Raw genomic sequence first — 57671 nt, forward strand, 5'->3', positions numbered from 1 at the left:
AGGCCAGCTCAGCTATTCCTGTAATGCCACTTTATATTGCCATGGTCTTCAAGAAGATGCGTGAAGAAGGTGTCCATGAAGGCTGTATCGAGCAAATCAACCGCATGTTCCGTGAGCGTCTTTACAGAACTGATGGCTCAGCTCCGGCAGTGGACGACAGCAATCGTCTGCGTTTAGACGACTGGGAACTCAGAGAAGATATTCAGGCCCATTGTCAGGCGCTCTGGCCCAAGCTGACTAACGAAAACCTGGCTGAGCTGACAGACTATGTTGAATACAAGGAAGAGTTCCTGAAGCTGTTTGGTTTTGGTGTTGAAGGCGTTGATTACGAAGCGGATGTGAATCCTCTGGTTCCTTTTGACGTCATTGATATCTAATACCAGTCAGTCATTCCGGGAGGGCTTTCAACAGCCTTCCCAGCTTTCTCTCGGTCTTACGCTTCCTCAACCTCTGTCACTACACGACGTGCTACTTTAGCTGGGTCTTGTGCCTGAATAATAGGCCTGCCAACCACCAGATGAGTTGCTCCATTCAGTGCAGCTATGGCGGGAGTACCTGAACGAACTTGATCACCTTTGTCATCTTCAGCCAACCGAATTCCCGGAGTAATGATCAAAAAGTCTTTGGGGACAATACCCTTGATTTTCTTTGCTTCTTGGGAAGAAGCAATAACGCCATGACAGCCCGACTTTACCGCTAACTCAGTTAGCCTGATTACCTGCTCAAGTGGAGAACAATGCCACCCCAATTCATTCATTGCCCTTTGATCCAAGCCTGTAACAACGGTAAGGGCCACAACCTTCATCCTTGAGAACTCTTCAGCAGCCGCTACGGCAGCTTTCATCATTGCCTGCCCACCGGATGCATGTACTGACACCATGTCAACCCCATGCCTCCCTGCAGACCTCACAGCGGCGGTAACAGAGTTCGGGATTTCATGAAGTTTCAGATCAAGAAAAACGGTTTTATGCTGCTCTTTCAAATAATGAATAGCGGTCGGGCCTTCTGAAGTCATCAGCTGGTGACCTATCTTGTAGTACTCAACTTCAGGGCCAAGCTGAGAAACAAGTTTTTTAACCTGATCCAGTGTTTCAACGTCCAAGGCTACGACTAATTCACTTCTTCCTGACAAAGCTTTTCTCCCTTCTCCCTTCTCCCACTCAGCCTGCTCAGTGGCCAACCGTTCTTTTTGTTTTAATTTAATTTCAGCCCAGGTTTTGCCCTGCTGAAGACCGTCCATCCGTTCTGAATATTTTATATAAGCTCGCTCAAATACACGATTTGGCTGAATACGGCCTTCCTTTTCAAGACTTAAAAGAAAGTTAAGGTAATCCCAGAGCACGTCGCCTAATTCATCTTCTAAATGACAGACTCTTCCAGAGGCTATCTCTTCAGAGACTTCCTGAAGTTCCAGATGCATTTCACGGAAATAAGTCTGACTGTCTTGAAACCACTGTTGTTCTCGTCATATTGATTCTTGGTGCGAGCCACTTCAAACAGCTGAGCAATAACATCTGAATTCATAGAGCACTACCCCTGTGCTTCCAAGCCTATTGAAAGCCAGAGTATAACTTACTAGACTACGATAATCGCCTATTCATGAAAGGAGGCTTCGCGACTGTACCAGGATTCAGAACGACCCACTGGCTGTCTGAAATCTGGAAATGGCAGTAATTTGCCATTAGGTCCTTTTGCCATTTGATAGTCCTGCCAGCGATCTTCAATGTACAGCTCATCGCCGGCACACGTGAATTTTAACTGGGCATAAATAGCAACCGGTAGCGTCTTACCCTCTGCGGTATTAGTCGTTCCAGAGGTTATACCGGTCAGCTCAAAAGCACTCTTCAACCAATCCACACTGCCCTTGAGACCCTGGGATTCAACTATTCGAGGATCGCTGTGGGAAAGGATAGTGCTTTCAAAATGCCACTGATGATCGTCATCCATTCTCATGATGTAACGAATCGCCAGATAACGGTGCTCGAGGAACTTTTTCTTTCGCTGATCGTTTTTTATGATTTCGTAGACCGTTTGCCGAATGGCCTCAATCATGTCAAACGCAACGGCATCACCCATGCGATAAGGATTGCCAATAAGCACTTCACCCTTGGAGACTGTCAGAATTTCAGGTTCATTTTCAACCGGTTTATTCTTGAACTCCTTATCAATTACGATTCGAAACTGCCTGGCCTGCATCGGTTCATATCGCCCAAGTACTGACTGCAAATGCTGGAAGCCTTCATCCAGGTTTACAGGTGAAGGGACCGTTTCTTCCGCGAACAGTGGCCATATGAGGATTGAGACTGCAGTAGATGCAATCGTCATCGCCCGTTTTTTCATCGCACTTCTTGCCTTATTACTCTTACTTAAACCTTAAAACTCATCAGGTTTATCAGGAAAGGAACTCACGTCAGATAACGTTTAAAATCTATATAGCTCAGAACACTAATAAGATTTTACTCAGAAGCTCCAGAAATATAACAAGTCATACTTTTCATGCCTAATCAGCTGTAACTTAGTTCATTAAACAAAAGTGTCCAGCAAGAACTTGAACAAAGCGATAGATACAGCGCAATATAAAACATTGACCGGTAACAGAGCTCTTTCAGGATATGACAACCCTCGAACAAACCCTCCTGATTCTGGTCTTCTGTGCTGGCAGCCTGATCACTCTTTCTATTGTTTACTGGAGCCTCAGGCTTGGTATTACCCCAACCGCCACGACTGGCAAAGTAAAGTTAAACATTCAGAACTGTCTGCCTGCTGTTATTGATGGCAATATTTATGAACTCGGATGCGGCTTTGGTTCTTTGATTCCCGTGCTGGCCAGACATTACTCAGGCCATATTATTTTCGGGATTGAACGCTCCACTGTTCCTTACTGGATTTCCAGACTTCGCTGCAGGCACCTCAAGAATGTCACAATTATTAAACAGGATTTTTTCAATATAGAATGGGAAGATACCGGGTTAATAATCTGTTACCTGTACCCGGGCGCTATGGAGAGATTATCCGGAGAGTTTCAAAAACGGCTCAAGAGTGACTGTTACATTATCAGTCATACTTTCAGACTCCCGGGATGGGAGCCTGAACTGGAAAGCAAGGCTGGCGATTTATACCGTAGCCCTGTGTATCGATATAGATGCCCATAGCGAGCATTAAACTACTCGCTCTGATTACAGACAGGAATCAGATCATATGGGCTCGAACTCATCCAACGATAGACAATCAACTGCTCAGGCGCACAACTGACACAGCCCTGCTTACAACCTGACTGCTCCTCGACCAGCTTACCCTTTCTGACCCAATGACCCAGCATACCCTTCATGGCTTCAGGATCGACAGCAAAATGCTGACAGAGTTCTGCCAGGGTGCATACACCCTTATCAGACAGGAAGTCTCTGATAGGTAATAGCATCAGTGGCACCCCGAGGATCTTTGAGGCCTTTCAGACGGCACTTCTATAGGCGAAAGCACCATTCTTTGCCCTGCTCTTCTGAGGAACACAAACATCAGTACCATGGCTGCCAGAATTGTCGAGAGCCAACTGATAGCGGTGACAGGCTGAAGAGTGATAAGCGACAGCTGATAATAAATAGTAGCGACCGAATACCCCAGAAAGAAGGTCCAGCCAGCAACAAAGAATGTCCAGCGTAGGCCTGATTCACGATAGATAGCACCTAATGCTGCAACACAAGGCGTATAGAGCAGGATCATCAACAGATAGGCGATCACCGCCGCATCACTGGTAAAGAGCCTTTGCATAACACCAAAGGTGGTCACTTCCACTTCCTGATCCTGAGCTACCTCTTCAAGATTACTCAAATCTCCCACACTCAACCCGAGAGGGTCAGCCAGGGAAGATGCAATCGCTGACAGGTTAGCAGGTATGGTAGCCAAAGCTTCATTCAGGCTTGCCATAAAATCAAAACCATGAGCCTTGGCAACCGTACCATTCTCCTGATCTGCGATGGAGGTGTACATGGAATTCAGCGTACCGACTACCGCTTCTTTTGCCAGAATTCCTGTAAAAAGACCCACCGCAGCTGGCCAGTTGTCATCGGTCATTCCCATGGGTGCAAAAGCCGGAGTAATGGTTTGGCCAATCTTGCTCAATACGGATGACTGGGTATCTTCATGGCCAAAACTGCCGTCAGTTCCCAGTGAATTCAGAGTATTGAGGATGACCACCACCACTACAATTGCCTTACCTGCCCTGAACAGAAATGCCTTCAGACGATCCCAGGTTCTAAGCAATACATGCTTAACAGAAGGCATATGATAGTTGGGCAACTCCATCACAAAAGGGGTGACCTCACCACTAAAGAGACATTTCTTTAACATCAACCCGGTCATAACCGCAGCCAGAATACCGGCCAGATAGAGTGTAAAAACAACATTCTGCCCCGAGCCCGGAAAAAATGCCGCAGCAAATAAAGCATAAACTGGCAGACGCGCACCGCATGACATAAAAGGAGCCATGGCAATGGTAAGCATTCGATCTTGCTGATTTTCAAGGGTTCGAGTGGCCATAATGGCAGGAACATTACAGCCAAAGCCCACCAGCATAGGTACAAAAGATTTGCCCGGAAGCCCCAGAAAGCGCATAGCCCTGTCCATAACAAAAGCCGCTCTGGCCATATAGCCGGAATCTTCCAGGACAGACAGAAACAGGAACAGAAAAGCAATGACCGGGATAAAGGTAGAGACCGTCTGTATACCACCACCAACGCCATTACCCAGAAGAGCAATAATCCAGCCCGGTGCGCCTATATTTTCCAGAAGATGACTCACACCATCCACAAAAAGCGTGCCGGAAAGAATATCAAAAAAGTCGATAAACGCACTGCCGATATTCACTGAAAACATAAACATGAGGTACATGACCCCAAAGAAAATCGGTAATCCCAGAATTCGGTTCAGAACAATGCTATCAATCCGTTCTGTCAAACCATGACTGACAATACCGGCGATGTTCACGGTATCTTTCATGATCAGGCTAATCGTTTCGTAGCGCCCGTTGGCTACAATAATGTCCATATCCGCATCATAAGCTGCTTCCAGTTGTGAGCGTTCTACTGCAGCCTTGTCGATCAGATCCAATGAAACCTTATCCAGGAAATCGTCTTCACCTTCCAGCAGCTTAAGGGCCACCCAACGGGCTGCAGAGAGATCTGTCACCTCACTGGAAACATGCGCCTGAAGGGAACAGACAGATTCCTCCAACGGCATGCCCAGAGATTGTGAACGGGCAGGTTCGATTCCATTAAGAAAACACTGATTGATCAGGTCTTTTAATTCTCTTGTTCCTCTGTCTCGTGACGCAACCATAGCGTGAACAGGGCAACCAAGATGCCTGGACAGGCTTTCAGCATTAATCTTAAGACCTTTATCCTTCGCTACATCCATCATGTTAAGAACAACAATGACAGGAAGTCCCATATCCAATAGCTGTGTTGTCAGATACAGATTACGTTCGATATTTGAGGCATCGACAACATTAACAACCAACCGTGCTTCCCGGGCAAGGATAAAGTCCCGGGCTATACGTTCATCCATGGATACCTGATCGTCGACCACATCGAGACAATAAGTACCCGGCAGGTCAACCACTTCCACAGACTGGTTTTTGTGCTGATAGCGGCCACTGCGCTTTTCAACGGTTACTCCCGGCCAATTGCCTACATGCTGCCTGGCGCCCGTCAGAGCATTGAAGACAGTAGTTTTACCGCAATTAGGGTTACCTACGATGGCAAATACATGATCCTTCATAGACGGGTCACCTCAACGGCTGCTGCCTCATGACGGCGCAAGCTGAGCTGAAATCCACGCACCTGCAGCTGGATAGGATCACCCAAAGGGGCAACCCTGCACACGGTAAAACAGGTTCCGGGGGTGAGACCCATAGCCAGAAGCTTACGACGATAGGCAGAGCCCGCTTTTTTGAAAGCAGATACCTGTGCCTTTTCTCCAGTTTGGAGATCCCCCAATGTGACCGTCATCCCAATCTCCCGAACTCTTTCCCTGAACTGTCTGTTGTTCATTAAAGAGTGCTTCCTGATACATCTGGTGATGTGGTGAAAAGAGTAACCTGAGGCCGTTTATGAATAGACAACAACAGATTGAAAAACAAGCAAAGATTAGGCGTAAATGCGAATAGTTTCAATTCACAATTCAACCAATTAAGATAGTAATTTCCGAAGTATTCATACTTTGTTCATATAAATAGTTACTTTTATTTCTAACAGCTATAAAAAAGATAGCAGGAACCCTTCATTGGCCATTCAGATTGCCAGCGCAATATACCCATTGGATTTCAAGATGCCACTAGGCGACAAGTGAGCGAAGCCCTGTGAGCCTAAAAGTAGTAGGTGATCAGGGTGAGCGAACGCTGGCAACAACGTAGCATCTTGAAAGGCGATGGGTATAGCGTCGTTAGGATATGCGATGGGTATAAGGCAAGATTATGATTAGACCCTTAAGTTCTCGAACATTCACTCAGTCAAAAGCAATTCTATCCCGGTTTTTATCAAGAATGTGTTCATTCAATTGCTGGACTCTATAAAGATCTTCCAGTGACTCAAAGGCACCATTTTTTTCCCGCTCTCTGATTATCCTTTCTGCCAGCGTACGAGGTACACCAATCAGGAATTCATCCAGCTCCTGAACAGTGGCTACGTTCACTTTAACTTTCATTCGGGAAGGGGCTTTATCGGCAACAATCGGGGCGGATAGGGCAAGCAGAGTGACTGCTGTCAGACTGATTATTCTTTTTCTCATAGGAGACATCCTTTTCTTCCTGTCAGCCTTTCACTTACTTCTTGAAAACTGAAAGGCACTATTTACAGGTCTAGACAAGGATGTTCAGCAAAACAAAGAAATGGGGATATTACTCCCCTTCTACACCCTGAACGGGTGCAAGAGTGCCCCATTCATGGCAACCCGGACAATGCCAATGCATTTCCTTACCGGCAAAACCACAACTGAAACATTGATAGACAGGTTTGGAAACCAGCATCTGATCCGTCACTTCTTTCAACAGTTTGATACTGGTCAGAGAAGGCTCAGACGGGTAATTTAACTGGATATTCATGAGCGCATTAAGCCCTCGCAGAGACGGCTGGCGGCGCAGTTGTCCAGTCAAAAAATCCATGGCTGAGACTTCACCACGGCTGTTCATCAACTGAGCCGTCATGGCCAGAATGATAGCCGTACCCGGTTTCTCATTGAGACACTTTGCGAGATAACTGCCTAAAGCTCGCTGCTGATCACTTCGATGGCACACTGTCTCAAGCATATCGAGCGTCAGAGGCACATAACGATTGTCCTGATATGAGACTTTCTGAAGCGCTTTAATGGCATCTCTGTCACGGCCCTCTTCCATCTCCATCCGGCCTAATATCAAGCTGGCTCTGACACAATTTTTGTCTCTGGAGTATGCCGCTCTTATATACTTTCTGGCGCCCGAACGATCGTTAAGACGAAGTTTGTCTTCCGCAATTTCGCAGTACAAATGCGCTAAACGCGGAGCATAGTCCTCGCCACACAGCTTACGAAGAGATTCTGTAATCTCTACGGCCTGCGGCCATTCTTTTTCCCTTTCATAAATTCGCAATAGCTGCTGTAAAGCATCCACCCGATATTCATGGTTTTGTCTGGAAAGATCCACCAGCATGGCTTCAGCTCGATCAAACAAGCCTGCAGTCATATAATCTTTCGCCAGTTCAAGCTGAACTCGAATTGACTGCAGGGGAGTCAGACTGGGCCGGGCCAACAGATCCTGATGCACTCGAATAGATTTATCGACCTCACCTCTTCGACAAAACAGACTGCCAAGAGCAAGATAAGTATCGACTGTGTCATTATTGAGATCCAGAGCTTTGATAAAGGTTTCTATGGCCTCATCGGTCTGCTCATTTAACAGATAGTTCAACCCCACAAAGTATTCTTTGGAAAGAGGTTGCTCAGGGAAGTGTTCCTTTTTCTTCTTTTTTTCAGCACGCCCCAGAAGATATCCTGCCAGCATCGCCACCATGATCAGCGCCAGCAGTGCAAGGTCGGGCATCAGGTTAATCCTTTCAATGCATTCGCTCTGAGTTTTTGTATTTCTGCATCTCTTCGAGCAAGCTTCCGACTATAACTGGCATTAGCCAATCTCAATCGGGTCATCGCGATCAGAGAAACCAGCAGCCCAAATACCCCTCCCATAATAAAGGAAATAACGACGACTGAAGAAGCCTTCAACTCTGGCAATGAGACACCTGCCAGATCAAATCGTATCAGTTGAGGGTTGGCCACAATAAAATTGACGAGAATAACAAGGAGGGTCAGACTGCCAAGCAGTATGAATAGCCGCTTCAGCCAGATACCCAATAAAGAGATCATATCCGATCAAACTCCAGTGATCACTTATTTACGATGAGATTCTAAGCCATTCACGAAAATGGCCAAAGCATTCTTTACTGGTAAAACGTTCTACCCATCGTTTTTCATGTTTGATAATGATACAAAAGGATAATTCTGTTCAGGAATGCTTCATTGCAAACCTGACACAAAAATATATTCATGACTTTAAAAAATCTTATTCCGCCTTTTGCTTCACTGATCCAGCAAACTGCTATTGACACGATCCCGCATATCTTTACCCGGCTTGAAATGAGGAACGTATTTACCATTCAGAACAACAGATTCACCGGTTTTAGGATTACGGCCTACTCTGGGTTCCCTGTAATGGAGAGAAAAACTGCCAAACCCCCTGATTTCCACCCTCGTTCCACTGGAGAGGGAGTGAGACATTTGTTCAAGAATAGATTTTATGGCCAGTTCTACGTCCTTTACCGACAACTGATCTTGCTGATCAGTCAGTCGTTCAATCAATTCTGATCGGGTCATTGTCGTTCTTCCTTTCCCTGTACCCTTGGGCAACACTGAAGCCCAGCATCAATATGAGCGCTGTACCCAGATCAGGCGACAGGTTGAAGGTCAACAGTCATAGTCAAAGCAACCATGCATCTCATAACCCGGAGCACCTGAAAAATTCAGGCAACCTCAGACCTGATAGGGATTACAGACAGTTCCTACCCTAGCCAACCCGATTCAATAAATCAAGCAACCTATTGATAAGCATAAAAAAACCGCAGCCGAAGCTGCGGTTTTTTAAGATGATCGGGATAGGGCGTAGCCTCACGGCTACGCTCCTCCCACAACACCCAGCATACGGGTCCGTACTGGGCGTTTCGGCCAGTTAAGCGGCCAACAATCTGATTAAACCTAACTTATCAAACCAACTATTGGGTAGCGCCATGTGTAACGCAGGACTCCGGCTCACTCGCCAATGTCCTTTTCCTGAAGCTACCGTTTGCCTTGTCAGTTTGTCACTGATTCCCTGCTTTCGCAGCTCCTTGTACCGCTTTGGGCTTCTCTTCCATTGATACCAGAGCAGACTTCGCAACCGCCTTCTTATCCAACAGTCAAAGTGTTCAAACTCTGTGCGGGTTTCTACTTCTCGGAAGTAGTTCTTCCATCCCTGCAAGTACCTGTTGAGTCCTTCCAGCCTCTGCTCAAGGGATCGACCTCCCTTTCGGGTTAGCTGTCTGATTTTATCCTTGAAGCGCTTGCCACTCTTTGTCGCAAGGGTTTTCCTGCCGTCTCGGGTAAAACTGTACCCCAGAAAGGGGCGCTTCCATGCCCGATCAACCGCGCTCTTTGTGTGATTGACTTTCAGTTTCATTTTACCCTCGATCAGCTTGACCAGACTGGCCATCACCCTTTCCCCTGCCTTCTTACTTTTAACAAACACACGACAGTCGTCAGCGTACCGAACAAATCGCAGACCTCGATTTTCGAGCGTTCTGTCAAGTTCGTCCAATACTATGTTTGAAAGTACAGGAGACAGGGGACCTCCCTGTGGCACACCCTCCGCTTGCGGTTTTACCAGCCCGTTTTCCATCACTCCGGACTTCAGGAATCGACGAATCAAACGCAATACATCCTTGTCCTCTATATGCTCTGCCAACTTTGCCATCAGTCGATCATGGTTGACCCGGTCGAAAAACTTCGACAAATCAATATCCACCACCCAGTTGTAACCATCCTTTATATACAGCTGAGCCTGACTGATAGCCTGATGTGCAGACCTATAGGGCCTAAATCCGTAGCTGTAAGCCGAGAACCTTGGCTCCCACTCTGCCTGCAATACTTGTTGTATTGCCTGCTGCACCATTCGATCAAGAGCTGTTGGTATACCCAACTTTCGCTCTCCTCCGTCCGGCTTGGGAATCAGAACTCTTCTTACTGGAGTGGGTTTCCACAACCCTCTGCTCAAACACTGCCTCAGTTGACGACCATGCCCTTGTAAATACGTGAACAGGTCTTCCACTGTCATGCGGTCAATGCCTGCCGCTCCTTTGTTGCGTTTTACTCGCTGAAAGGCTTTCTTCAGATTATTGGGGTGGGCGATACGTGCCATCAAGCCTGTATCGCTTGCCGGGCTTTCGTAATCCTGTGATGCCGACACAACCTCAGCCCTCATAACGTCGCAGCCTCCGGTTCCGCCGTGACCNTAACAGAAACTATTCACCACTCTGTACCGTTCAGGCCTTCACTGACATTCGCCAGCTACTATGCCGTCTGCTGACTTCTGTATGGCGATCAGACCACCTTACGATAGCCTCAGTCCGAAATATCAGACACCACACAGACCTCCCGAGGTAAGTCACACCGCCTTCGCCGCACAACCGCCAGATCTACTGCCTGAGTGTCCGGATGAGTATGGACTTCGTCATCATACGCTGACTCGTCCTCACGCAGACAGCCTCATATCTGATTTCTGTTCGTCGGCTCGCGGTTTTGCTCCACACTGCCTTCAGCCTGCACCTCACGATACAAACCTTGTGCTTCGCTAGTCCTTCGCCCTCATCTGGCTGGACAGGGGACTTTCACCCCCAAGCTGTGTGACATGCTCGGCACACGTAAAGGAAAGTCTCTGATGAGACTTTCTCTCAACAAGTATTACTTGTTTTCCATCTGAGCCTTGATCAGGTCACCGATAGTGGTAGGACCGGAGGCTTCATCATCCTGCTTAGTACGCAGTTCTTTCATAACCGCTTTCTCTTCAGCCTGATCCTTCGCTTTGATGGACAGGGAGATGTTGCGGTTCTTACGATCGATACTGATGATGCGAGCTTCTACTTCTTCGCCTTCTTTCAGGACGTTGGTAGCGTCTTCAACGCGATCAACACTGATTTCAGAAGCTTTCAGAGTCGCCAGAACGTCTTCAGCCAGTTCTACAGTTGCAGCCTTGGCAGTCACTTCCTTGATCACACCCTTAACGATGGTACCTTTTTCATTCAGGCCAGCGAAAGAGTTGAATGGATCTTCGGACAACTGCTTGATACCCAGGGAGATGCGCTCACGCTCAGCGTCGATCGCCAGGATAACAGCTTCAACTTCATCACCCTTACGGTACTTGCGAACAGCTTCTTCGCCAGTTTCGTTCCAGGAGATGTCAGACAGGTGAACCAGACCATCAATTCCACCGTCCAGACCGATAAAGATACCGAAGTCAGTGATAGACTTGATCTTACCAGCCAGCTTGTCGCCCTTGTTGAAGGAGCCGGAGAACTCTTCCCATGGGTTTTGCTTGCACTGCTTGATACCCAGAGAAATACGACGACGCTCTTCGTCGATGTCCAGAACCTGAACTTCAACTTCATCACCCAGAGCAACCACCTTGGATGGGTGGATATTCTTGTTGGTCCAGTCCATTTCAGAAACGTGTACCAGACCTTCAACACCTTCTTCCAGCTCAACGAAGCAGCCGTAGTCAGTCAGGTTGGTTACGCGACCAGATACACGAGTACCTTCTGGGAAGCGGTTGGTGATAGCAACCCATGGATCTTCACCCAGTTGCTTCAGACCCAGGGATACGCGGTTACGCTCACGATCAAACTTCAGGACCTTAACGTTGATTTCGTCACCAACGTTCACGATCTCGCTTGGATGCTTGATGCGCTTCCAAGCCATATCAGTGATGTGCAGCAGGCCGTCAACACCGCCCAGATCTACGAATGCACCGTAGTCGGTCAGGTTCTTAACGATACCCTTAACTTCCAGACCTTCCTGCAGAGATTCCAGCAGCTGCTCACGCTCAGCGCTGTTTTCAGCTTCCAGGACACTGCGACGAGAAACAACAACGTTGTTACGCTTCTGGTCCAGTTTGATAACCTTGAATTCCAGCTCTTTGCCTTCCAGGTGAGCAGTGTCACGAACTGGACGCACGTCAACCAGAGAGCCAGGCAGGAAGGCACGAATGGTGTTAACGTCAACAGTAAAGCCACCTTTGACCTTACCAGAGATAACACCCTTAACGATTTCTTCAGCTTCAAAGGCTTTTTCAAGTTCGCCCCAAGCTTCCATACGCTTGGCTTTTTCACGGGACAGACGGGTTTCACCGAAGCCATCTTCAACCGCGTCAAGAGCAACCTGAACTTCGTCGCCAACAGCGATGGTCAGTTCACCCTGCTCGTTCAGGAACTGAGCTTTCGGGATAACGCCTTCAGATTTCAGGCCTGCGTGTACAGTAACCCAGTCGCTGTCGATATCTACAACCTGACCGCTAACAATAGCGCCCGGCTTCATTTCGATATCTTTCAGGCTCTCTTCAAATAGTTCAGCAAAGCTTTCGCTCATGATATTTCCTATCAATCAGCACTTCAATCAACACCGTCATAATGTCTATAGCGAAGAAGTTATTGGATGTTGTCCTGAAACAAACCGGACATCACCACACTTTTCACTATATGGCAGAACAGTTACCGCTGATTGTATGCTGGCCACACCGCCAGTCAGTGTGGGTTGTTTTTCAAAAAACACCGTATGGCTGTAACTGGCAATCTGCACCATGCGGTTATTTACATAAGTCTTCCCGAGAATTCGGTCAGACCACCTTAATAAAAACAGGCTGCTGAGTTCCCCTCACCAGCCTGTTATAGGAGTCTTTCAAGACTGAGCCTGAAAAACTCCATGTTCCGAAATGATTAAAAATAATCAGATCAGGCCATTCTGTCGCATGACATCCACTACACGACTGAACACTTCCTGAATACTCAATCTGGTACTATCCAGAACAATAGCATCGTCAGCAGGTTTCAGCGGAGCAACATCGCGATTCATATCGCGGTCGTCCCTGGCAATAATGTCACCTAAAAGCTGGTCAAAGCTAGCATCAATCCCTTTTTGTTGCAACTGATTTTGACGACGCTTAGCCCGCTCTTCAGCACTGGCAGTGAGGTAAACCTTCACATTTGCCTGGGGGAAAACAACAGTTCCCATATCCCGACCATCAGCAACCAAACCAGGCGCTTCAGCAAAATCTTGCTGACGCTGCAACAAAGCTTTTCTAACACCTGGAAGAGCGGCTATCTGTGAAGCTTTAGCCCCAACTTCTTCTGTCCTGAGATTAGCGCCAACGCGCTCACCTTCAAGAATAATTTTAAGCGTTTCACCCTCACCACCCGGCTCAAATTGCACATCCAGATGACCCGCCAGTACTTCGAGGGATTTTTCATCAGAAAAGTCCACATCATGATTCATTGCTGCCAGCGCCGTTAAACGATACAACGCACCACTGTCCAGCAGATGCCAGTCAAACTCTTTTGCCAGCAGAGCCGCAACGGTTCCCTTCCCGGAACCGCTGGGGCCATCAATGGTCACGACTGGCACATTTGTTTCTCTCACGCTTGAATACCTTCTGTTGAGAGTGTCAGGCCCGCTCGGGAAGCCAGCCTGACAAAATTAGGAAAGGATGTTGCCACATGGGCACAATCCAGAATACGAACCTCTCCCTGGCTGCGTAAGGAAGCTATGACAAAAGCCATAGCGATACGATGATCACCATGACTGTCTACAGTTCCAGCACAGAACGGCCTGCCTCCCCGAATCACCATACCATCTACGAGCGCTTCAGCATCGATACCCAGTGCGACCAGCCCATCTACCATGGACTGAATTCGATCACTTTCCTTGACTCTGAGCTCTGCCGCCCCCCGCAAAGTGGTCGTCCCCTCTGCACAGGCAGCAGCAATAAACAGCACTGGAAACTCATCAATAGCCAGAGGCACCAGTTTCAGAGGAATATCAATACCCTTGAGAATGGCCGAGCGAACGCGTATATCAGCTACAAGCTCGCCACCCACTTCCCGCTCATTGAGCAGCGTGATATCAGCCCCCATAAGCTGGAGGATACTGATAACACCGGTTCGGGTCGGATTAATGCCAACATGGGTCAGCAGAAGATCAGAGCCGCTGGCAATCGTCGCCGCTACTATAAAAAATGCTGCTGATGAAATATCGCCAGGAACATCAATCGCTGTTGAAGAAAGCTGCCCCCCTCCCTGGATAGAAACCCGGGCATTATCAACTTTTAAAGGATACCCGAATCCAGTCAACATTCGATTGGTATGATCACGGACTACACCGGGAGCAGTCGCAGAGGTTTCCCCTTCCGCGTACATACCCGCAAGCAAGAGACAAGACTGAACCTGTGCAGACGCCATAGGCATTTCATAATCAATACCCTTCAGGCTTTTGCCACCCTTTATTTTGAGTGGTGGACGACCACCTGCAGCAGTTTCTATCTCAGCCCCCATTTCAACCAGAGGATTAACAACCCGATCCATCGGTCTTGAGGAAAGAGACTGATCCCCGGTCAGGGTGACATCAAAACGCTGAGCAGACATTAACCCCGCCATCAATCGCATGGCCGTTCCCGCATTACCAAGATACAGGGGCCCCACAGGCGGTTTAAGACCCTGCATTCCCACGCCGTGAATAACAACCCGACCATCGTGAGGCCCTTCGATATCGACCCCCATATCCCGGAATGCCTGCAAAGTCGCCAGTGAATCCTCGCCCTCGAGAAAACCATCAATGATCGTCTCACCTTCTGCTAAAGCACCCAGCATAATTGAGCGATGGGAAATGGATTTATCTCCTGGAACCCTTAATTCACCCTTTAAAGTACCACCCGGCTGAGCAACGAAAGTGACAGAATCCCCCTGGTTCTCGTTCAGGGTCGCCATATAGGCTCTTCTTTCCAGCATGCTGGCAAAATGCTGCCTGGCGGTGCGCGCCCTTTCAAAAGTCGCCAACAAACTTTTACTGTCTTTCTCAACGATGGCCTGACGCAGATGAACCAAACCTTCAGAAAACTGATCCAGCGAGGCCAGAATGGCGTCACTATTACCCAGAGCAATGTCATGCCACATTACCGGATCGCTGCCAGCAATACGTGTAAAGTCTCTAAAACCTCCGGCAGCGTATCGAAATATATCCTGATTTTCAGGATTACCAGCCAAAGTATCTACCAGAGAAAAAGCCAACAGATGAGGTAAATGACTGGTCATTGCCAGCACTTCATCATGACGCTGAACATCCATGGCATTCACTTGAGCGCCACAGCATTGCCAGAGATACCTGATCAGAGATAATGCAGAAGGATCAGTATTCTCAAGTGGTGTAAGAATCACCTTATGACTTTTAAAAAGTCCCGACTTCGCCGCCGTTACACCACTTTTCTCTGAACCGGCAATAGGATGCCCCGGTACCAGATTTTCTGGTACCTGGCCAAATATATCCTGAGCTGCCTTAACCAGAGAACCTTTACAACTACCGACATCAGTAATTACTTTACCGTTGAGATCGAGACCTTTCAGCTGCCCAAGCACTTTTGGCATGGCCAGCATAGGCACCGAAATCTGAATAACATCAGCTTTGCTCACTGCAGATTCAAAATCATCACAGCCTTCTGAAACGATTCCAAGGGAAACCGCCTCTTCAATATATTCGTCCCTGAGGTCAAACCCCATCAGGTGAAAGTTTTCGCCGCAATCTCTCAGAGACGCTGCAAAGGATCCTCCGATAAGACCCAACCCTACCACCAGGATATTCAGTGGAGCGTCAGTCTTGCTTAGCTCTATCACTACAAGTTCAACCTTTTTACCATAAGTCATCTTCAATCATTACTTTCAGTCGAAGATGGCATCTGCCGCTCAAAGCAATTTACATCACTCAGGAGTGTTTTACCGTGGACAATGCATCGAGGAAACGCTGGTTTTCTTCTTCCAGGCCGATCGAAACCCTAAGGTGATCAGGCATTCCATAATTGGCAACCGGCCTGACAATAACGCCGAGTTTAAGCAGACGCTGATAACAATCAACACCGTTCATGCCAGCATTGAAGGTTATGAAGTTACCTGTAGAAGGGATGTAGTCAATGTTCATTGACTTGAAGCCCGCCTCAATCTGAGCCATACCATCCTGGTTAACCTGCCTGGAGCGATTTAGATAATCCTCATCTTCCAGAACGGCCACTGCTGCTGCCTCAACCAGATTATTTACATTAAATGGCTGACGCAATCTATTGAGAACGCTGGAGATTTCAACGCTTGAAACAGAATACCCAACACGACCACCCGCCAGACCATAGGCCTTCGAGAATGTCCGGGTTAAGACAAGATTCGGGTATTCTTTCAGCAACAAAATACCATCAGGGTGCCCACTGTCGACAGCATACTCAAAGTAGGCTTCATCCAACACTACGATAACCTCTTCAGGCACCTTCTCCAGAAAGATCCGTAACTCTGCCTCAGAAAAACTGGTGCCTGTCGGGTTGTTTGGATTGGCCAGAAATACCATTCGGGTATCTGAACGAATCGCTTGCGCCATTGCTTCAAGGTCATGCCCCCAATGCTTTGAAGGCACGACAATACTTTCAGCACCCGCTGCTTGAACCGCAATGGGATAGACAACAAAGGCATACTCGGAAAATACCGCCGAACACCCTTCTTTCAGATAGCATTGTGCCAATAAAACCAGAACGTCATTGGAGCCATTACCAAACGTAATTTGATCAGGTTCGACCGCCAGTTTTCTGGACAGGGAGTCGCGAAGATTATAAAGACTACTGTCTGGATATCGAGCCAGCTCCCCCATCATACCGGCAACCGCCTCACAGGAGGATGGTGCTGCCCCCAGAGGGTTTTCATTACTGGCTAACTTAACAATGGTACTGGCATCCAGCCCCTGCTCACGCGCTAACTCTTCCACGGGCTTACCGGGAAGATAAGGATTCAGGGCACGCACGCCAGGCACAGCAAGCTTTACAAAATCACAACCCATATTTCACCTGTTATCTCATTAATAAGCCGCCACTCAACCGACAGGATTTAATCAGCCTGGGGGCTTACGACATTTCGCTTTTGGCTTTTGGCTTTTGGCTTTTGGCTTTTGGCTTTTATTCGTCATGGTAACCGAACAAGACCTTCCTGCAGGTTAACCCTAATTCTTCTCAACACTGAAGAAAAGGTATCCGATTCATCACTGACTGACCAGAAGTCTGGCTACGAATAGACAGCCTGCTCTATAGCTCAGAAAAAACGCTATTTTTCCCTCTAAATTTGATTAAACAGGTCAACTATTTGCACAAATCCAGAGGCAAGACTGAGTCGTTATGCTCGGCTAGGAGCCTGTCGGACTTAAGACAATTTTGGCCTGAAATCCAGAAAGAGCGGCCATCTTTTCCACTGAATTTGCTTAAATAGGTCAACTATTCGCACAAATACCTCGAAAAAATGGCCTCGTTCTACTGAATTTTATGCTCGGACGCTATTCTCGGTCAGCCTCCTAGAGAACCCCTTTGGGATAGGAACCCAGAACTCGAAGATCATTGACCCGACTCCCTAATTTCTCCAGAACCTTCTGGATAACCGGGTCATCAGTATGCCCTTCAAAATCAATGAAGAATACATAGTTCCAGATACCGCTACGGGATGGACGAGTCTCAACCCGGGTCAGATCAACATCGTGAACATGAAACACCTCCAGAATCGAATGCAGAGCACCCGGCTGGTTTCTCATGCTGACTACGATAGACGTTTTGTCTGCGCCACTGGATGGGACATCCTGATGACCAATAATCAGGAAACGTGTGGAATTGTCGGGCTGATCCTCGATTTTTTCAGAGATCTTTTCGAGGCCATAGATATCAGCTGCCATATCACCGGCAATTGCAGCAGAATTCCACTCACCCTTAATGCGCTTGGCCGCTTCAGCATTAGAACTGACAGCAACACGTTCAGCCATAGGCCAGTGAGCATCCAGCCATTTGCGACATTGCGCCAGTGACTGAGCATGAGAGTATATTCGGGTTATATGGTCACGACGGGTATTCTCAGACACCAACAGATGCTGATGAATTCTTAGCACCACTTCACCACAGATCTTCAGGGAGGAATCCATGAAACTGTCTAAAGTATGACTAATCACGCCTTCCGTTGAATTTTCAACAGGCACGACACCGTAGCGAACAGCACCAGCTGTCACTTCTCTGAATACTTCGTCAATCGCTGCCATGGGGACAGAAACGGCAGAGTGCCCGAAATGCTTCATGGCAGCCTGCTGGGTAAAGGTACCTTCCGGACCGAGAAATGCTACTCGAACAGGCTCTTCAAGGGCCAGACAGGCCGACATAATTTCTCTAAACAGTCGAGCCATCTCCTCATCATCCAGGGGACCGTCGTTTCGATCCATAACCCGGCGCAAAACCTGGGCTTCACGCTCTGGACGATAAAACACTGCTGCAGCATCTTCATTCTGCTTCACCCTGGCTACTTCCTGAGCGCAGCGCGCACGGTCGCTGATCAGCTCAAGAATATCCCGATCAAGCTTATCAATTTTTGTCCGCAACCCCTTCAACTTGTCATCTGTCATAATGTTCTCTGCGTTTAACTGTACTGACTACAGCCGTACTATCACCAGCTGCCATTCCATCGAGCATAATGATTTATATTGCGACGGCTCAAACAGGTATTCAACGGAGCACTCTGTCAACGTTCCAGAATACCCCATAGAGTCCTTTTTATAGTTAATGTAATACCCTGACTCTTGCTCTGCCTACAAAACCAATCGAAGCAAAAGTCCTTTCTACAGGGTTAATTATCCGTATTTTCTTTCGAATTCTTTCATAAAGGCGATTAAAGCATCGACATGTTCTTCCGGCACCGCATTATAAAGACTGGCCCGCATGCCACCCACTGACTTGTGACCCTTAAGATAAAGAAAACCATTTTTTTCAGATTCCGCCAGAAATACTTTATCCAGCTCAGGAGCTGCCAGTGTAAATGGAACATTCATTCTTGAACGCCAGCGAGTATCGACTTTATTGTGATAGAAACCTGACTCATCAATCACTCGATACAACTTGCCTGCCTTACGGTCATTCAGCTGATCCATTGCTTCTAACCCGCCCTGCTCTTTTAACCATTCAAAGACCAGACCTGCCAGGTACCAGGCAAAAGTTGGCGGAGTATTGTACATGGAGTCCTTATCAGCCTGTACACGATAATCAAGAACCGCAGGACAATTTGAATGCCCACGATCCAGCAAATCGTCACGAACGATTACAACCGTCAACCCGGCAGGACCAATATTTTTCTGAGCGCCCGCATAAATAAGACCAAAACGGCTGACATCAATGGGACCAGACAAGATATTGGAGGACATATCCGCCACCAGAGGCACATCGCCGGAATCGGGAATAAACGGGAACTCGAGCCCACCGATGGTTTCATTCGGCGTGTAATGAACATAAGCCGCATCAGAACTGAAACGCCACTCACTCTCTTCCGGCATGGTATGGAATGAAGCACCTTTTCCATCAGCAATGACATTAACATCCAGATAGCGCAGAGCTTCTTTGATCGCCGACTGAGCCCAGTGACCGCTGTTTACATAATCAGCACTGCCCTTTTTGCCTTTGAGATTAAGAGGAATCCCGGCAAACTGCCCACGAGCGCCTCCCTGTAAAAAAAGAACCTTGTAATTCGCAGGTATTTTTAACAGATCTCTAAGATTTTGCTCAGACTGCTCAGCCACCTCAAGAAAAGACTTACCCCTGTGGCTGACTTCCATAATGGAAGCCCCTTCATGGTTATAGTCCAACAACTCATCTCGGGCCCGCTCCAGCACCGACCGGGGCATTGGAGCCGGACCGGCCGAAAAGTTATAGGTCCGACCTTCCAGCCCCGCCAATGTATCTGCCAACAGATTATTCATACCATCCTCCCATACAGCCAGACTCACCTATTCAAGAGTGACGCTTGTGCACCTCTCCGAACCTGACATCAATCTGCTTTACTCACCTTCACCGTCGAACTTTACCGGTTTGGTTAATTATGTCTTGTTTTGTCAGGGATACATTACATCCCTGTAAATAAAACGCCAGCATAATGCTGGCGTTGATTGTTCTAAATAAAATCAGCTTTCCTGATCTTCATCAGGAGCTGCCTGAGGAGCTTTTTCCTCCCCGGCCTCTTCAGCGTCTTCATCATCACTATCCGTCATACCCTCTGGCTCATCCGGCTCCTCAACCCTGGCAACACCCACCAGTTTTTCGCCTTCCTGAACCTTGATCAGGGTCACCCCCTGGGTATTACGACTCATGACAGAGATTTCATCGACACGAGTTCTCACCAGAGTCCCCTGATCGGAGATCAGCATGATTTCCTCACCATCCCGAACCTGGATCGATCCAATCAGCTCACCGTTTCGATCAGTACACTGCATGGAGATCACACCCTGACCACCCCGGCCAGTAATTCTGAAATCTTCCACACCCGTACGCTTACCGAAACCGTTTTGGCTGACTGTCAGTATTTGAGTCTCTTCTTCAGGGATAATCAGGGAGATCACTCTCTGACCTTCCTGAAGCTTCATTCCTCTGACACCGCGAGCGGTTCGACCCATGGCACGCACATCGGTTTCTTCAAAACGAATGGCCTTACCCGAGTTGGAAAGCAGCATAACCTGCTTTTCGCCAGTGGTAATCTGCGCTCCAACCAGTGAATCACCTTCATCCAACCCCAAGGCTATCAACCCGCTGGAACGTGGACGAGAGAACTGCTCAAGTGGCGTTTTCTTAACTGTGCCGGCAACAGTTGCCATAAAGACAAAGTGACCTTCGGTATACTCTTCGACCGGTAACATAGCGGTAATACGCTCCCCTTCTTCAAGAGGAAGGATATTAACAATCGGTCGACCTCGAGAGGTCCGGCCTGCAGGTGGAATCTGATAGACCTTTAACCAGTAAACCTTACCCTTGCTTGAGAAGCACAAAATCTGTGTATGCGTATTAGCAACCAGCATGTGCTCGACATAATCTTCATCTTTGACAGAAGCGGCTGATTTACCACGACCACCTCGACGCTGAGCCTGATAAGTATCCAGCGTTGTCGTCTTGGCATAACCACCGTGAGACAGTGTGACCACCATATCTTCTTCGGTGATCAGATCTTCAACGGTAAGATCACGACGAGAGCTGGTTATTTCAGTACGACGTTCATCACCGTACTCTTCAACAACACTTTCAAGCTCTTCACGAATCACTTCCATCAACCGCTCGAAGCTGGACAGGATCAACAGCAATTCAGCAATCTTTTCGATCAGCTCACGGTATTCGCTCAGCAGTTTTTCGTGCTCAAGACCCGTCAGTCGATGCAAACGCATCTCCAGAATCGCTTGCGCTTGTGCAGGCGACAGGTAATACAACCCATCACGCAAACCCAGTTCTTCTGGTAATTCATCGGGTCTACACGCATCAGCACCCGCACGCTCTGCCATTTCAAGCACATGCCCTGGTTTCCAACCCTGAGCAATGAGCTTTTCTTTGGCTTCAGCCGGAGTTGGCGACTCCTTGATAAGCGCAATAACCGGATCGATATTGGACAGAGCCACAGCCAGGCCTTCCAGCAAATGACCTCTCTCGCGAGCCTTGCGTAGTTCATAAACAGTTCTACGAGTCACCACCTCACGGCGGTGACGGATAAAGGCCTCTAACATTTCCTTCAGATTGAGGAGTTTGGGCTGTCCGTCGACCAGAGCTACGTTATTAATACCAAACACAGACTCTAACTGGGTCTGGGAATAAAGGTTATTCAGAACTACATCTGCAACTTCACCACGACGCAGCTCAATCACTACGCGCATGCCGTCCTTGTCAGACTCATCACGCAGTTCGGTTATGCCTTCAATCTTTTTGTCTTTAACCAGCTCAGCAATTTTTTCAATCAGTCGAGCTTTATTCAACTGATAGGGCAGTTCTGTAATGATGATGGTACTTTTATTCTTTTTATCATCATGCTCGATATTCGCACGCGCCCGAATATAGATACGACCCCGGCCTGTGCGATAGGCCTGCAGAATACCTGCACGACCGTTAATGATGCCCGCTGTCGGGAAATCCGGCCCGGGAATGTATTCCATCAGGTCATCAATCGACAAGCTGTCATCTTCTATCAGAGCCAGACAACCTTTAACCACTTCAGTAAGATTATGAGGAGGTATGTTGGTCGCCATACCCACCGCGATTCCTGCCGCACCATTGACGAGCAAATTGGGAATACGGGTAGGCATTACCGCCGGAATCTGTTCTGTACCGTCATAGTTAGGTACATAGTCAACCGTTTCCTTGTCCAGATCAGCCATGATGTCATGACTGATCTTTTGCATACGGATTTCGGTATAACGCATGGCCGCTGCAGAGTCACCATCCACAGAACCGAAATTACCCTGCCCGTCCACCAGCATGTAGCGCAGAGAGAATGGCTGCGCCATGCGAACAATAGTGTCATATACAGCAGAGTCACCGTGCGGGTGGTATTTACCAATTACATCACCCACCACACGAGCTGATTTCTTGTAAGGCTTGTTCCAGTCATTACTCAGCTCGTTCATTGCGAAGAGAACCCGCCGATGAACTGGCTTGAGTCCGTCACGCACATCAGGCAATGCCCGCCCGACGATAACACTCATGGCATAGTCCAGATAGGACTGCTTGAGCTCGTCTTCGATGTTTACCGGAAGAATCTCTTTAGCGTTATCAGTCATGTAAACCCAGTCGTCCTTTAGCTTGCGCCCACCGGATACCAGTCAGCATCCTTTCTCAACCCAGAAGGCCGGAAACCTTAATACTCAGATCGTATAAATAAATGGAACCATAGTCTTCCATTACTTACCGGTATGCACTGAACCTGTCAGTTAACCGGTGATCCGGCATTGCTGTTTGCAGCCGGCTGGCCGGCAACCCGAACAATTCAATAACAGGCAGCCATGTGTAATAAATCATTCTATCTTCGCTTAAGCAGAGAAGATGCATTGAAATGATTTTTACTCTAAAAAAGCATGGCTGCTTTTTCATATCAAGTGGCAAATAATACCACAGCTGGCCGCCTTACTGCGAGCGAGTGTATGTGTACACAACGATTTTATGAATAAAACCTGACACAGAAGTACGACAGAGTGCCTATGCCAGCCTTTTTCATTCGAACAAACACACTCTACGATCAAAATAACAGTAATAGTCACTCAACTTGCACTGCTTGCATTATCAATGCCCACCAGAACACTTAACTCTGATAACTCTGTCTGTATAATACGAAGAAGAATACAGGCTGCGCTGTTATTCTCGGAAATCAACCAAGTCTCACAACAGCTGCTGACCGGGCCTTTTTTTGCTCACAGCCACATACTTAGAGACAATCATTCCGGCGCACTCCCAACCAAACCGTTTGAGAATCTGGACACTATGACTTCAAACCAGGACGAACCACGCTCAACACAAAATGTAGATCCTGCCGAAATTGCAAAATTTGAGGAACTGGCCAGTCGCTGGTGGGATATGGATGGTGAGTTTAAGCCCCTTCACGAGATCAACCCTCTTCGCCTCAATTACATAGACGAGCGAGTGGGCTTAGCTGGAAAAAAAGTACTTGATGTAGGCTGCGGTGGCGGAATTCTCAGTGAGTCCATGGCGCTCCGTGGCGCCGAAGTTACAGGCATCGACATGGGCGACGCCCCTCTTTCTGTTGCTCGCCTTCACAGCATGGAAAGCGAAGTCGAAGTGAATTATCGCAAGATCCCGGTAGAAGAACTTGCAGAAGAAATGCCAGGTACATTTGATGTAGTAACCTGCCTCGAAATGCTCGAGCACGTCCCAGAGCCTGCCTCGGTCATCCGCGCTTGCGAAAAGCTACTCAAACCCGGCGGGCAGATCTTTTTTGCCACCATCAACCGAAACGCCAAGTCGTGGCTTTTTGCTATTGTCGGCGCCGAGTATGTCCTCAAGATGCTCCCAAAAGGCACTCACGAGCACAGCAAATTTATAAAGCCCCACGAGCTATGCAGCTGGATGCGAAAGACTGACCTCGAAGTACACGACATGACTGGCATGGTCTTCAACCCCATTACTGGCGTGTATTCACTCAAAAAGTCCGACACTGACGTTAACTATTTGATTTATGGCAGTAAGCCGGAGTCCTGATGAATTCTACCGACGCCATAGAAGGCCTGTTTTTTGATTTGGACGGCACCCTGCTTGATACCTCGGAAGACTTCATCATTACGGTCAACAAACTACTGACAGACGACCAACTGCCAACAATTGATGGAGAACTGATCCGAAACTACATCTCTGAAGGCTCGAGAAAGTTGATTCAACTCGCTTACGGTATTGACTCCTCAAGCCCAAGACTTGAAAAGCTCAGAAATCGCCTTCTGGATGAGTACGATAATCACATTAGTGACAATCACAGAAGCAAACCAGCCAAACTGTACGACGGAATAACAGCACTACTGGACGCACTGGATGACAGAGCTATCCCATGGGGAGTCGTGACTAACAAGCCTGCAGCTTACGCAGAAGTCCTGCTCGAACAGGCAGGCCTTACTCATCGATCCAGAGCACTCATATGCCCAGACCATGTCATGCAGACAAAACCCAACCCTGAAGCCCTGCTACTGGCATGCGAACACACAGGATCAAACCCAACAAACTGCATTTACATTGGCGACCATCTGCGAGACATTGATGCAGGCAGAAATGCAGACATGGTCACCATTGCCGCTCTTTATGGCTTTATCAGCCCTGAAGACACCCCCGAACATTGGCAGGCTGATCACAACGTTTCATCCGCCAGAGACATTCTTCCACTACTGGAAAAATACAAGTGGCTAATGCCACGGAGAGGAACTGATGTTTGAATATACTGCACCCAACAACCTACTCCAGGACAAAATCATCCTGGTCACCGGTGCTGGAAGTGGTATTGGCCGGACAGCGGCCTTAAACTTCGCACGACATGGTGCCACCGTCATATTGCTAGGAAGAACCACCAGCAAACTGGAAGAAGTTTATGACGAGATAGAAGAGAACGGCTGGCCCCAGGCTGCGATTTACCCCATGAATCTTGCTGGCGCTTCCGAACAGGATTATGCCAACCTGGCAGAGACACTAGATAAGGAGTTCGGCAGACTGGATGGCCTACTCCATAACGCAGGTTTACTTGGGGAGCTTAAAGCTATAGCCCAATACGATCTGGATAAATGGAATGAAGTCATGCTCGTCAATGTGACAGCCCCTTTCCTTTTATCGAGAGAAGTGCTCCCTTTACTCCGCAAAGCCAAATCAGGCTCTATTGCATTCACCTCATCAAGCGTTGGCCACCAGGGACGAGCACATTGGGGCGCCTACAGCATCTCCAAGTTCGCCACAGAAGGACTGATGCAAGTTATGGCGGACGAAGAAGACGGCCTCAGCCAGGTCAGAGTTAACACCATTAATCCAGGCGGAACCCGAACCGCTATGAGAGCGTCAGCCTACCCTGGGGAAGACCCCATGAGCCGACCGACACCCGAGGACATTATGCCTCTTTATCTTTACCTGATGGGTGATGACAGCCAGTCTGTCAGCGGAAAAGCCTTCCACGCCCAACTCCCTGGCAACCCCGAGAACATTGCAACACTTTGATCGTGCCGAGTGACCCTGACTAATCTGGGTCACTCCTCCCCTTAACCCCTCCCTGATACAACCCGTTACAAAAAAAATCAACCCGCCTTGAAGCCTCAACTAGGTTTTATCGTCGAAACTTAACAACAAATCGATCATCCCGAGGAATTCATGGCCAGAATTCATACATCAATACTGCTGACATTTGCGGTATTTACGTCGTTTTCTATGATTTGCTCTGCCGAGTACTCACAAAAAGATCTCAACGAAGAAAGAGTGGTTGCCTCCAATTGGCAACAACACTCCCCTGAATATGAAGCACTGGTACTCCAGTCATTCAACATGGCCAGAGACAACCTTCATGACGCACTCAATAAAGTACCCGAAGGTAAAAAAGCCGCCATTGTGACTGACATTGATGACACACTGATCAATGGAGCTATTTATTTCTCAAGCCTGGTTGGAACAGACAGCGCCAGAACAACCGACACATCTATCACATGGTGGAAGAATAAAGCACTGGAACCACTCCCCGGCGCAGTCGACTTTTTGAATGAAATCGACAACAAAGGCATAGAAATCTTCTATATCAGCGGCCGCTTTAACGAGGTCAAGGAAGACACTATGGAAAACCTCAAGCGATTAGGGTTTCCAATAAAAGGCCCCGAACATCTACTCTTTCAGAAAGAAGACAATGAAACACTGACTAAAGAAGGACAACGACAGAAAATCCAGGATCAGGGCTACCATATTCTTATGCTGCTAGGTGATCAGCTTGATGACCTGGGAGACGTCGAAGGACGCCACTTCAGCCAGAGACAAAAATGGGTTCAGCAAAACCGCACCCGATTTGGAACAGACTGGATCAGCTTCCCCAACCTCATTTACGGAAGCTGGGAAAGCGCGATTACCCAGAACTTCAACAAACTCTCCCCACAAGAAAAGCACGACGCCAACATTGACGCCCTGAAACACTCTCATTATGACCAGATACAGGACCCTTTGTTTGCTCAGCACAGCACCTCAGCCATGCTATGGATGAACACTTCTGCCGACTATCACGCTTTAACACAACAAGCCTATAATCATTCCATCCAAATTCTGGATAAACTGAACCAGAACTCAATGGAAAACCCGGTTATCGTCATCGATATCAACGGCACCATTGTCAACTACACCCCCAAAAGACCCGATTTAACCCATCCAGCCCCAGGCTCAGAAGACAATGAACACAGCTGGCACATTGACCGCCAAAAAGCCTCCCAACCAATCCCTGGCGCCCCTGAATTTTTAGCTGCCGCCAAACAGAAAGGTTTCGATATTTTCTATGTGTCAGAAAGACCCCTCTCCTCGGGCCTACAGGGAGAAAAGCGGGATATAGAAGAAATGACCGTTAAAAAGCTAAGGGCGCTGGGCTATCCCGACGCTGACGAGACACACATTGTATTGAAGGGAGAATACTGCTCGACAGTTGAGAAAAACAATTGCACCAAAGCATTTCAGAGAAGAGCTATAACGACAGGTCAGGTTGACAAGAAAAAGCACCAGATAGCCTTGTTTATTGGCGACATGCTCTCTGATTTCGATCTGGAAGAAAACGGCTTTGATCCAAACCTGAAGGTTTCAGTGACTGCCAACAAAGACCTGTTTGGGAGACAATACATTATGATTCCCAACCCTATGAACACACGACGCCTTATTGCCATATACAGTGAGTATGCAGGCAGACACATTCGCGACCTTAGCAGCCAGGAACGAGCTACCGTCCGCCGCAACGTTCTTAGGAACTGGCCTGAGAAACCTTTTTAACCACCAACTCCAGATAACCTGTTTCACCGTCAACTTCACGAGTGAAACAGGCATCTTCCAGAATCCCTACCACTACCTCAGCCGTTGTCTCAACAATAGAGCCCGGCTTTAAGTGACCACCTTTGACCTGCCCCGCCCTATCAGCTACGCAGATATGCAAATGCAATCCAGAAGGACAACAGGTACCCGTCAACGATAAAATTTCAAAAGGCCCGCTCAACACCACCTCATGTTCAGCACCTACAAACCGAACTGCCAACATTTTTAAACTGCCCACACATGTCAATAAACAAGCAGCCGGCCAATCCTTTGCACACTTCAAAAGCTCCAGATACAGATCGTCCCCCGGACGAAAACGCTGACTACAGGTCTCCATAGGACTCACCTCTCGATATAAATATCACGAGCTTAACAAACAGATTAAAGAGTAAACAGAAGACAGACAAAGGAAGGAAGGAAGGAAGGAAGGAAGGAAGGAAGGAAGGAAGGAAGGAAGGAAGGAAACTAAACATCACAAAAAGAAAGAAAAAGCAGCCCGAACCAGCCGGGCCACTTTCTACCGACCAGATACCTGGTCGCGGCATAGCGCCGTAAAACCCGGAACATATTTTAGACAAAAAACTCTGAACCCCCAATTGCAAGTTGCCCTTATAGTCATGCCAACCGCCCTGACACAACCCTCCAGAAACTACACTCCTCACTCATTATTATTCGAATTATTCTCGATCTGCTAAAGACTCTACAAACAAATGTTAAGTTTGAAAACACATGCCTAGCTGAGTCAAACATCAGATACAAATTCAAATCACTGCCTCAGCAATAATGAATAGCAACCAAATGGAGGGAATCAAGAATCCAGCGGGACTAATTAGCCATTCAGATTAGAGGAGAGACCAGCTCACTTAAACACGACACACGGCCAGATCTAATCCTATTTAAATGTGCCAACAAAACACACTCAATCAAAAAAAGCATCTAGCTCAAAACAACAATCGTGACCAGCCCTGAGCAAAACAGAGCGACGATGCAACAACAGCATTTAAACAACACACACAAAAAAGCCGAATCATATGATCCGGCTTTTTTGTTTATGGCGCGCTCGGGAGGATTCGAACCTCCGACCGCCTGGTTCGTAGCCAGGTACTCTATCCAGCTGAGCTACGAGCGCGTAACAGTTAGGCATCTGTGATGTCTGCCTGGCATGAATTCACTGAACCTGTCATAGACCTACAAGTAAACCCAACACCTTTCCATTTCATTATCGCTTGAAAGCGTTAAGAAATTAAATGGCGGTGAGGGAGGGATTCGAACCCTCGATACGGCTACAAACCGTATACTCCCTTAGCAGGGGAGCGCCTTCAGCCTCTCGGCCACCTCACCGTATCAATTATGCTAACGACATTCGTCGTTGTTTTCAAATGGCGCGTCCGGGAGGATTCGAACCTCCGACCGCCTGGTTCGTAGCCAGGTACTCTATCCAGCTGAGCTACGGACGCTCATATTTGAAAACTTGAAATGGCGCGCTCGGGAGGATTCGAACCTCCGACCGCCTGGTTCGTAGCCAGGTACTCTATCCAGCTGAGCTACGGACGCTCATATTTGAAAACGTAAAATGGCGCGCTCGGGAGGATTCGAACCTCCGACCGCCTGGTTCGTAGCCAGGTACTCTATCCAGCTGAGCTACGAGCGCGTAATTCTAAGTTGTCTCTAATCTAAATATCGGTCGGGATTGCTTCGGACTGTCCTGTCCTCCGCCTTACGGGTCATCACCAAAGTGATGACCAAAAATGCTCCAGACATTTTTGTCGAACCCAAAGGGTTCCTTCCCGACCTTACTACCATTTGATTAAGTCTCTCAAAGAGAGGCTTAATCAAATGGCGGTGAGGGAGGGATTCGAATCCTTCCCTACATCCATTATCGCTAAGTAATTCAATCACTTAGCGATGAGCACTCTACCCTAAATCGTCCATATTGATCAATAAATTTCGTTATTGGGCAATTTTATGGACACATTTTGGACACCTTTCACGGACTGAAATCCGTTGAACTGTTTGGTATCCGGTAGCTGCTCTCAAACAGTGGGGCGCATACTATATGAGCTACTCAGGAAAGTGAAGGGGTGACTGTACTTATACCGCCCCTTCACCACATCAACATTTGCCAATTAGGGCTGCCAGACCGGTGGTGGACTCGCCTTTACATGCTCTCTTGTATCCGTTTCAGGATTGTATACAAACTCTTCATAAACCCAGTTTTCCGGTTCTCTGGATTCGCTGTATTTAGCATCAGGCCATTTCTTCTCGGCAGCTTCTTTCTGTGCTTGAGCTTCTGGAGACAATGTTAATGCGACTGTAGACATGATGGTTTCAATCATCTCTTCAAGGACACAACGCGAGTCTTCCACTGGCGTCCATTGACTGTTTGGGAAAATGACTTTCAAGTAGTGACAGTCTGAAATGGGTGTAATCCATGAACTACTAAAGTGCGCATCTTCTTCAGGAGATAGACCCGGCTGGGGCCTCATACTTTGATAAGAAGCCCATTGAACACCATTGATATTCACAACCTTCCATTTTTGTGGTCGTATTTTTTTCGGGCGCGGACCGATAATTGATTTCAACTCCTCTAGAGTTCTTGGGCCTCCAGGCCCCGAAAAGTAATGAGATCTAGTGTCTGCTTGCTCTAAATGGGACGGACAAAAACAGCTCATGCCTTCTGGTAAATCTGGTACGAAAACAACCATAGCCGCACCAGTACTGCGACCCAAATATGAGTCTCGACCTAACCCCGCCCAGTAGGCCCAATGTCGCTCCATGAAAGCATAGTATCCTTGGGACTCTCTCAGGCGATGGTCAATATTATACTGTGAGAGATCATTAATATTTACTTCAAAGTCAGTTATTGAGTCACCAAACATATCAGTGTTCGAATACGGTAGTGTAATCTCAAAAATCGTTCCCGAAAGATCAAATTTCCAGCGTGTCAGCTTTTTCATATCAGGGCCAAGCGGCTTAGCCCTGGATGCAAACAGTCTCTTTAACATTATTTATGCTACCGCTCTGGCTCGTCGTACATCTCTAGCAAACTGCTCGTTGTTGTCATACCACACACCTCGACCACTTCCATTCGCAAGAGCCAATAGTGTTTTAATTGCGTCCATCATGCCAGGTCCCTTTTTCAACGTAGCAAAAGCAAAAGCAACAGCAGCAGCACCTATACCTGACGCTTCACTTCCGAGCTGACCATATATTTTTGCCATCCCATAACCACCAATAGCTGTTGCGGCAACTGGAGTATTCAATACTCTCTTGCTAACGTTTCTAGCATGTGCTCCAACAACACTTTCATTGTTAGCTCTGGCATCCTGTGCTGCCTTCTCACCAGCCATTACAATTTCAGCAATTAGATTGTTATTCCGTACTCCTCCAGCGATAAGATCCAGTGGTGCAGAGTTATACCATTTACTGTCTTTAGAAAGGCCCAGTTCATCAATCAGCTTTTCCAGCTCTCGAATACTGGCTGTATGATTAGAAAAAAACAGTTTCTGCTTACCTAGCTGGCTCTTGATCGAATCACTTAATGGTGTTCGTTTCAGGTCTTTTAGAGCACCCTGCATCACTTCTGAACCCTCTCCCTGGACAAGCCAGTTCACCGAAGCCCCTCTCTTAGCTGCCAACTCAATCAGTGATGAAACTTCACGACTTCGCCTGTCTGACTTGTGATCACCTTTCTTCAAGTAATATAAGGAATAATATTTCCCTCGTGTTTCCAGTTCAGATTTACGAACAGTGAAAGCCTTCTGAATATGCATAGACAAGGATTTTGCAGCATCCTTCGGTCTGTTGAACTGGCTACCACTAATGGCTGCACAATGCATACCGCCAGTTGCATACCTGTGTTAATACTTGCTGTTTTAGTGGTGCTCCAATCCTTTTCATCTGAATCATATCTTGCTTCGTGTAAGCCTGATATAGGTTCCCTTTTTAAGTTCTGAAAAGAATTCCCATGCTCAAGCTTTTCAATATAGACATCACCGCTATAAAGATAATATTTGATGCAACCACCATCTAATGTCAGCTGTCGCTTATTGGACTGATTGGAGTCAATGGCACGACTGTGCGAAGGGAATGGATCAGCAGATAAATTCAATAATTCACATACCAACGCCGTTAAGTGGTAATCACCTGCGTGATTGGTCTCAAGAAAATCATAGATCGATTTTTGATCAACCGTAACAAATATCCGCTTACCTTGGTCAACGCCACCTTTGACCGAAAAACGATCAAACACCTTAACCCATCCCTGTATACTGTTTGAGCTTCTCATTTTTCTTTTTCTTTCTGCTGGTTCAATTATTCCCTTATCGCTGCCTATACAGACGTAGCAGCGACCCAGACACAATATGGCAAGCCTGATCACACAGCTGCCACTGCAGATGAGGACTCAAAAGACACCCTTATCAACAAATTTTTATAAGCGAATAGTGTCAGATATCAGGCAGGAAGGGAATAACCCGAGCAGGTGATTAATTGTTTTGAATGTACTGAGATATGCAGTGCGATAGCATTAACACTTCATCGTGTGAAAGCACCTTTTTTCTACCCCTGATCAGGGCTTTATCTGATCAGGATTTAGAAACTATATAGCTGCGTATTCTGGTTTAAATGAACACGTTTTCTGGAAAGTCATTCTGATCAACCCTTAATTACCAAAGATTTAGGAGACTGACCGAATGACGCACTTTAACCAGAAGATCAGAAAATACAGTTAAATTAATAGTCTGATATTCTGAGCCATGCAAATACGTCCATTACCGTGCACTATTCCTCTTTATAAGACTAAATTTTTAAAAGTCATTGCAAGCCTGCCTTGTACTTGTTCAATAGTCTCCCCCCATAGCTCAGAGAGAAACCTAATTACTAGAACTACATCTGATGGCAAAGCTGGCCTTCCATTTGTTTTAGCAAATGGTCCATCGGCCTCTAACAAGACCCTATTTTGTGGCAACCATGATACTACTTTTTTTGCTCTCACCGAATTAATCATAGCTGGACCAATTGAGAAGTAACACCCAAGCTCCACTGCTCTGTCAACCTGCTTTTTTGTTGCTAACAGCCAATGTAAAATAGGAATTCCAGACTCTGGATACATACTCAGCAACTCTAGGCAGACAACGAACGCACCAAGCGAAATCTGATACGCTTCTGTGAAACCATCGACAACCTGATAGCCAAAACCATGACCGCTCACCACTGGCATCACTATAAGAAGCTGAAAAGGGATGAAGGAATGGGCGACAAGACCCTGAACAACATTCTGGGCTATGTGAACGCCGTTTTTAACTTCCTGAGCCGGAATCACATCATCGGCTATAGCAACCCGCTACAGTCCTGCGAGAAGGTCAGAATCCACGAGAAAGAGCTTATCTACCTGACCCAGGAGGAAGTCGGCGTACTGTTTGAAGATATCCGGCAGAAGTGTATCAATAAACACGTATACATGATTACCAAGATTTGTCTGGCCACAGGTGCCAGGTGGGGAGAGATCGAGAGCCGGAAGGATCACCATTTCAAAGACAACCAGGTCTACCTGACCTACACCAAGTCCAAGAAAAACCGAGTCATTCCGTTAGACCCTGATCTGTTCCAGGAGGTGAAACAGCATATCCAGAACAAAGGCGAGTTCACCAACAGCCAGGAAGCGTTCAGAAGAGCTTTATTGAGATGTGGAGTTCGAACCATTCGAGGACAGGCCAGCCATGTTCTCAGACATACCTTTGCCAGTCACTTCATGATGAACGGAGGGAACATCCGGGTACTGCAAACCATCCTCGGTCACTCGGATATCAAGATGACTGTGAAGTATGCCAAGTTCAGCAAAGATCATCTGACAGATGCCGTAAGACTGAACCCATTAAACAAAATGGACACTTCGTGGACACATCAGGAAAACTGAGAATTGAAGAAAAATAATACGTTGCAGAATCAGCAACTTAGAGAAAGGAAATGGCGGTGAGGGAGGGATTCGAACCCTCGATACGGCTACAAACCGTATACTCCCTTAGCAGGGGAGCGCCTTCAGCCTCTCGGCCACCTCACCGTATCAATTATGCTAACGACATTCGTCGTTGTTTTCAAATGGCGCGTCCGGGAGGATTCGAACCTCCGACCGCCTGGTTCGTAGCCAGGTACTCTATCCAGCTGAGCTACGGACGCTCATATTTGAAAACTTGAAATGGCGCGCTCGGGAGGATTCGAACCTCCGACCGCCTGGTTCGTAGCCAGGTACTCTATCCAGCTGAGCTACGAGCGCGCTGCATCAACGGGAGCGAACTATAGAGATTTACCCCCTTGGAGTCAACGGCATTGTGGCAATTTTCAACACTGAACAACAAAGCACCAAAACAAAAAAGCCCCGCAGAAGCGGGGCAAAAAGTTCAGGTCTTGTTACAGACGCTGGTGGTTAAACGTTAGTCTGCGACTAATCAGAAATCATAACGAACAGTGGCATTAAAGCCGTCTGCTTTGTAGTCACCCATCCAGTTATGATCATAGTGCAGACCCAAGCTCAGATTGTTCTCCATTTTATAGCTCACACCCAAACCGGCCAGGAAGCGATTTTGTTTGCGATCCTTACCAGTAAGAGTAAATGGAGTTCCAACACCATTCAGGAATGATACTGTCACCTCTGGCTTGTCATCCTTAAAGTCGTGATATCCCATGAGGACAAACTCAGGCTGAAGCGCACCACGACCAACTTCAAAATCACCCAGCAGCTTGAGGCCTGCGCCCAGCTCCATGACTTCGAACTCCTTCATCTTACGCTTCTGAGCCAAACCCTCACCGCCACTGACTTTCTTTTCAGCTAAATCATCAAAATCAACACTGGCATAGTTGAAAGCGACCTGAGGCTGAAGAATCCACTGATTCATCTGGTAATTATAACCAGCCACGAAGCTGGCACCCCAGATAGTACTGTCCGCCTCACCCTTGTAACTGATAGTCTTGTCGGCTACTGAGGAACGCTTGTACTCATTAGTACCGCGACCATAACTGAACATAGCATCCAGGAAGTAGTTATCCTGCATCCAGCCAGTATAGAGAGTACCCATATAAGTATCAGTCGTTGTTTCGCGCTTCACATCATTGGTTTCAACTTTTGTATCACCGAATGTGAAGGCAAAACCAACAGTCATCTGATCGTTCAGCATGCTGTCGACACCAAGTGTCACGCCATTAACCTTGGCCTCATAGCCCTTGACATCACCCTTGTTATCCATCTTGCCATCGCTAAAGATATATTCAGCCCAGAAACCCTGAGACTCAAACATATCGCCCGCACTGATACCGGTACGACCACTGCTCAGGCGACGACCAATAGATTCGTTTACCTTGTTCTGCAAAGTCACAGCCGCTCTGCCCACTCCGTTATGGAGGTCTGGCATTACACCTTCTACCTTTGTTAAAACTGATTTCGCACGCTTTTCTAAAGGCTTTTCTTCTTTTTTCTGATCATCATCTGATGAGTCTTTTGATAACGCCTCATCAGTACCATCTGACACTTGAGCATCACCTGCTACTGGCGGAATTATTTCCGGGTAGGTAAGGCGAATAAAGTCCTGTGCAGCCAGTTGACCAAGAATACTGATATTTATTTTCTTCTTATCTTTATCACCTTCCTTTGTCTCATATTTACTTGAATACTGATCAAGAACAGCCAATGTAAATTCTGCACTCTCCTTGAGCGAGTCTCCACCTGGCACGGCTTTTGCCGCTTCTATGAGTTTGTCGAAATTAAGCTGCTCACTCGTTAGAAAGGAATCTCTATCCAGCTCAAACTGAGCCTGTGAATAGGAACCATAACCACCAAGAGCCGTTACAACGGCTACGGAAAGCAGTGTCTTTTTAAACCCCTGAACTTGTCTCATTACTCCAACTCCAACCTCTAGTCTGGATGTTTCGCTCGTTGAATTTTCTCATTTATGAGCTTTTTCAAATCAATGGACATCTCAGGCATAGGAGCCTGAAGGCTGGGTATCGTACAGAGGAGGATAAGCAATATTAAATACTGTTTAAGAATTAAAAATAGAATTGATTTTTCTATAGATTCTATAAAATTTAAAAATTGACCTATTAAAAACCTTCAACTAGTTTTGACCGATTGTTGATTTTTATATTTCATAAATATAAGCGTATTTATTTAACAACCTCATTCAAATCATTAAAATACTGTTACAAGAATGTCGCACTAAAAAACATTCAACTTCCGGTAATTCAAAGGTACACTAGTGCAAAAAACGTAACTTACTCATGAAACACATTATCTCGATTATTTTTTTTAGCTTTTTTATCACCGCTTGCCACACACCTGCCCCATTCAATACAGCGACTACTGAAGCATTAGTAACCTCTAAACAACTGAAAGAGATTGAAATCCACACATCAAAGTACACTCTAAAAGCCTGGACACCCAAACAACCCACCACCCAAAAATTAAGAATCTATATAGAAGGAGATGGCAAAGCCTGGCTAAAAAGAGGCATTCCCTCCACAAACCCAACACCGGTCAATAGACTGGTTCACAGCCTTATGCTGGAAGACCCTCACACAGATATTGCCTATTTAGGTAGACCCTGCCAATACATCCTGACTCAAGCATGCAATCAATCAGTCTGGACATTTGATCGCTACGACTCGAACTCCCTTGCAAGCATTAATGAGGCCATTGATCATCTAAAGGAAGCAGGTAACTATAAAGAAGTAGAGATCATAGGCTACTCAGGAGGTGCAACCCTTGCTTTACTTTCAGCCGCACACAGAAACGACGTAAAGTCCATTTGGACACTGGCAGGAAATCTTGACCCACGTTTTACCAACGAGTTTCATCAAGTAACTCCCATGCCTTCAGCAATGAACCCAATAGATTTCCAGAAACAACTCCAACAAATCCCTCAACTGCATTTTTATGGCAGCAAAGACCCCATCATCCCCTACCAGATTTCAAAGCACTACACGCAGAAATCAATCGATAAGAAATGTATCTCAGTAATTAGAGTTGAAGATGCAACACATAGCAAAGGATGGAAAGAAAGCTGGAATAGATTGATAAAAATCATTCCATCATGCAGAAAATAAGACTTAATATCGAGGTCTGGCGGTGAGGGAGGGATTCGAACCCTCGATACGGCTACAAACCGTATACTCCCTTAGCAGGGGAGCGCCTTCAGCCTCTCGGCCACCTCACCGCAGATGTTGCTAATATTACTGTTCATTCTTTGGAATGCAAGCTTTTTCTGCTTATCATTAACGACTAAAGACGCTTATTAATTACAAACACTCAACAATCTAAAAACGCTATTTAAGCTGAGTTACCATCAAAAATCCCAGACAAAAAAATACCCGAACATTTAGTCGGGTATTTTTTAACTAGGTTCAGCTTTTAAGCCCGTAGCTCAGTATGACTCAGAAACGGATGGAACTCCTCCGTGCTCTTTTTCTTTTTGAATTCTCTGATAGATCTCTTCACGATGAACGGCAACTTCTTTTGGCGCATTGACTCCAATACGCACCTGGTTACCTTTTACGCCCAGCACAGTGACAGTGACCTCGTCCCCGACCATCAGGGTCTCTCCTACGCGGCGAGTCAGAATCAGCATTACAATCTCCTTATTTACATCTCTGTAAGTCTACGACCGTCAATCCTGAGCACGGCGATACTTTGGTTGATTGACCTTAGCCCCACATACGGGAATGCTTAAGTTCTCAGCAAAGCAGCTGCTGCCAGATCACCGTTTCATGCTTTAGAATTTCTCAGCAAACAGAGTCTAGCTACCGAACCCAACATTTCCATGCGTATTTTTACTAGCAGAGAAATGTAGTCATCAATAAAATCACATTGTGTAAGTTTTAAACAGGCAAAGACCATTCTAGTTGAAGAATCTACACCTGATGGGAATGACGGCATTATTGCCCAATATTCCAAGCTGGCTATTTATAAAGTCAATCTTGGCACATTCGGGCGGAGCACGTCGAGACGCGCCACCCCCCCTAATTAAGACGTTCTAAACAGCTTTGACATCGCTGCTCTCAACAGGTTCCCTATCCAGCTCAAATACTGAATGAAGCGCTCTTACAGCCAGCTCCAGGTATTTTTCAGCAATAATAACGGAAACCTTGATTTCAGAGGTCGATATAATCTGGATATTGATACCTTCGGCAGCCAGAGCCTCAAACATCCTGGTGGCAACACCCGCATGAGATCTCATGCCTACGCCAACTATAGAAACCTTTGCAATTTTGCCATCACCGTCATACTCGCGCGCGCCCAGTTCTTCACACACACTGGCACAGACTTCCAGAGTCCTCTGGTAGTCGTTACGATGAACAGTAAAAGTGAAGTCAGTAGTACGATCATCAGCAACATTCTGAACAATCATATCCACTTCAATATTGGCCTTGCTCACAGGCCCAAGTATACGTGATGCAACTCCAGGGATGTCAGGCACACCTTTGATAGTAACTTTTGCTTCATCCCTATTAAAGGCAATGCCAGATACTACCGGTGATTCCATAGCTACATCCTCGTCGTCGATCGTGATTAGAGTGCCGGGGCCTTCCTGCATAGAATGCAGCACCCTCAGTTTGACATTATATTTTCCAGCAAATTCAACCGCTCGGATCTGCAATACTTTTGAGCCCAGGCTGGCCATTTCCAGCATTTCCTCAAAAGTAATTTTATCCAGACGCCTGGCCCCTTCTACTACCCTGGGGTCAGTTGTATATACACCATCAACATCTGTATAGATCTGACACTCATCTGCTTCAAGAGCAGCTGCAAGAGCTACCGCCGTGGTGTCAGAGCCACCTCTACCCAACGTTGTGATATTGCCTTCGGCATCGCGTCCCTGGAAACCAGCCACGACAACAACGCGCCCCTGGTCCAGATCCGCCCGCATTCTTTCTGTATCTATTTGCTGGATGCGAGCTTTTGTATGAGCCTGATCAGTGATAATAGATACCTGCCCCCCCGTATACGAGCGGGTTGGGCAATCACGTTCATTCAGAGCCATTGCCAGAAGGGCGATAGTGACCTGCTCTCCGGTGGAAAGCAAAACATCCATCTCCCTGGGTGTGGGTTGTTTTTGAATATTGGTTGCAAGTTCAGTTAGCCGGTTGGTCTCGCCACTCATTGCTGAGACGACGACAACGACATCATGCCCCTGATCCCTGAACCTTTTCACCTTGTCAGCAACTCCCTGGATACGATCCAGGTCCCCAACCGAGGTGCCGCCAAATTTTTGTACTAACAGCGCCATTTTTATATCGTTCTACATCAATCAGCCGATCTCGGAATGTAACACGAATAGCTTCGTGAAAAAAAGCACGCCCCAATAAAAACGAGCCAGAAGCCTCGTTTTTATTGGGTTAAGTTATTTGTTTTAACAAAATCACACTAGAGACGTTCTTGCAACCAGGGAGTAATAGACTGGATAGCCCCTTCGATTTTTGCTGCATCAGCACCTCCACCTTGAGCAAAATCAGGGCGACCACCTCCCCGACCACCTACTTGCTCTGCAACCATTTTCAGCAAATCACCCGCCTTTACCTTGCCGGTAAGATCTTTAGTTACACCAGCTACCAGAGGAAACTTTGCGTGCCCTGGCATCGCCAGGAACACAACACCTGTCTGAATCTTTCCTTTCAACTGATCCACCATGTCACGCAATGACTTGGGGTCCACGCCCTCAAGCACTGTAGCCAGCACTTTAATACCGTTAACTTCCACCACTTTTGAAAGCAGATCTGCACTGCCGGCAGAAGCCAGTTTCTGTTGCAGTTTCTGAAGTTCTCTCTCAAGTTCTTTATTACGATCCAGAAGGGAGACCACTTTACTCTGAACATTTTCCTGAGAACCTTTAACCAGGCTGGCCACGCACTTCAGAGTATCTTCCAGTTTTTCCTGGTACCCAACAGACGCCAGACCTGTTACCGCCTCTATTCTTCTTACGCCCGCAGCAATCCCTGACTCAGAAATAATTCTAAAAGAACCAATATCACCCGTGCGATTGACGTGTGTACCGCCACACAGCTCAACCGAAAAGCCTTCAGAACCCATGGTTAGCACACGAACTTCTTCACCGTACTTTTCACCAAACAGAGCCATCGCTCCTTTAGCCTGTGCTGCTTCCATATCAAGCAACTCTGTACTCACAGCACTGTTATCACGAATTTCCTGATTTACCAATCGCTCTATTGTTCGCAATTCTTCAGGCTTAACGGCTTCAAAATGAGAAAAGTCAAAGCGCAGTTTATCTGGATCAACCAGAGAGCCTTTCTGAGTAACGTGCTCACCCAACACATTGCGCAATGCAGCGTGCAGGAGATGCGTAGCAGAATGATTGAGTTCAGTTGCCTTACGAGCCTCAATATCTACATAAGCACTGACACTGTCACCCAATCTCAGATTACCTTGAGCCAGCTCAGCAATATGAAGGTGGTTATCACCCTGCTTCTGGGTATCAAGTACTTTTGCCTGACCACCTTCGAACTGGAGCAGCCCCGTATCTCCAACCTGACCACCTGACTCAGCGTAGAAAGGAGTTGATTGAAGAACTATCGTTGCCTGCTGACCTTCAGCGACAGTATCTACCGCTTGACCTTCAACGAACAGTGCCGTCACTTCAGCACCATCCTGCAGTTTTTCGTAACCGGTGAAGTCAGTAGCACCTTCAACAACAAGCTGCTCACTATAATCAACACCAAACTTACTGGCTGCGCGCGCTCTTTCCCTCTGTGCTTCAAGCAGCTTTTCAAAGCCTTCTTCATCAACCGTCAGCTCTCGTTCTCTGGCAATGTCACTGGTCAAATCAACAGGAAAACCGTATGTATCATAGAGCGTGAACACTACTTCGCCAGGAATAACGCTGCCAGAAAGACCTTGCAGTTTGTCTTCCAAAAGCTTCATGCCCTTGTCGAGCGTTTTCGTAAACTGCTCTTCTTCCTGAAGCAGAATTCGTTCTATCTGAGCCTGATGCTTGGCCAGGTCAGGATAAGCGTCTCCCATCTCACGTACCAGCGAAGCAACTAGCTTATAGAAGAACGTCTGACTGGATCCCAACTTATGACCATGACGGCAGGCACGACGAATAATCCTGCGCAGGGTATAGCCACGACCTTCATTGGACGGCATGATTCCGTCAGAAATAAGGAATGAGCTGGAACGGATGTGATCAGCAATCACTCGTAAAGAGGCTTCGTCGATAGAAACACCACCCAGGATTTTGGCAGCGTCTTTCAACAGGTTCTGAAAAATATCGATATCGTAGTTACTGTGACCACCCTGTAGGATGGCAGCAATGCGCTCAAGGCCCATGCCGGTATCAACAGAAGGCTTGGGCAGTGGCTCCATAGTACCGCCAGCCTGACGGTTGTACTGCATGAAAACGATGTTCCAGATTTCAATGAAACGATCACCGTCTTCTTCCGGGGTACCAGGGCGATCACCCCGGATGTGGTCACCATGGTCATAGAAAATTTCTGTACATGGACCACAAGGGCCTGTGTCGCCCATCTGCCAGAAATTATCAGACGCATAAGGTGCGCCTTTGTTATCACCAATGCGGATAATGTTCTCAGCCGGGACACCGACCTCATTCAGCCAGATGTTGTAGGCTTCATCGTCAGTTTCATAAACTGTAACGCACAGGCGCTCGGTAGGAAGCTGGAGCTTCTCCGTCAGGAAGGTCCAGGCGAAACGGATCGCATCCGGTTTGAAGTAATCGCCAAAGCTGAAGTTACCCAGCATTTCAAAGAAAGTGTGGTGACGGGCGGTATAACCAACGTTTTCCAGATCGTTGTGCTTGCCTCCGGCCCGAACACACTTCTGGGACGTAGTAGCCCGGTTGTACGCTCGCTGCTCCCGACCAAGGAAAGTGTCCTTGAACTGGTTCATGCCTGCATTGGTAAACAGCAGGGTCGGGTCATCGTGAGGCACCAGGGAGCTGCTGGACACAATTTCATGTCCATTTTCCCTGAAAAATTCAAGAAAAGCAGAGCGGATCTCAGAGCTTTTCATATAATTCACACGAGTCATACAGGTCTTCCAACAGGGGAGATTTAAACGGCAATCTATGCAAAAACCGACATTATATAGAAGGGAAAGAAAAACAGCCATGTACGTTAATTTCAGCCTTTAAATTGCTTTGAGCGGTAGTTACTGCAGAATTTTGATATGGATTCTCTGAGAGTTACAGACTACTCAGACAATCCTTCTAATTTAAGTATTTCTGCGACCACCTCGACCGTACATAAGCCTCTTCCTGTCTGATTATACCCATCGCCTTTCAAGATGCTACGTTGTTGCCAGCGTTCGCTCACCCTGATCACCAACTACTTGTAGGCTCACAGGGCTTCGCTCACTTGTCGCCTGGTAGCATCTTGAAATCCAATGGGTATACACCTCAGATCATACACAGATTTTTGCGAAGAATGGATCTGACACAAAGACAGAGAATGCAGATAAGTGCTTTGTCGATACATTTTTTAAACCTGTTGTCAGGTTCAACCCAGTAGAATATAGAGTGTTTTTTTCTACCAAGAGGATGTTTTGGCTCTGAGTTTTTCTGACATATGGCAAAAGATTCGGGAAAAGCCAAATAAGGCTCAAACTGATCAGATTCAGCACTTTCAACAAATTGTCAGGATGTTCTACCCTACTCCATCCCAGAATAATAGAATCGGGTATTTCTTGTTTTACCAACTGCCCAGTATTAATTGGCTTTGATAACTCTTGTGCATGTGTCAGCAAGTAAAAAAACTGCATGGCCATTTGCTCTTGATGTCATAATATTCAGTATGAATATAAAGAAAAGGGACTAACCTGAAGGCCAGCCCCTTTATTCAATCACTCAATATTGTCAATCAATCTGCAGGTTGCCATCATCAATCAGGTTATTCAGGATTTCAGTATCGCTACTCCCACCTCCATAACCTGAAAGGTCTACACCTTCGAGCTTAATCTTCTGAGTCACATCTCCGTCGGCATCAGGCTTCACTTCGATGGTGGTATCACCGTTATCAAAGTTCAAACTGAGATATTGATCCAAGGGTTCTGACTCATTAACTAGAACATCACTGAGATCAATTTTATCGCCACCCTGCCCTATCTGGAAGTCCATAATGGTATCCTGAGCGGGTGTGCCAGACGTACCCACGTCTGACGCTCCCCAAATAAAGGTATCACTGTCATTACCACCGGTAAGAACGTCATCGCCAGCTCCGCCAGTGATCAGATCGCTCTGGTCAGTATTGACTGTTTCCTGGCCTATTTGTTCAGTGGTCGTTGCCGTCAGTCTGACGTTATCAAAAAAGATCTGTGGGCCGCTGATTTTGATGAGCTCAATGGTCAATGGTTGGCCGATGGCTGCAGAGTCTGAAGCTATTGAAGAGCCCTCTAAGTTCAGAGTCAGTGTTTCAAATTGACCTTCTGCAGGAGAAACTGAGCCGTCGCTGGCAAGAGTGATACCGCCGGCTTTTATTCTGACCTCGTAGTTGGCCAGTCCGGATTCACTTTTACGATTACCAATATCAATCTGAAGTTGATAACTGGAGTTAGGGTCAAAGTTCTCAGTCAGGGTTTGTGAGATGGTTGTATTGTCGTTGTTGATATATGCAATATTATCCCCCTCTGTAGCCTGCTCATCCATGCCTGTGCTGTTCTCATTTTTAATCCCATTCCACTGGTGACTGAATGTCCAGCTGCTGCTTTCGGGATTGTCGTTCCATGCGCCATCCGACAGGTTCTGGCTTTCAAAGCTTGAGTCTCCAATGGCAATGTTGCGGTTGGTCACTTTGGTGCTGGTGAATGTCAGGCTGTCATCCCAGGCATTAGTTCCCGTATTGGTCATGGTCAAGTCATTAAGGTCACTGCCTTTGAGTGTCCAGGTACCATCACCATTATCGGTGCCGGCTGAAAGAGCAACATCTGAAGCTACATCTACGACGATATCCGGAGTAGGCAGGTCGTAATAACTTTGCCCACTCACCGGTTCAGCACCCGCAGGCAACATATCGTAAAACTGGAAAGGTTCTGCGGTCGAACTGCTGACAACCATATCCGCTCCGAAATTCCCCTGCCAGTAAACCAGCTCCACTTCATATAGGCCGTCCTGAGGCGCTGTGAAGTTTCCAGAACTTGTAGCGACCCCTCTGGGGGCGGTGAACTCAGTAACGGTGTCACCATTGATTTTCAACCTGAAACCATCATCCGAGGCCACATTAAAATCATGGGTACCTGCTGTTAGACGAATATAACCCGTCATCTTGAGCGCAAATGTCTGACCTGGCATATCACCATTACCGGTCAGAGTACTGCTATCGCTGCCAATAAAGTCTGCCAGAGTATGATTACCACTTCTGGTGTAATTGAACGTTGAAGCCGTAAAGGTTGAAATTGGATTATTGTTTTCAACCAGACTGACAGCCTGGTCAAGACTTGAAAAAACGGTACCAGTATCAAAAACTTCTGCTTTTAGTCCAGTAGCACTGGGCAGACTGATCTGGCTCGCAGCCGTTATAAACGCAGAGTCAAGATTAACCGCTACAGCCTGACCATCATCCCCTTTAATCGTATCATCACCTGTACCACCAAAGATGATATCTGCTCCGGCATCACCCAGCAGGGTGTCAGCCCCTCCTTCACCTTTCAGTGTGTCGGCCTGATCAGTGCCATCAAGAATTTCATCGGCACTTGTGCCAATGAGCTCGCCTGCTCCTTCCACACTCAGGTTAAATGTGTAGGCCTCGCTGGAGGCTGAGCCATCGCTAACACTAAAACCAAAGCTGACAGCCCCTACAGGATCAGTGGCCGGTGCGGTATATTTCAGATTTTCAATATCTGCCGCAGTGATGACCTGGTTTGCAGTGACCGCAGAGCCATTGAGTGTCAATGAACCAGAAACAGGCACACTGGTAATGGTGATGGATTGCATGCTGTCACCATCACCATCAGTGAATTCAAAATCATCTGTACTGAAGGTGTAGCTGTCGCTCTGCTTGAGTATCAGAGTATGATCTTCAGATTCTGGTGCATCACTCACAGCAGTAATTCTTATATCAAGATCTTCCGTAGTTGTACTTGTCGTACCCGTCGATGTTTCTGTTGCTGTAGCAGACAGCGTCATCGTAAAGTTACCGTTAGAATTTGCAGCAGGCGTTAACTGCAGCTGGCTCAGGTTCCAACTTGACACATCAATGTCTGCACCAGTAGACATTGCAGAATTTGAGCCATCTCCCAAACTATACCCGGAAGGGATACCTGAAAGACTCACTGTAAGATTTTCTGATCCATCTGTGTCAGCCAGAGAGGCCGTCATCGAAAAATCAAGCACACTATCTTCGTTCGTTTCAAAGTATGGTGCGCCCTGAGTGGTTTTTTCCAACACTACGTCATTAATATAAATAAATCCTTCAGGAGCGCTGAATTCAAGCCTTAGTTCCGCCGAATCTCCTGCAGGAACCGGCAGGTTAATGGTAGGATTCCAGTCATCAAAGGCGTCATGGTTATAATCCTCCGTGACTATCAACTCATTGTCCCAGTACACCAAAATCTTACCGTCATTTCGATACGTATCAAGTGTTAAAGAATACCCAAGGTCGTTGGCATCCGATGTATCAATGATTCGGGATAAGCTGCCTCCGTAAAATTCGAGACGATCATCGCCATAATCACCGCCATCATTGCTCCAACCATCATTACCATTGTGGAGAGATCCAAGCTGAGCATCGTGAATGGTTTCTGTGATGGATTCATAAGAAGGACTACCGCCTACGGTGATGTTTGGCGCATCAGCAACCGGAGTGACATCGACCGTTACGGTCTGAATAGAAGACTCTAACTGTCCGTCGCTTACTGCAAAGGTGAAGCTTGCATAATTATCTCCGCTGGCATCGGCAACAGGGGTAAACGTCAGCAGCCCGGCATTGATATCGGCTTTGCTCACAGACTGTTCTTCGGTCACTGCAACGCCATTAAGGGTCAGTACACCTGCACCAGGTAATGTTTTTATGAGAACCGTAGATAAAACATCTCCGGAATCTTCATCAGAGAAAGAGAAGTCAGCAGCTAAGAGCGTGATTACGGCGTCTTCAGCAACATTTAGAGTGGCATCCGCACTATCAGGAGTATCATTAGTATTGGTGATATAAACGGTGTAATCGCGGGTATCAGACAGATAACCATCACTGACCTGAGCAGTAATGGTATGGCTGGAAGCTGATTCAAAGTTAAGCAGGCTGCCATCAGCTACTGTTATTTCACCGGTACTGCTATTAATAGAGAATCGACCTCCAGCATCATTAGTCAGAGTATAAGTAAGAGTATCTCCATTCGCATCATTGGACGTCACTGAACCAACAACAGTGTTGTTAATGGTGTTTTCAGGAATGTGTAAAGCATCACCTAGCAGATTATCGACACTGTCTGCCTGGTAGAGGGCCCTGGCACCCGAAGCGTCCACTCCCTCATTCAGTACCACCAGCTCATCTATTGAGCCATCCAGTGAACCGTCATTACTCCCATGGCTCTCACCCACGTAATTATTGGTTCGAACCATATCAGGGATAACGGCACCATCGAGATTTTCCCCTGCCAGCTCACCATTCTTATAGACACGCATGGCTCCAGATTCATCGACAGTTGCTGTCACATGAACCCACTCGCCTTGAGTAAAGAAGTCACTGATGTGCAAGACACCATCCGCAGAACCCGAGCCATCGTAAATCTCAAAAGCAAGATCATTTGAAGTACCGACATGCGCTAGCACAATGTTGTTATTGGCAGCTCCATCACCAAAATCAACAATCCTTGACCATGACTGACTGAAGCTGTCGAACTTGACCCAAGCCGAAATCGACAGAGCTCCGCCCAGAGAAAGCCCAGATATTTCACCAGCGCCTGAACTGCCATCCATTTCAAAAGCAGTACCAGAACCATTATGCCCAGTGCCAAACCCTGCACTGCCACTCAGACTGAGATTATTACCTTCACCAGAAGAGTCTGAAGCCAAGGTGCCGGAGCCATCACTGAAGTTGAATGCAGCAACAACAGAATCAAACATCGGCAGCTCTGTCAGTTCAGGAGCGACATTGGTTCCAGTCACTGTAACAGTAATGGTGTTGACCGAACTCTCACCTTTGCTGTCAGTAACTCTGAAATCAAATGTGACATCTTCTGTTTGAACAGAGGAAAGGTTTTCGAAGTCAGAACCCGGGTTGAAGGTATAGCTGCCATCGGCATTGATTGTTACAGAACCTTTAGCAGGTGCAGACTCCAGGGAGTAAACCAGTGTCTCTCCCTGATCCAGGTCTTTAGCAGACAGCTGTCCTGCAATTATACCCGCATCAGATCCGCCAAGTTCACCACTCAGGGCTTCCGGAACACGGTTAACATCAATAGTTAGAGTGGAAGCAGAAGTATCGGTGCCATCAGAAACTGTATAGTTGAATACATCCTGCAAAGTAGCTGTTTCATAGTCATAGCCCAGCGCTTTCAATTCCTGATTATTCAGAGCCCTGTCGTAGATACGTGCTTCATCAATCAGACCATCAAAACCGAAATGATTATCCGGAATGTTGACATCACCATCATGGAACCGGGCACTACCACGCAGCGCTTCCTCAGAGCCTTCTGTGTAATGGAGCGATACACTACCAAAAGCCGCTTCATCGCCATGAAAACCCATAGCCTCAGCATGACCTGAGCCAAATTCATCCCCATTCAAATAAGCTTTCAGGGAACTGTTGTCTGCATCCAGCACCAGCGAGACCTGCTGCCAGTCATCACTGGAAATAGCGCTGATATCCTGGGTCAGGAAGGTGCCGTTATCCCAGCCATTCGTATTCGACCAGGCACCCACATAAAGAGTGCCCTCATCAATATAAATGTTATAACCTTTACTGCCACCCCCTTCTTCATACAACACCTGACGACCACTTAGGTCATTGTCAGTGTCAATTTTGAAGGAGAAATTGATCGTCCGTTCAGTCTTGCTGCCTGAATAGGTATTTAATTCGGTAGAGTCTGTGATATCGACGATGGCACTGGCACCATCAAATTGCACCGCATTACCGTTGAGTCCGGCAGAGACAAAAGCTGCGCCTTCATTCAAAACACCATCGGTTGAGGTACCGGAAGTACTGTCGTTCACAGTGGTACCGGAGGTCTCATCAAACGTCCAGTGAGCTACAAGTCCGGATGATAAATCGACAGTAGCCGGCGTATAGGTCCAGTTACCGTCTTCAGAGATGGTTAAATCACCGTAGTCGCCAGTAATGGTGGTAGATCCGGAAACACCGGTTCCATTGACGTCAGTTACTGTCAGCGGGTCGTTTTCAGCATCGCTGTCATTGGCAAGAACACTGGCTGCTCCGGTAATGGCAGAACCTTCTGCGGAGGCCTGCTCAGTGCTGGTATCGCTGACAGGTTCTGGACCGTCATTGACGGCTGTGACATTGACTGACCAGTATACGTCGGTGGTCTCCGAACCATCTGAAACCATGATCTTAACGGGCAGACTGCCCACATCAGGGTCGTCAGGAATACCACTGAAGGTTCGGGTTCCAGTATCAAATGTCAACCAGGCTGGCAGAGGGTCACCATTGGCAAGGCTGGTGCTGAACGTTAATGAGTCGCCGTCATCATCAGAGAAGGCATTAGCAGGCAGTGTGTAACTGAAAGCTGCTTCTTCTGTAGCGGTTTGATCTGAAAGTCCGACATAATCTGATTCGGCAGGGCCTGAACCAGAAGGTACGTAATCGACATCATCACTGATGACAATTTTGTCGACTGCAGTGCCATCTTCGCGCATCCATAGATTCAGCTGATGAGTTCCGGGAGCATCGACTTCAATAGTAATGCGACCAGCGCTGTTTATTCTGTCGCCAGCCCAGTCATGGCTGCCGTCATTGAAACCAATTTGAGAGCCGGTACTCACCGCTTCACCATTCAAACCAATATGAACACTGTCACTGTTCCCATCAGGTGCATCACCTCTCACCCAGACGTAATAGGTGCCTGCACTCTCAAACTGAATATCGTAGGTCAGCTCAGAGCTTATGCCGGTGTAATCCGTATCGAAGCCGTCGGCACCATTGTTGGCAGTACTGACTTGCTGGCCACCGGATGCTGAAGCATCATTTTCTACTGCCCAGGCGTTGCCGCTCCGATTGACCTGACTGCTGAAATGCTCTGCTTCAATGGACACCAGTCCATTGTCTTCAGCAAAGACAGGCGACGGAGCATCGTTTATGTTGTTGACTATCAGGCTGAAACTGGCATCAATTGTTTCGCCGTCTTCGTCGGTAGCCGTGACTTTCAGGTTAAGGGTAGCGACGTCGTCATTATCAGGTGTACCTGAGAAAACTCTCGTTGAAGTATTAAAGTTCAACCACTCAGGTAAAGCTGATCCATCAGTCTGGGTTGCCGTGAAAGTTAAAGTATCTCCATCACCATGCGAGAACGTATTCTCAGGGACTGTAAAGCTGAAAGATGAGTCTTCATTGACTGATTGATCGGTAACGGCGTTGGCGAGTAATGGCGCATCATTGGTGCCCTGAATTGTGACCTCTACGGTGTGGGTTGTCCCATCGTTTGAGCTAGTTAAAATATCTCCATCACCATGCGAGAAAGTACTCTCAGGGACTGTAAAGCTGAAAGATGAGTCTTCATTGACTGATTGATCGGTAACGGCGTTGGCGAGTAATGGCGCATCATTGGTGCCCTGAATTGTGACCTCTACGGTGTGGGTTGTCCCATCGTTTGAGCTAGTTAAAATATCTCCATCACCATGCGAGAAAGTACTCTCAGGGACTGTAAAGCTGAAAGATGAGTCTTCATTGACTGATTGATCGGTAACGGCGTTGGCGAGTAATGGCGCATCATTGGTACCCTGAATTGTGATCTCTACGGTGTGGGTTGTCCCATCGTTTGAGCTGATCGTGATGGTATCGGTCAGCTGCTCACCGTCATCCAGAGATTGAATACTGTTTTGCGTATTATCTGCTGAATAAGTCCAGTTACCCTCGGCATTAATGGTCAGGGAACCATGACTTCCGTTTACTGTTTCAGCCACGAATGAGGCACTGCCATCGGCATCGGATACCGATAAGCTGCCAGAGGTGGTTAATGTCGCGGCGGCATCTTCGGTCAGGGTTCCGCTGTCATCTCCGGTAAACACAGCGGCATCGCTGACGGGCTGCATATCCACACGAATGGTCTGGGTGTGAGTGGCAGTAGTATTATTGCTGGCTTCAGTGGCGGTGGACATCACTGAAATGGTGAAGTCAGTATCGTGGTTGGCAACCGGGGTAATCGTTAGATTTGCAAGGTTCCAGCTGGATGCGTCAACAGCACTGCCATCAGTTGTCAGACTATTGGTGCCATCACTGATGGCAAAACCTGCAGGAATTCCGCTCAGGCTGACAGACAGTGTTTCAGATCCATCTGAGTCGCTAAGGGATGTACTTAAATCCAGAGCAATTCGGGTATCTTCCTGGCTGGATATCATTTTGTCATAGGAAGAATCAGTGCTGTCATCGGCGCCTAATCGACTGATGGTGATCTGATCCAGAAGTGGGCCTACACCATTATTCTGTCCAGCCACTTCCCTTACAGCTAGTTGAGTTGATGCCTGATCAGTATCGGGAAGATTAATAGTGACTTCTTCCCAGCTGGTGCCTGGATCAATGGTCTGTAATACCTGTCCATTCCAGACGATCTCTATTTCGTCAGTACCATCATAGCTTTCGTGCTGTTTCACCCAGAGTGAGATCTGATGATCGTGACCCTGACTGGTATCAATTGAGCAGTAATAAGCATCAGGAGTACCTGTTTCAGCATCCAGCTTTGCAACTTTTGTCCCTATTCTCGAAGCACCAAGAGGTCCTCCACTGTCGTGAGTTTCAACAGCATTTTCAGAAGTCCAACCATCAGCCAAGCCATCGTTGAAGTTCATGCTTGAAAGAACAGTCGAACCTTGAACCGTTAGTGTGGGTGCATCCGCATCTGGTGTCAGAGTCAGATCAGCCTGACTACTGACAGTTGCAGTGCCATCAGAAATATCAAAGGCCAGCTGAGCACTACCTGACCAGTTACTGACTGGGGTCACCGTCCAGGTTCCGTTGCCATTATCAGCAACAGACACCTGCCCACTTGAAACAGTGACATTACTGACGGCAAGGGCATCGTTATCAGCATCTGCAGTGTTAGCGAGTAGCTCCGCTTCTGTCAGCGTGAAGCTGATGTCTTCGTTAGAAGCTTTGGAGACATTAGAACTGACTACAGGCACATCATTTTCTACACCCACATCAACAGTCATAACGTAATGGCTGTCTGAGAAAACGCTATCCGAATCAGAAACATTGAAGTTAAACGAAGCGTAATCATCTCCATTGGCATTAGCTTCTGGTGCAAACTTAAACAGGCCTGCATCTATATCAGCCTTTGAAACCGTATCGTTCAGTGAAACTGCGACTCCATTCAATGTGAGTGAGCCATTTCCAGGGAGGCTTTCAATCAGAACCTGGTTCAGAGCATCATCCTGATCAGCATCAGAGAAATTAAAATCAGCGGCAGAGAAGGTGTAAGTAGTATCTTCAGCAGTAGATACTGTTTCATTAACAGCAACGGGGGCTTCATTGATATCAGTAACATATACCGTATAAGAACGAGTATCGGATAAGGCTCCATCACTCACCTGAACTTCAATGGTATGAGTGTCATCAGCCTCATGATTCAATTGACTGCTGTCAGCTACTGAAATTTCCCCCGTCGAGTTATTGATGGTAAAGCGTCCACCGGCATCATTTGTTAGAGAATAAATCAATTCATTACTGGCATTATCAACATCGGAAGCAGCCACAGAACCCAGCACGGTGCTGTTAACACTGCTTTCAACTACATGAAAGGCATCACTGACCAAATTCTCTACGGAGTCAGCTTCATACACAGCTTGGATCTGATCAGCACTAAGAGCACTGTCGTAGACAGCAAAGTCATCAATTGATCCATCTATACCCCTACCACCCGTATTCCTATTACCGAGAGTTACATTGTATTCAACATTATCGGGAGTCCAACTGGTAGTAGATTGTCCAGCAAGCTCGCCATTTTTATAAAGTAGAACATCACCTGAATCAGAAATAGCGGATGTAATATGTACCCACTCTCCTTCAACGAAGAAATTATCAACTTCCAAAGACCCTACTTTACTGCCATTTTCATAGATATGAACAACTGCTTTACTACTGTTTTTTTCTCTACCAATAAAAAAACTGTCCACACCATCAGTGACTTCTACAACTCGAGACCAAGAAGGATCAAAACTGTCCATTTTCACCCAAGTTGAGAGGGTTAAATTGCTCCCCATAGTCATGTTAAAACTGGCACCAGCCGAACTGTCTGTACCATCCATCACCAAAGCCTGACCCGTGTCATTATGACCTGCTCCCAAGGAGGCATTACCACTCAAGGTCAAATGGTTACCATTACCCGAAGTGTCCGAAGTATCAGAGAAGCTATAAGCTGCATCAATGCCACTAATCAAAGGACTACCTGTTAATTCAGGTGCATCATTAACATTGGCTACATCAAGACTAAAAATCGCTTGAGTACTTAAGCCATCAGGGTCCGTAGCGGTAACTTTCAGATTAAGGGTTCCAACATTGTCATTGTCGGGTGTGCCTGAAAAAGTTCTGGTTCCGGAATCAAAAGCAAGCCAGCTCGGCAACCCCCCCCCACCTGCCATGGTCGCGGTATAAATGAGAGACCCCCCATCTTCATCTGAAAATGTATTCTCAGGAAGCTGGAATGATAGCGGTGAATCTTCAGCAATATTCTGATTACCAATAACATTAACTAAGACAGGGACTTCATTAACATCGTTAAGAGTAACGGTGAGATTTACTGGAGTAGAAACAAATGTACCGTCAGAAGCTGTGACCTGAATAGTATGAGAAGTTGAAGCTTCATAATCAATTGCTGCCTCACCCGCCGCTGTCAGAGTAACCGCTCCAGTGCTGCTATTAATAGTAAAGTAACCGTTATCATTCCCGCCTGAAATGGCGTAAGTAACAGGATTAGAGCCGTCCACATCCGTATGAGAAACTAAACCTACAGCGGTTCCTTCAGAACTGTCTTCATCAACAGCCTGTCCAGATGCAATGGCAATAGGCGCATTCGTATTGAGCAGAACAACATCACCACCAGAGGGATCGAAAGTAACCTGAATATCATCAAACTGTACCTTGACCGGATCAGTGATCTCAGACTTTCCTCCCAGCTTTGAAATTGCCTGGTTATAGGTGAAAGCTCCCTGCCCGGTTTTATCAAAATAGACATAATTACTGTCTACGTTGAAATAGTCAGCAAGATCATTGTAATCGAAATCATCAGCAACGAATTCGCTTATGTCCAGAACATCCTGCTGATCACTGTTTGATTTAAAGTCCCACAGTGTATCCACTTCATCATCATCTGCCAGAATGAATGTGTCATTACCAGCACCACCTGCTATAAAGTCACGACCTGCTCCCCCGGACAGAATATCATCATCGGCACCACCATCCAGATAGTCTCGACCCACCCCACCTTTGAGAGTGTCATTACCATCTCGACCATAGAGATCCAGTCTTTGCGCTTCGCTGGAATCAAAAGCACCAGAGCTTTTGTTATATCCACCGGACGTATCAGTAAAACCAGAACCATCCAGAACATCGTCACTGTCGCCACCAATGGCTTTTTCGATACCGGATGAATGCATATCCAGAGAGACCGATACTCCAGAGCTCTCTTTGATTTTTGCTGTATCAAAACCAACACCACCATCAACAGCACCAGCACTCAAATCCAGGCTATCGATATAGAGCTTATCGTTACCTTCACCACCATAAAGAAAGTCAGCACTTTTGGTACTAGCAAGAGCATCGCCATCCAGAACATCATCACCCGCATTACCGTATAATGTATCGCTACCCTCACCTGCCTTCATTTTGTCAGAGGTACTTTCACCCTGAATCGAACTGATTGCCTCATCCCTATTCAGCTCAATACCAGAACCATCAGCCAGCTTTATTCGTACAATGTTATCTAGATCGGCTCTTTCACCAAAACGTGCCAGCTGGCTTTCTTCATTGAAGTGAGCTTTACCAGAAGTATCAATAAAGACACCTTCGTCAGTCACTTTCACATAAGAATGAATGTTTTGGACTGTAGCTTCTTCAGGAAGAACATCCTTTAAGTCGAGAATATCTCTGTCACCACTTTTGCTGGTGAAGTCGTACAACATATCGGATTTAATTTCATCCGTACTTGATTCCAGTGACAACGCATATTCATCCTCACCTGAACCACCAATCAGAAGGTTTCGACCTTTACCAGCTTCGATGCGGTCATTACCTTCACCGCCATCAAGCAAAGTTCCATCATCATTGCCACGTAAAGTATCCCGCCCTTTGCCACCAAAAAGTTCAACAGCATGATCTGCTTCATTGGCATTTTGTGCATTGCTTCTTTTTAATACGCTTGAAGCATCCAACAACTCGTCACCTTCACCACCCAGCGCATGTGTTAGATCATGCTCATCCAATTTGAAGTGAAACCGTTGCCCATCTTTACTGTTCAGGAATGCCCGCTTACCACCACCGTCCTGATCAAATAAATCAAGACGTTGACTCAATGCCTCAGTTGAAAGAAATGGATTATCATCCGTCAGTTCAACACCTGCTGATTGTGTCCAATCAAATTGAACGACTGTGTCTTCGGAAATTTGTATGGAAATTTCATCACTGAATACTGGATTATCCTGGGCAAAGACAGCCACCAAATCTTCAGACGAAAACTCACCCTCTCCATCGGCATCGATATAGACACCGTCTTCAGTCACGGTCAGATAATTCGAAATATTATCAGCAGATACTCCGGAAGGCAGGAGAGCACTGACATCAATGACATCCTGTTGCTGGTTATTTGAAATGAACTTTAGGGTTTCAACAGATTCAGAATCTGCTAGTACATAGCGGTCGCTTCCTTCTCCACCATCATAATAATCAGCCCCCGCACCACCATTCAACACATCATCACCGGCAAGGCCCATCAAATTATCAGCCTGTGCCGTACCTAGAATATTGTCTGACAGTGTCGTACCTGAAACATCATTCAGAGAGGCTGTAGCAAGTTCATTGTCTGAAGTACCACTGATTGGACTATCTACATTACTGTATCGATCAAACTGGATGACGGAAGTATCTGCGACCTGAACTGCAACAACGGCATTTAAAGGAGGATTGTTGGCCGCAAAGCGGGCAATCTGATTCTCAGTTGAGAACTGCCCTTGCCCCGAAGAATCAAGATAGACGCCCTTATCTGTTACTTTCAGATAACTTTTCAGATTTCCAGAAGTCACATCTCCAGAAACGAGCTCACTAATATCAAGGATATCCTGCTGAGTGTTAGTTGACTTGAAGTGAAGTGTGTCAACGGCATCATCCGAAAGAACGTAACGGTCATTACCAGCACCGCCATTGTAGACATCAGCCCCTAAGCCTCCATCCAGGATATCATCCCCTTTCATTCCAAACAGATGATCTGCTCCATCTGTACCGTGAAGTTCATCTGCAGATTGACTTCCGAATATAGGTCTATTACCAGAATTCCCGTCCATAGATACTTCCCTTTACCTTCACATCGTTTTAATTTCTTAAAAATATATAAACAGGAATAGAGCTAACTAGACCTGAAATTCAGATTAGATTGCTCGAAAAAGGGTCTGCATAATAGATAGGAATATAAAAGAGGATTTCTTGAAGCGATTTAGCTTATAGGCGTGATTTTTGTAGCTTTTGGCAGCTTATCCCGAATAAAAACACTTTATCCGGTATTTTGTATACTACTAATATCTGATGCTGAGAATCAGTACCTAAGACACATCAAGATCTGGCTGCTAGTATACCCCCTCTGCGCCAAAAACCGATACTGCCTCGACCTATCTTTAGCCACTTTAGGTAGCTCATCGCCAAACTTTCGACATCTCAGGGACTTTGCCATCTCCAACCAGCTCTCTTCATCCTCAATTAGAAAAGCGGATATCTGCTCATCACTCAATCCTTTCCTTCGAAGCTCTGAACGTATTCTCACTGGTCCATAGCTTTTTGCAGATCTTGAACGAATATAACTCTCCAGAAAGCGCTCATCACTTTGAAGGCCTTCTTCTTTAAGTTGTTCAAGCACGGGGAGCGGATTTGCATCAGAATACCGATGAGTCAACTTTTCCTGAAGTTCATAAAAGCTGTGTTCACGACGTGCCAGCAAATCCATTGCAGCACGCCGAATATCTTTGTCAGATACTTCCAAAATTTATTCCGCCAGAAGCTCATCCTGAAGCTTTGATGGCGATTTTTCTTTTTTTTCAGATTCGGGTTCTTGAGGAGTCAGCAACTCTGAACGAATTTGAACTTCAATCTCTTCAGCAATTTCCGGGTTATCTGTCAGGTACTGTGCAGCATTAGCTTTGCCCTGGCCAATCTTCTTGCCTTTATAGGAATACCAAGCACCAGACTTTTCCACCAGCTTCTGTTTAACGCCCAGATCAATCACTTCACCCATATGGTAAATACCCTGACCATAAAGGATCTGGAACTCTGCCTGACGGAATGGAGGAGAAACCTTATTCTTAACTACCTTGACCCGCGTTTCATTACCAATAATCTCATCACCCTGCTTAACTGCACCCGTTCTACGAATATCAAGGCGGACCGAAGAATAAAACTTGAGTGCATTACCACCAGTGGTGGTTTCTGGGTTACCAAACATCACACCAATCTTCATGCGAATCTGGTTGATGAAAATAACCAGGCAATTGGCCTGCTTAATAGAACCGGTAATCTTACGCAGAGCCTGAGACATCAAGCGAGCCTGAAGTCCTACATGAGAATCACCCATGTCGCCTTCAATTTCAGCTTTAGGTACAAGAGCTGCAACAGAGTCAACAACGATAACATCAACGGCACCGGAACGAACCAGCATATCGGTAATTTCCAATGCCTGCTCACCTGTATCAGGCTGTGAGACATAGAGATCATCAACATCGACACCCAGCTTTCCAGCATAGAGTGGATCCAGGGCATGCTCAGCGTCAACAAATGCACAAGTCGCGCCTTGTTTCTGGGCTTCTGCGATCACACTAAGCGTCAAAGTAGTCTTACCTGAAGATTCAGGGCCAAAGATCTCAACCACTCGACCTTTTGGCAGACCGCCTATACCCAGAGCAATATCCAGTTGCAGTGATCCTGTAGAAATAGCCGGGATTGCCTCCTGCTTCTGGTCACCCATACGCATGACCGTACCTTTACCAAACTGTCGGTCAATCTGGCCCAGAGCCGCCGCCAGTGCTTTCTTTCTGTTCTCATCCATTGTTCAGATCCACCTTTTAGTGCTGGCCACTATTAACCGTGAAAATCATTTTGACTCGTCACTCGTTAAGTTTTGGGAGACGCAAAATGCTTTTCTTCGCTTATGGCTATTCAATCATTAAAAACTTCAGATACTGTATATTTAAACACTATCTGTATATTTGTCCAGTATTTATCTAGAAATTGCATCCACTACTTTAATCAAACCATCAAGTGCGACCTCAACAGCCTGTCTTCGAACCTGCTCCCGATTGCCGGAAAAGTGAAAAACATCCGTGGTTACCTGATTATCAAAGCACCAGCCAACCCAAACTGTACCCACTGGCTTATCATCTGTTCCACCATCTGGACCAGCAACACCTGAAATAGAAACACTCAAAGGTACTGAAAGCTGACGGACCACACCCAATGCCATGCTTTCCACAACAGGCTGACTCACTGCTCCATACCGATCGATGAGGGCAACAGGAACACCCAGAAACTTGTGCTTCATTTCATTGGAGTAACTGATAATAGCGCCTTCAAACCACGATGAACTACCGGCAACAGAAGTAAACTCCTGACT

The 57671-nt window shown here is 46.8% G+C and carries 39 protein-coding genes and 9 tRNA genes (2 of these 48 running past the window's edge); 8 read left to right on the plus strand and 40 right to left on the minus strand.

Annotation, left to right across the window (positions count from 1 at the left end; genetic code table 11):
- On the plus strand, positions 1 to 377 hold the final stretch of the coding sequence (fabV, locus tag GZ78_RS07925; RefSeq protein ID WP_034834614.1) for an enoyl-ACP reductase FabV. 826 nt of this gene lie to the left of the window's left edge; 377 of the gene's 1203 nt are visible here — the last part of the coding sequence; its start codon lies beyond the left edge, outside the window; its stop codon occupies positions 375 to 377.
- Between the two features lie 56 nt (positions 378 to 433).
- Here fabV and pyrF read toward each other — a convergent pair whose 3' ends face one another.
- Both pyrF and GZ78_RS07935 read right to left on the minus strand, forming a co-directional pair.
- A complete protein-coding gene (gene pyrF / locus GZ78_RS07930; RefSeq protein ID WP_051785945.1) occupies positions 434 to 1420 on the minus strand; it encodes an orotidine-5'-phosphate decarboxylase in 987 nt (328 codons plus the stop codon).
- A 173-nt stretch (positions 1421 to 1593) separates the two neighbouring features.
- Positions 1594 to 2340 carry a hypothetical protein gene (locus tag GZ78_RS07935; RefSeq protein ID WP_034834616.1) on the minus strand — a complete coding sequence of 249 codons (747 nt, stop codon included), beginning with the start codon at positions 2338 to 2340 and terminating at the stop codon, positions 1594 to 1596.
- A gap of 272 nt (positions 2341 to 2612) precedes the next feature.
- On the opposite strand from GZ78_RS07935, the gene GZ78_RS07940 reads away from it, so the two are divergent.
- Positions 2613 to 3152, plus strand: coding sequence for a methyltransferase domain-containing protein (locus GZ78_RS07940; protein WP_051785946.1), 540 nt, complete (start codon positions 2613 to 2615; stop codon positions 3150 to 3152).
- Positions 3153 to 3163: 11 nt separating this feature from the next.
- Here GZ78_RS07940 and GZ78_RS07945 read toward each other — a convergent pair whose 3' ends face one another.
- The 15 genes from GZ78_RS07945 to gyrA form a co-directional block, all read right to left on the minus strand.
- Complete coding sequence (locus tag GZ78_RS07945; protein WP_051785947.1) at positions 3164 to 3418, minus strand: FeoC-like transcriptional regulator; 255 nt, start codon at positions 3416 to 3418, stop codon at positions 3164 to 3166.
- Positions 3418 to 5772, minus strand: a complete 2355-nt coding sequence (gene feoB, locus GZ78_RS07950; protein ID WP_034834618.1) for a Fe(2+) transporter permease subunit FeoB — start codon at positions 5770 to 5772, stop codon at positions 3418 to 3420. Before feoB ends, GZ78_RS07945 begins: the two co-directional genes overlap by 1 nt.
- Positions 5769 to 6044 carry a FeoA family protein gene (locus GZ78_RS07955; protein ID WP_236631508.1) on the minus strand — a complete coding sequence of 92 codons (276 nt, stop codon included), beginning with the start codon at positions 6042 to 6044 and terminating at the stop codon, positions 5769 to 5771. Before GZ78_RS07955 ends, feoB begins: the two co-directional genes overlap by 4 nt.
- 454 nt (positions 6045 to 6498) lie before the next feature.
- On the minus strand, positions 6499 to 6780 hold the full coding sequence (locus GZ78_RS07960) for a ComEA family DNA-binding protein (protein ID WP_034836108.1): 282 nt from the start codon (positions 6778 to 6780) through the stop codon (positions 6499 to 6501).
- 109 nt (positions 6781 to 6889) lie between these two features.
- A complete protein-coding gene (gene lapB / locus GZ78_RS07965; protein WP_034834622.1) occupies positions 6890 to 8065 on the minus strand; it encodes a lipopolysaccharide assembly protein LapB in 1176 nt (391 codons plus the stop codon).
- Positions 8065 to 8385 (minus strand): lipopolysaccharide assembly protein LapA domain-containing protein, encoded by a 321-nt coding sequence (locus GZ78_RS07970; protein ID WP_034834624.1) that lies wholly within the window; start codon positions 8383 to 8385, stop codon positions 8065 to 8067. Before GZ78_RS07970 ends, lapB begins: the two co-directional genes overlap by 1 nt.
- 213 nt (positions 8386 to 8598) lie before the next feature.
- A complete protein-coding gene (gene ihfB / locus GZ78_RS07975; protein WP_034834626.1) occupies positions 8599 to 8892 on the minus strand; it encodes an integration host factor subunit beta in 294 nt (97 codons plus the stop codon).
- A gap of 352 nt (positions 8893 to 9244) precedes the next feature.
- Positions 9245 to 10531 (minus strand): group II intron reverse transcriptase/maturase, encoded by a 1287-nt coding sequence (gene ltrA, locus GZ78_RS07980; RefSeq protein WP_152558617.1) that lies wholly within the window; start codon positions 10529 to 10531, stop codon positions 9245 to 9247.
- A gap of 479 nt (positions 10532 to 11010) precedes the next feature.
- The gene (gene rpsA, locus GZ78_RS07985; RefSeq protein WP_034834628.1) at positions 11011 to 12690 is read right to left on the minus strand and encodes a 30S ribosomal protein S1; all 1680 of its coding nucleotides are present in this window, start codon (positions 12688 to 12690) and stop codon (positions 11011 to 11013) included.
- Positions 12691 to 13047: 357 nt separating this feature from the next.
- On the minus strand, positions 13048 to 13737 hold the full coding sequence (gene cmk, locus GZ78_RS07990) for a (d)CMP kinase (RefSeq protein ID WP_034834629.1): 690 nt from the start codon (positions 13735 to 13737) through the stop codon (positions 13048 to 13050).
- Positions 13734 to 16010, minus strand: a complete 2277-nt coding sequence (locus tag GZ78_RS07995) for a bifunctional prephenate dehydrogenase/3-phosphoshikimate 1-carboxyvinyltransferase (protein WP_081869735.1) — start codon at positions 16008 to 16010, stop codon at positions 13734 to 13736. The genes cmk and GZ78_RS07995 overlap by 4 nt, the downstream gene beginning before the upstream one ends.
- A 58-nt stretch (positions 16011 to 16068) precedes the next feature.
- A complete protein-coding gene (gene hisC, locus GZ78_RS08000) occupies positions 16069 to 17178 on the minus strand; it encodes a histidinol-phosphate transaminase (protein WP_034834630.1) in 1110 nt (369 codons plus the stop codon).
- A 504-nt stretch (positions 17179 to 17682) separates the two neighbouring features.
- Entirely contained in the window at positions 17683 to 18768 is a 1086-nt protein-coding gene (pheA, locus tag GZ78_RS08005; RefSeq protein WP_034834631.1) for a prephenate dehydratase, read from the minus strand.
- Between the two features lie 225 nt (positions 18769 to 18993).
- Positions 18994 to 20112, minus strand: a complete 1119-nt coding sequence (gene serC, locus GZ78_RS08010) for a 3-phosphoserine/phosphohydroxythreonine transaminase (RefSeq protein WP_051786134.1) — start codon at positions 20110 to 20112, stop codon at positions 18994 to 18996.
- A 201-nt stretch (positions 20113 to 20313) separates the two neighbouring features.
- Entirely contained in the window at positions 20314 to 22941 is a 2628-nt protein-coding gene (gene gyrA / locus GZ78_RS08015; RefSeq protein WP_034834632.1) for a DNA gyrase subunit A, read from the minus strand.
- A gap of 697 nt (positions 22942 to 23638) precedes the next feature.
- On the opposite strand from gyrA, the gene ubiG reads away from it, so the two are divergent.
- From ubiG to GZ78_RS08035, 4 genes are all read left to right on the plus strand, one after another.
- Entirely contained in the window at positions 23639 to 24373 is a 735-nt protein-coding gene (ubiG, locus tag GZ78_RS08020; RefSeq protein ID WP_051786135.1) for a bifunctional 2-polyprenyl-6-hydroxyphenol methylase/3-demethylubiquinol 3-O-methyltransferase UbiG, read from the plus strand.
- The gene (locus GZ78_RS08025) at positions 24373 to 25092 is read left to right on the plus strand and encodes an HAD family hydrolase (RefSeq protein WP_034834634.1); all 720 of its coding nucleotides are present in this window, start codon (positions 24373 to 24375) and stop codon (positions 25090 to 25092) included. Before ubiG ends, GZ78_RS08025 begins: the two co-directional genes overlap by 1 nt.
- On the plus strand, positions 25085 to 25858 hold the full coding sequence (locus GZ78_RS08030) for a YciK family oxidoreductase (protein WP_034834636.1): 774 nt from the start codon (positions 25085 to 25087) through the stop codon (positions 25856 to 25858). Before GZ78_RS08025 ends, GZ78_RS08030 begins: the two co-directional genes overlap by 8 nt.
- 150 nt (positions 25859 to 26008) lie before the next feature.
- Positions 26009 to 27646: an HAD family acid phosphatase gene (locus tag GZ78_RS08035; protein WP_081869736.1), complete on the plus strand. Its 1638-nt coding sequence runs from the start codon at positions 26009 to 26011 to the stop codon at positions 27644 to 27646.
- Here GZ78_RS08035 and GZ78_RS08040 read toward each other — a convergent pair.
- From GZ78_RS08040 to GZ78_RS08085, 10 genes are all read right to left on the minus strand, one after another.
- A complete protein-coding gene (locus GZ78_RS08040) occupies positions 27618 to 28022 on the minus strand; it encodes a PPC domain-containing DNA-binding protein (RefSeq protein WP_034834640.1) in 405 nt (134 codons plus the stop codon). The genes GZ78_RS08035 and GZ78_RS08040 overlap by 29 nt on opposite strands.
- A gap of 715 nt (positions 28023 to 28737) precedes the next feature.
- Positions 28738 to 28814: transfer RNA gene (locus GZ78_RS08045), tRNA-Arg, on the minus strand.
- Between the two features lie 119 nt (positions 28815 to 28933).
- Positions 28934 to 29026, minus strand: a tRNA-Ser gene (locus GZ78_RS08050).
- Between the two features lie 39 nt (positions 29027 to 29065).
- Positions 29066 to 29142 (minus strand) — tRNA-Arg (locus tag GZ78_RS08055).
- Positions 29143 to 29162: 20 nt separating this feature from the next.
- Positions 29163 to 29239, minus strand: a tRNA-Arg gene (locus GZ78_RS08060).
- 20 nt (positions 29240 to 29259) lie between these two features.
- Positions 29260 to 29336 (minus strand) — tRNA-Arg (locus GZ78_RS08065).
- A gap of 475 nt (positions 29337 to 29811) precedes the next feature.
- Positions 29812 to 30690: a hypothetical protein gene (locus tag GZ78_RS27275; RefSeq protein WP_051785949.1), complete on the minus strand. Its 879-nt coding sequence runs from the start codon at positions 30688 to 30690 to the stop codon at positions 29812 to 29814.
- A 3-nt stretch (positions 30691 to 30693) separates the two neighbouring features.
- Positions 30694 to 31299 carry a hypothetical protein gene (locus tag GZ78_RS08075; RefSeq protein ID WP_152558618.1) on the minus strand — a complete coding sequence of 202 codons (606 nt, stop codon included), beginning with the start codon at positions 31297 to 31299 and terminating at the stop codon, positions 30694 to 30696.
- An 80-nt stretch (positions 31300 to 31379) separates the two neighbouring features.
- Positions 31380 to 31937, minus strand: a complete 558-nt coding sequence (locus GZ78_RS08080; RefSeq protein WP_152558619.1) for a hypothetical protein — start codon at positions 31935 to 31937, stop codon at positions 31380 to 31382.
- Between the two features lie 540 nt (positions 31938 to 32477).
- Positions 32478 to 32906 carry a TatD family hydrolase gene (locus tag GZ78_RS08085; RefSeq protein ID WP_081869737.1) on the minus strand — a complete coding sequence of 143 codons (429 nt, stop codon included), beginning with the start codon at positions 32904 to 32906 and terminating at the stop codon, positions 32478 to 32480.
- On the opposite strand from GZ78_RS08085, the gene GZ78_RS08090 reads away from it, so the two are divergent.
- A complete protein-coding gene (locus tag GZ78_RS08090) occupies positions 32874 to 33602 on the plus strand; it encodes a phage integrase (RefSeq protein ID WP_456236227.1) in 729 nt (242 codons plus the stop codon). The genes GZ78_RS08085 and GZ78_RS08090 overlap by 33 nt on opposite strands.
- Positions 33603 to 33653: 51 nt before the next feature.
- On the opposite strand, the gene GZ78_RS08095 is transcribed toward GZ78_RS08090, so the two are convergent.
- The 4 genes from GZ78_RS08095 to GZ78_RS08110 form a co-directional block, all read right to left on the minus strand.
- A tRNA-Ser gene (locus GZ78_RS08095) sits at positions 33654 to 33746 on the minus strand.
- 39 nt (positions 33747 to 33785) lie between these two features.
- A tRNA-Arg gene (locus GZ78_RS08100) sits at positions 33786 to 33862 on the minus strand.
- A gap of 20 nt (positions 33863 to 33882) precedes the next feature.
- Positions 33883 to 33959, minus strand: a tRNA-Arg gene (locus tag GZ78_RS08105).
- A 172-nt stretch (positions 33960 to 34131) separates the two neighbouring features.
- Complete coding sequence (locus GZ78_RS08110) at positions 34132 to 35574, minus strand: autotransporter outer membrane beta-barrel domain-containing protein (RefSeq protein WP_051785951.1); 1443 nt, start codon at positions 35572 to 35574, stop codon at positions 34132 to 34134.
- 382 nt (positions 35575 to 35956) lie between these two features.
- On the opposite strand from GZ78_RS08110, the gene GZ78_RS08115 reads away from it, so the two are divergent.
- The gene (locus GZ78_RS08115) at positions 35957 to 36781 is read left to right on the plus strand and encodes an alpha/beta hydrolase family protein (RefSeq protein WP_051785952.1); all 825 of its coding nucleotides are present in this window, start codon (positions 35957 to 35959) and stop codon (positions 36779 to 36781) included.
- Between the two features lie 17 nt (positions 36782 to 36798).
- On the opposite strand, the gene GZ78_RS08120 is transcribed toward GZ78_RS08115, so the two are convergent.
- The 9 genes from GZ78_RS08120 to GZ78_RS08160 all read right to left on the minus strand — a co-directional run.
- Positions 36799 to 36891 (minus strand) — tRNA-Ser (locus GZ78_RS08120).
- 207 nt (positions 36892 to 37098) lie between these two features.
- Positions 37099 to 37302 (minus strand): carbon storage regulator CsrA, encoded by a 204-nt coding sequence (gene csrA / locus GZ78_RS08125; RefSeq protein ID WP_034834645.1) that lies wholly within the window; start codon positions 37300 to 37302, stop codon positions 37099 to 37101.
- Between the two features lie 405 nt (positions 37303 to 37707).
- Positions 37708 to 38961, minus strand: a complete 1254-nt coding sequence (locus GZ78_RS08130) for an aspartate kinase (RefSeq protein WP_034834647.1) — start codon at positions 38959 to 38961, stop codon at positions 37708 to 37710.
- 137 nt (positions 38962 to 39098) lie between these two features.
- Positions 39099 to 41720 carry an alanine--tRNA ligase gene (alaS, locus tag GZ78_RS08135; RefSeq protein WP_034836131.1) on the minus strand — a complete coding sequence of 874 codons (2622 nt, stop codon included), beginning with the start codon at positions 41718 to 41720 and terminating at the stop codon, positions 39099 to 39101.
- A 390-nt stretch (positions 41721 to 42110) separates the two neighbouring features.
- Positions 42111 to 42473, minus strand: coding sequence for a DTW domain-containing protein (locus GZ78_RS08140; protein WP_034834649.1), 363 nt, complete (start codon positions 42471 to 42473; stop codon positions 42111 to 42113).
- A gap of 88 nt (positions 42474 to 42561) precedes the next feature.
- Entirely contained in the window at positions 42562 to 55359 is a 12798-nt protein-coding gene (locus tag GZ78_RS28820; RefSeq protein WP_034834651.1) for a tandem-95 repeat protein, read from the minus strand.
- A gap of 248 nt (positions 55360 to 55607) precedes the next feature.
- Positions 55608 to 56048, minus strand: coding sequence for a regulatory protein RecX (locus GZ78_RS08150; RefSeq protein WP_201772689.1), 441 nt, complete (start codon positions 56046 to 56048; stop codon positions 55608 to 55610).
- A 3-nt stretch (positions 56049 to 56051) separates the two neighbouring features.
- Positions 56052 to 57107: a recombinase RecA gene (gene recA / locus GZ78_RS08155; protein ID WP_034834656.1), complete on the minus strand. Its 1056-nt coding sequence runs from the start codon at positions 57105 to 57107 to the stop codon at positions 56052 to 56054.
- 171 nt (positions 57108 to 57278) lie between these two features.
- On the minus strand, positions 57279 to 57671 hold the 3' portion of the coding sequence (locus GZ78_RS08160) for a CinA family protein (RefSeq protein ID WP_034834658.1). 102 nt of this gene lie beyond the right edge of the window; the window shows 393 of its 495 coding nt (coding positions 103-495); its start codon lies beyond the right edge, outside the window — the gene reads right to left on this strand; it ends in the stop codon at positions 57279 to 57281.

The organism is Endozoicomonas numazuensis, assembly GCF_000722635.1.
GTDB lineage: Bacteria > Pseudomonadota > Gammaproteobacteria > Pseudomonadales > Endozoicomonadaceae > Endozoicomonas_A > Endozoicomonas_A numazuensis.

Excerpts from the sequence above, each read along its gene's own strand:
- GZ78_RS07955 (WP_236631508.1), bottom strand. The coding sequence starts at position 6,044 with ATGAACAACAGACAGTTCAGGGAAAGAGTTCGGGAGATTGGGATGACG.
- ubiG (WP_051786135.1), top strand. The coding sequence starts at position 23,639 with ATGACTTCAAACCAGGACGAACCACGCTCAACACAAAATGTAGATCCT.
- GZ78_RS08140 (WP_034834649.1), bottom strand. The coding sequence starts at position 42,473 with ATGGCCATGCAGTTTTTTTACTTGCTGACACATGCACAAGAGTTATCA.
- GZ78_RS08110 (WP_051785951.1), bottom strand. The coding sequence starts at position 35,574 with ATGAGACAAGTTCAGGGGTTTAAAAAGACACTGCTTTCCGTAGCCGTT.
- GZ78_RS07995 (WP_081869735.1), bottom strand. The coding sequence starts at position 16,010 with ATGACTTATGGTAAAAAGGTTGAACTTGTAGTGATAGAGCTAAGCAAG.
- feoB (WP_034834618.1), bottom strand. The coding sequence starts at position 5,772 with ATGAAGGATCATGTATTTGCCATCGTAGGTAACCCTAATTGCGGTAAA.
- hisC (WP_034834630.1), bottom strand. The coding sequence starts at position 17,178 with ATGGGTTGTGATTTTGTAAAGCTTGCTGTGCCTGGCGTGCGTGCCCTG.
- GZ78_RS07945 (WP_051785947.1), bottom strand. The coding sequence starts at position 3,418 with ATGCTATTACCTATCAGAGACTTCCTGTCTGATAAGGGTGTATGCACC.
- GZ78_RS28820 (WP_034834651.1), bottom strand. The coding sequence starts at position 55,359 with ATGGACGGGAATTCTGGTAATAGACCTATATTCGGAAGTCAATCTGCA.
- GZ78_RS07940 (WP_051785946.1), top strand. The coding sequence starts at position 2,613 with ATGACAACCCTCGAACAAACCCTCCTGATTCTGGTCTTCTGTGCTGGC.
- GZ78_RS07970 (WP_034834624.1), bottom strand. The coding sequence starts at position 8,385 with ATGATCTCTTTATTGGGTATCTGGCTGAAGCGGCTATTCATACTGCTT.
- pyrF (WP_051785945.1), bottom strand. The coding sequence starts at position 1,420 with ATGCATCTGGAACTTCAGGAAGTCTCTGAAGAGATAGCCTCTGGAAGA.
- recA (WP_034834656.1), bottom strand. The coding sequence starts at position 57,107 with ATGGATGAGAACAGAAAGAAAGCACTGGCGGCGGCTCTGGGCCAGATT.
- ihfB (WP_034834626.1), bottom strand. The coding sequence starts at position 8,892 with ATGACCCGATCAGAATTGATTGAACGACTGACTGATCAGCAAGATCAG.
- GZ78_RS08025 (WP_034834634.1), top strand. The coding sequence starts at position 24,373 with ATGAATTCTACCGACGCCATAGAAGGCCTGTTTTTTGATTTGGACGGC.
- GZ78_RS08040 (WP_034834640.1), bottom strand. The coding sequence starts at position 28,022 with ATGGAGACCTGTAGTCAGCGTTTTCGTCCGGGGGACGATCTGTATCTG.
- GZ78_RS08085 (WP_081869737.1), bottom strand. The coding sequence starts at position 32,906 with ATGCCAGTGGTGAGCGGTCATGGTTTTGGCTATCAGGTTGTCGATGGT.
- GZ78_RS07960 (WP_034836108.1), bottom strand. The coding sequence starts at position 6,780 with ATGAGAAAAAGAATAATCAGTCTGACAGCAGTCACTCTGCTTGCCCTA.
- alaS (WP_034836131.1), bottom strand. The coding sequence starts at position 41,720 with ATGAAAAGCTCTGAGATCCGCTCTGCTTTTCTTGAATTTTTCAGGGAA.
- csrA (WP_034834645.1), bottom strand. The coding sequence starts at position 37,302 with ATGCTGATTCTGACTCGCCGCGTAGGAGAGACCCTGATGGTCGGGGAC.
- GZ78_RS08035 (WP_081869736.1), top strand. The coding sequence starts at position 26,009 with ATGGCCAGAATTCATACATCAATACTGCTGACATTTGCGGTATTTACG.
- pheA (WP_034834631.1), bottom strand. The coding sequence starts at position 18,768 with ATGACAGATGACAAGTTGAAGGGGTTGCGGACAAAAATTGATAAGCTT.
- GZ78_RS08030 (WP_034834636.1), top strand. The coding sequence starts at position 25,085 with ATGTTTGAATATACTGCACCCAACAACCTACTCCAGGACAAAATCATC.
- serC (WP_051786134.1), bottom strand. The coding sequence starts at position 20,112 with ATGAATAATCTGTTGGCAGATACATTGGCGGGGCTGGAAGGTCGGACC.
- GZ78_RS07935 (WP_034834616.1), bottom strand. The coding sequence starts at position 2,340 with ATGAAAAAACGGGCGATGACGATTGCATCTACTGCAGTCTCAATCCTC.
- rpsA (WP_034834628.1), bottom strand. The coding sequence starts at position 12,690 with ATGAGCGAAAGCTTTGCTGAACTATTTGAAGAGAGCCTGAAAGATATC.
- GZ78_RS08130 (WP_034834647.1), bottom strand. The coding sequence starts at position 38,961 with ATGGCGCTGTTAGTACAAAAATTTGGCGGCACCTCGGTTGGGGACCTG.
- ltrA (WP_152558617.1), bottom strand. The coding sequence starts at position 10,531 with ATGAGGGCTGAGGTTGTGTCGGCATCACAGGATTACGAAAGCCCGGCA.
- gyrA (WP_034834632.1), bottom strand. The coding sequence starts at position 22,941 with ATGACTGATAACGCTAAAGAGATTCTTCCGGTAAACATCGAAGACGAG.
- GZ78_RS27275 (WP_051785949.1), bottom strand. The coding sequence starts at position 30,690 with ATGTTAAAGAGACTGTTTGCATCCAGGGCTAAGCCGCTTGGCCCTGAT.
- lapB (WP_034834622.1), bottom strand. The coding sequence starts at position 8,065 with ATGCCCGACCTTGCACTGCTGGCGCTGATCATGGTGGCGATGCTGGCA.
- GZ78_RS08115 (WP_051785952.1), top strand. The coding sequence starts at position 35,957 with ATGAAACACATTATCTCGATTATTTTTTTTAGCTTTTTTATCACCGCT.